Annotated in this window: 35 protein-coding genes and 1 riboswitch; of the genes, 23 read left to right on the plus strand and 12 right to left on the minus strand. The window is 37.7% G+C overall.

Translation table 11 applies throughout. The features are described from left to right. Positions 1-638 precede the first annotated feature (638 nt). Positions 639-716: riboswitch (ZMP/ZTP riboswitch) on the plus strand. Between the two features lie 162 nt (positions 717-878). Then, on the plus strand, positions 879-2,054 hold the full coding sequence (locus tag OWO01_RS14115) for a phosphoglycerate dehydrogenase (protein WP_268781110.1): 1,176 nt from the start codon (positions 879-881) through the stop codon (positions 2,052-2,054). A 111-nt stretch (positions 2,055-2,165) separates the two neighbouring features. Here the strand turns inward: OWO01_RS14115 and OWO01_RS14120 are convergent, their stop codons facing one another. Together OWO01_RS14120 and OWO01_RS14125 are read right to left on the minus strand one after the other, a co-directional pair. Then, positions 2,166-2,570: a bactofilin family protein gene (locus OWO01_RS14120; protein ID WP_268781111.1), complete on the minus strand. Its 405-nt coding sequence runs from the start codon at positions 2,568-2,570 to the stop codon at positions 2,166-2,168. A 29-nt stretch (positions 2,571-2,599) separates the two neighbouring features. After that, positions 2,600-3,520: a M23 family metallopeptidase gene (locus OWO01_RS14125; protein ID WP_268781112.1), complete on the minus strand. Its 921-nt coding sequence runs from the start codon at positions 3,518-3,520 to the stop codon at positions 2,600-2,602. 173 nt (positions 3,521-3,693) lie between these two features. Here OWO01_RS14125 and OWO01_RS14130 point away from each other — a divergent pair, with 173 nt between their 5' ends. The 4 genes from OWO01_RS14130 to OWO01_RS14145 all read left to right on the plus strand — a co-directional run bounded on the left by OWO01_RS14130 (position 3,694) and on the right by OWO01_RS14145 (position 7,926). Next, complete coding sequence (locus OWO01_RS14130; RefSeq protein ID WP_268781113.1) at positions 3,694-4,254, plus strand: GNAT family N-acetyltransferase; 561 nt, start codon at positions 3,694-3,696, stop codon at positions 4,252-4,254. 45 nt (positions 4,255-4,299) lie between these two features. Then, positions 4,300-5,232, plus strand: coding sequence for an alpha/beta hydrolase (locus OWO01_RS14135; protein ID WP_268781114.1), 933 nt, complete (start codon positions 4,300-4,302; stop codon positions 5,230-5,232). A gap of 138 nt (positions 5,233-5,370) precedes the next feature. Continuing rightward, entirely contained in the window at positions 5,371-6,369 is a 999-nt protein-coding gene (locus OWO01_RS14140; RefSeq protein ID WP_268781115.1) for a cache domain-containing protein, read from the plus strand. A 147-nt stretch (positions 6,370-6,516) separates the two neighbouring features. Beyond that, positions 6,517-7,926 carry a sodium/glutamate symporter gene (locus tag OWO01_RS14145; protein ID WP_268781116.1) on the plus strand — a complete coding sequence of 470 codons (1,410 nt, stop codon included), beginning with the start codon at positions 6,517-6,519 and terminating at the stop codon, positions 7,924-7,926. A gap of 142 nt (positions 7,927-8,068) precedes the next feature. Here the strand turns inward: OWO01_RS14145 and OWO01_RS14150 are convergent, their stop codons facing one another. Further along, a complete protein-coding gene (locus OWO01_RS14150; RefSeq protein ID WP_268781117.1) occupies positions 8,069-8,776 on the minus strand; it encodes an HAD family hydrolase in 708 nt (235 codons plus the stop codon). 469 nt (positions 8,777-9,245) lie between these two features. Here OWO01_RS14150 and serC point away from each other — a divergent pair, with 469 nt between their 5' ends. Both serC and OWO01_RS14160 read left to right on the plus strand, forming a co-directional pair. After that, entirely contained in the window at positions 9,246-10,334 is a 1,089-nt protein-coding gene (serC, locus tag OWO01_RS14155; RefSeq protein WP_268781118.1) for a 3-phosphoserine/phosphohydroxythreonine transaminase, read from the plus strand. A gap of 500 nt (positions 10,335-10,834) precedes the next feature. After that, a complete protein-coding gene (locus OWO01_RS14160; protein ID WP_268781119.1) occupies positions 10,835-13,408 on the plus strand; it encodes a LamG-like jellyroll fold domain-containing protein in 2,574 nt (857 codons plus the stop codon). A gap of 304 nt (positions 13,409-13,712) precedes the next feature. Here the strand turns inward: OWO01_RS14160 and OWO01_RS14165 are convergent, their stop codons facing one another. Then, positions 13,713-14,735, minus strand: coding sequence for a LacI family DNA-binding transcriptional regulator (locus OWO01_RS14165; protein ID WP_268781144.1), 1,023 nt, complete (start codon positions 14,733-14,735; stop codon positions 13,713-13,715). A gap of 502 nt (positions 14,736-15,237) precedes the next feature. Here OWO01_RS14165 and OWO01_RS14170 point away from each other — a divergent pair. Both OWO01_RS14170 and OWO01_RS14175 read left to right on the plus strand, forming a co-directional pair. Further along, a complete protein-coding gene (locus OWO01_RS14170; RefSeq protein WP_268781120.1) occupies positions 15,238-17,001 on the plus strand; it encodes an alpha-glycosidase in 1,764 nt (587 codons plus the stop codon). A 582-nt stretch (positions 17,002-17,583) separates the two neighbouring features. Then, positions 17,584-18,132 (plus strand): NAD(P)H-dependent oxidoreductase, encoded by a 549-nt coding sequence (locus tag OWO01_RS14175; protein WP_268781121.1) that lies wholly within the window; start codon positions 17,584-17,586, stop codon positions 18,130-18,132. 217 nt (positions 18,133-18,349) lie between these two features. Here OWO01_RS14175 and gdhA read toward each other — a convergent pair whose 3' ends face one another. Further along, entirely contained in the window at positions 18,350-19,705 is a 1,356-nt protein-coding gene (gene gdhA / locus OWO01_RS14180) for an NADP-specific glutamate dehydrogenase (RefSeq protein WP_268781122.1), read from the minus strand. Between the two features lie 547 nt (positions 19,706-20,252). On the opposite strand from gdhA, the gene OWO01_RS14185 reads away from it, so the two are divergent. The 6 genes from OWO01_RS14185 to OWO01_RS14210 all read left to right on the plus strand — a co-directional run bounded on the left by OWO01_RS14185 (position 20,253) and on the right by OWO01_RS14210 (position 28,170). Next, positions 20,253-22,922, plus strand: a complete 2,670-nt coding sequence (locus tag OWO01_RS14185; RefSeq protein WP_268781123.1) for a cation-transporting P-type ATPase — start codon at positions 20,253-20,255, stop codon at positions 22,920-22,922. A gap of 112 nt (positions 22,923-23,034) precedes the next feature. Then, positions 23,035-24,207, plus strand: a complete 1,173-nt coding sequence (locus tag OWO01_RS14190) for a TraB/GumN family protein (RefSeq protein WP_268781124.1) — start codon at positions 23,035-23,037, stop codon at positions 24,205-24,207. Between the two features lie 266 nt (positions 24,208-24,473). Beyond that, on the plus strand, positions 24,474-25,457 hold the full coding sequence (locus OWO01_RS14195; protein WP_268781125.1) for an arsenic resistance protein: 984 nt from the start codon (positions 24,474-24,476) through the stop codon (positions 25,455-25,457). A gap of 20 nt (positions 25,458-25,477) precedes the next feature. Beyond that, positions 25,478-25,912 carry an OsmC family protein gene (locus tag OWO01_RS14200; RefSeq protein WP_268781126.1) on the plus strand — a complete coding sequence of 145 codons (435 nt, stop codon included), beginning with the start codon at positions 25,478-25,480 and terminating at the stop codon, positions 25,910-25,912. Positions 25,913-26,628: 716 nt separating this feature from the next. After that, positions 26,629-27,351 carry a TspO/MBR family protein gene (locus OWO01_RS14205; RefSeq protein WP_268781127.1) on the plus strand — a complete coding sequence of 241 codons (723 nt, stop codon included), beginning with the start codon at positions 26,629-26,631 and terminating at the stop codon, positions 27,349-27,351. Positions 27,352-27,420: 69 nt separating this feature from the next. Beyond that, positions 27,421-28,170, plus strand: a complete 750-nt coding sequence (locus tag OWO01_RS14210) for a type II CAAX endopeptidase family protein (protein WP_268781128.1) — start codon at positions 27,421-27,423, stop codon at positions 28,168-28,170. Positions 28,171-28,207: 37 nt separating this feature from the next. Here OWO01_RS14210 and OWO01_RS14215 read toward each other — a convergent pair whose 3' ends face one another. Further along, positions 28,208-29,722 carry an aminotransferase class V-fold PLP-dependent enzyme gene (locus tag OWO01_RS14215; RefSeq protein ID WP_268781129.1) on the minus strand — a complete coding sequence of 505 codons (1,515 nt, stop codon included), beginning with the start codon at positions 29,720-29,722 and terminating at the stop codon, positions 28,208-28,210. A 202-nt stretch (positions 29,723-29,924) separates the two neighbouring features. On the opposite strand from OWO01_RS14215, the gene OWO01_RS14220 reads away from it, so the two are divergent. The 3 genes from OWO01_RS14220 to OWO01_RS14230 all read left to right on the plus strand — a co-directional run bounded on the left by OWO01_RS14220 (position 29,925) and on the right by OWO01_RS14230 (position 33,096). After that, positions 29,925-30,536, plus strand: coding sequence for a YpjP family protein (locus tag OWO01_RS14220; protein WP_268781130.1), 612 nt, complete (start codon positions 29,925-29,927; stop codon positions 30,534-30,536). Positions 30,537-30,924: 388 nt separating this feature from the next. Further along, positions 30,925-32,271: an IS4 family transposase gene (locus tag OWO01_RS14225; RefSeq protein ID WP_268781131.1), complete on the plus strand. Its 1,347-nt coding sequence runs from the start codon at positions 30,925-30,927 to the stop codon at positions 32,269-32,271. 486 nt (positions 32,272-32,757) lie between these two features. Then, entirely contained in the window at positions 32,758-33,096 is a 339-nt protein-coding gene (locus tag OWO01_RS14230) for a hypothetical protein (protein ID WP_268781132.1), read from the plus strand. Positions 33,097-33,317: 221 nt separating this feature from the next. Here the strand turns inward: OWO01_RS14230 and OWO01_RS14235 are convergent, their stop codons facing one another. Together OWO01_RS14235 and trhA are read right to left on the minus strand one after the other, a co-directional pair. Continuing rightward, entirely contained in the window at positions 33,318-34,412 is a 1,095-nt protein-coding gene (locus tag OWO01_RS14235; RefSeq protein WP_268781133.1) for a mechanosensitive ion channel family protein, read from the minus strand. A gap of 257 nt (positions 34,413-34,669) precedes the next feature. After that, a complete protein-coding gene (trhA, locus tag OWO01_RS14240; RefSeq protein WP_268781134.1) occupies positions 34,670-35,320 on the minus strand; it encodes a PAQR family membrane homeostasis protein TrhA in 651 nt (216 codons plus the stop codon). Between the two features lie 288 nt (positions 35,321-35,608). On the opposite strand from trhA, the gene OWO01_RS14245 reads away from it, so the two are divergent. Beyond that, on the plus strand, positions 35,609-36,211 hold the full coding sequence (locus tag OWO01_RS14245) for a DUF1836 domain-containing protein (RefSeq protein ID WP_268781135.1): 603 nt from the start codon (positions 35,609-35,611) through the stop codon (positions 36,209-36,211). Positions 36,212-36,252: 41 nt separating this feature from the next. Here the strand turns inward: OWO01_RS14245 and OWO01_RS14250 are convergent, their stop codons facing one another. From OWO01_RS14250 to OWO01_RS14260, 3 genes are all read right to left on the minus strand, one after another. Then, the gene (locus OWO01_RS14250; protein ID WP_268781136.1) at positions 36,253-36,489 is read right to left on the minus strand and encodes a hypothetical protein; all 237 of its coding nucleotides are present in this window, start codon (positions 36,487-36,489) and stop codon (positions 36,253-36,255) included. 154 nt (positions 36,490-36,643) lie between these two features. After that, positions 36,644-37,462, minus strand: a complete 819-nt coding sequence (locus OWO01_RS14255; RefSeq protein WP_268781137.1) for a DUF2268 domain-containing putative Zn-dependent protease — start codon at positions 37,460-37,462, stop codon at positions 36,644-36,646. Beyond that, on the minus strand, positions 37,449-38,177 hold the full coding sequence (locus OWO01_RS14260; RefSeq protein WP_268781138.1) for a class I SAM-dependent methyltransferase: 729 nt from the start codon (positions 38,175-38,177) through the stop codon (positions 37,449-37,451). The genes OWO01_RS14255 and OWO01_RS14260 overlap by 14 nt, the downstream gene beginning before the upstream one ends. Before the next feature lie 174 nt (positions 38,178-38,351). On the opposite strand from OWO01_RS14260, the gene OWO01_RS14265 reads away from it, so the two are divergent. From OWO01_RS14265 to OWO01_RS14280, 4 genes are all read left to right on the plus strand, one after another. Further along, entirely contained in the window at positions 38,352-38,849 is a 498-nt protein-coding gene (locus tag OWO01_RS14265) for an Lrp/AsnC family transcriptional regulator (RefSeq protein WP_268781139.1), read from the plus strand. Continuing rightward, positions 38,846-40,018: an aminotransferase gene (locus OWO01_RS14270; RefSeq protein WP_268781140.1), complete on the plus strand. Its 1,173-nt coding sequence runs from the start codon at positions 38,846-38,848 to the stop codon at positions 40,016-40,018. Before OWO01_RS14265 ends, OWO01_RS14270 begins: the two co-directional genes overlap by 4 nt. Positions 40,019-40,275: 257 nt before the next feature. Continuing rightward, on the plus strand, positions 40,276-41,946 hold the full coding sequence (locus OWO01_RS14275) for a formate--tetrahydrofolate ligase (protein ID WP_268781141.1): 1,671 nt from the start codon (positions 40,276-40,278) through the stop codon (positions 41,944-41,946). A 376-nt stretch (positions 41,947-42,322) separates the two neighbouring features. After that, positions 42,323-43,480 carry a family 43 glycosylhydrolase gene (locus OWO01_RS14280; protein WP_268781142.1) on the plus strand — a complete coding sequence of 386 codons (1,158 nt, stop codon included), beginning with the start codon at positions 42,323-42,325 and terminating at the stop codon, positions 43,478-43,480. A 91-nt stretch (positions 43,481-43,571) separates the two neighbouring features. On the opposite strand, the gene OWO01_RS14285 is transcribed toward OWO01_RS14280, so the two are convergent. Beyond that, positions 43,572-43,859, minus strand: a complete 288-nt coding sequence (locus tag OWO01_RS14285; protein WP_268781143.1) for a HesB/YadR/YfhF family protein — start codon at positions 43,857-43,859, stop codon at positions 43,572-43,574. Between the last annotated feature and the right edge of the window lie 52 nt (positions 43,860-43,911).

A 43,911-nucleotide genomic window follows, 5' to 3' on the forward strand; every position in this document is an offset into this window, starting at 1 on the left:
CGGACAGAATTGAATAAAAGTAAGGCAAAGTTGTCCGAAATAGTGGTTGATAGTTTTAGGTGGATATACCAAGGGTTAAGAGCCTTCTTGGGCCAAGTGTTTGTCACTCCGAGATAAACGCTAAAACTAGCTATGGACGGCTGGGAAAAGCGCGAGCTGAAGATCCACTTCGTAAGTGTTAGTTGCTTTACTGAGTTAACTGAAGCCGTGGAACTGCGATTACTCGTCCCGTTGTAAATATTGGCCCACGGTAAAGAAGACACGACGATAGTAGTTGTGGGTCAATGTCGCACTTATACCCTTGTGGTGAGAGCGTAGTGTATTTCCATAGCGGTTCGTTTTTCTATCATCGTTTTACTTGTTGGAAAGTGTCACGCTATAGCGTGACATGACAAGCGTTCGCTTGTCACCACCACGCCCGCCTAGTTTTTTTGTATCTTATTCTTTGATGGATCAGATGATTTTTCCTGAATTTTTCAATAAAAAAACAAGTAAATTGAACTACAACTAATAATGTATTTAGCTTATGATATAATAGAAAATTGTGAATTGTTTCACTTTTGATATCATTTTCATCTAATAGATTAATATTCGTTATTGATGAGAGAAAGATAATTTGATAGAATGAAGGAAATAAAAAGGCTATATGTGACTGGCGAACGCGGATAACCGCGAGGGAGCATATAGTATCGGAGCCGTTCGCCTGGGCAGAGATAAGGAGATTTATGCACACCAATCTCCTTATCTCTTTCTATTTACAAGGGGGAGATGGGTGCGGAATAAATCAAAAAAATTCTGATTTTTGCAAAAAATAGCCGTTGAATATCCTTGTTAGAAGATTTTCACTAGAAAAATACAAATATAGAGGAGATAACAATATGGGGAAAACAATTAAAACACTAAATAATATTGCTCAAGTTGGATTGGATGTATTCAAGGATGACTATACTATTGATAATGATAGTGCAAATCCGGATGCAATTGTTCTACGTAGCTTTAATATGCATGCAGAGGAGTTCGGATCTGAACTGAAAGCGATTGGGCGCGCAGGAGTTGGGGTTAATAACATTCCTGTTGATAAGTGTTCAGAACAAGGAATTGTTGTATTCAATACTCCGGGAGCGAATGCAAATGCGGTAAAAGAACTTGTGATTACCTCCTTAATCGCTTCCTCTCGTAATTTGTTCGAAGGTGTACAGTGGGCAAATACGTTAAAAGGAAAAGGCGATGAAGTTGGAAAACTTGTTGAGGCTGGAAAGAAACAATTTGTTGGGAAAGAAATTAACAGAAAAACTCTAGGTGTAATTGGTTTAGGTGCGATTGGTGCACTGGTATCTAACGACGCGTTACGATTAGGTATGGATGTTATTGCTTATGATCCATTTGTTTCTGTGAATACGGCTTGGAGCTTATCTCGAAACGTTCAGAGAGCAGTATCAATGGAGCAATTGTTAGCTGAGTCTGATTATATAAGTGTGCATGTACCTTTAACAGAAGAAACAAAAGGATTGTTTAATAAAGATAGCTTCCAAAATATGAAGGAAGATGTTTACATCTTAAACTTTTCTAGAGGAGAATTGGTAAACGAAGATGATTTAGCCGATGCATTGGAAAGTGGGAAAGTAGGTAAGTATATTACCGATTTCCCAAGTGACAAAGTATTAAACATGGACAATGTTATCCCAATTCCGCACTTAGGTGCATCTACTGGCGAATCAGAAGAAAATTGTGCTGTAATGGCTGCTCGTCAACTAAAAGCATTCTTAGAAACGGGAAATATTAAAAATGCGGTGAATTTTCCAAATACATTTTTACCGTACTCAGGTAAGACACGTGTAACTGTGCTACACGAAAGTATTCCAAACATGGTAAGCCAGATCACAACAGCGATTTCTAGTTATGATTTAAACATCGCAGACATGGTGAATAGAAGTCACGAAGGTTTTGCTTATACGATGATTGATATTGAAGATAAAATAAATGGTGATGTTATTCCTAACTTAGAGGAAAAAATTAATTTGATCCAAGGTGTTATTCGAACAAGAATAATCTAATAATATATAATGGAAAAAAGGCATGGAGAATAAGTTCTCCATGCCTTTTTTATAGGAAAGTATATAAAATTTGGCTCTATCATTAACAGCATATCCAGTTGCAGGTTTTCTTTATTGTTCTACCTTTGTTGGTTCTGGCATATTTTGTTTCTTCTTTAAAGTTGATTTTTGTTGTTTTTGTTCAACGACACTAGTTCCGTTAAAAATACCGCCCTCATCAACGATAATACCATTTGACTTAGCACTACCAGATAAAGCCCCACTAGGTTGAATATGGATTTTCTCGGTTGTGTGTACATCACCTTTCACTTCTCCAGCAATGATTACGTTTTTCGCTTTCAAAGCAGGTTCAACAAAACCGCTTTTGCCAATATAAACATCACCCGTACAATCTATTTCTCCGTAAACTTTTCCATCGACGCGTAAGCTAGTAGGTAATTTGATTTTCCCTTCAATAATCGTTTCTTCCCCAATAATTGTGTCGATCGTTTTTTCCATCTTGGTTGATTTTTTCATCATTTTTCCCCTTCTTTGTTCCGTTATTGTTAGTGATCAAAAAGATTTAAGTAGATCTTTGGATCAACAGGTTCACCATTCTTAATAACTTCATAATGGAGATGTGGTCCCGTACTACGTCCCGTACTCCCGATAGCTCCAATTTCCTCTCCTTTGGTTACTTGATCACCATTGGCTACATCTATTCTAGACAGATGTGCGTATAATGTCTGGTACGTATCGTTATGTCGAATAATGATCGTTTCCCCATAATTTCCATAGTAATTTGCTCGAATGACAATCCCGTCTCCTGCTGCATAGACAGGTGTACCTGTTGCGCCTCTAACATCAATGCCTGAATGGAAAGAAGAGTTTGATGAGAATGGATCACTCCGGAGGCCGAAGTCTGAGGTGATTGTATTTGGCACTGTTGGCCATGCAGTTGGAATATGTCGAATGTTTTCATTCACTTGATTAATGTTTGCTAACGTTTTTTGATAACTTTCAAGCCAAACAGTGGAATCAGTTAGAGAAAACGACCCATCCGCATTTTCAATTACTTCCGATTCATCGACTGGAATTTCAACACCACCTAAAGCTTCTTCAGGTAATTCTACAATGTATTCCTGAATTTGTGATTCTAGCTGATTTAATTCCTCAAGCGTTTCTTGAACTTGAACTCTCTCAGACTCTAGTTCTTCAATTTGAATGCGTAGGTTTTCTGTCAGAGAATTTTTATCTTCTAATTTAGTAAGAAGTTGTTGTTTTTCTACTAGTTGCTGTTGGCTTATCGTTTCTTGTTGGCTATTAAGCATGATAAAATAACCAAGAAGAGCAATGGGAATCAATGCAAAAAGGGACCCAAATAAGATAACTAGTTTTGGGATGCGAAGACGAGTTATCATTTTATTTGCATCGTTTGATAGAATGGTAAATGTAAGTATCTTGAATTTTGGTTTTTTTAATTGCAATTGATTTCACTCCTTGTTCAACATAATCTACCAATCTTCATGGAATAGATAGTAAATATATCATATTTTTAACACATATTCTAACGATAATAAATGCTGCTTTATAAATCAATAGTTTTTATGTTACAAATATATTACATATCGTGGTATGAACAAAAAGGAGAAGTTAATAAATGATAAAATTAGACTACTTTAAAGAATCGGATTTTGCTACTTTAGTAGAATGGAATGAAAATACCTCACCAGAGTTTCTTATGCAATGGGCAGGCCCGGAGTTTACCTATCCATTGACCGAAGAACAATTAGTGAACTACATTAAAGGGGTTAACCATCCAGGGGCGAATCGGTATCTTTATCAAGCGGTGGATGAAGATTCAGGTCAAGTCATTGGACACTTGGCAATTGTAAACATTGATTATGAGCAGAACAGTGCTCGCATTGCTAAAGTGATCGTAGGTAATCCAGAGGCGCGAGGAAAAGGTTATGGGAAACAAATGATTTCGCTAGCTTTGAAGATCTGTTTCGAGGAATTACAAATGCATCGTGTGACACTCGGTGTATTTGATTTCAATCAAGGTGCTCTAAACTGTTATCAACAAGTTGGTTTTAAGATCGAAGGCTTACTAAGGGATTGCAGGAAAATGGGAGATAGTTATTGGAGTTTATATGAAATGAGTATGTTAGAAAATGAATGGAAAAGTAACATTCGATTGAATGAACATAAGGAAAGTTAAAGCATAATGTTAATTTGTTAATAGAATGAAAAAGGAGGACAGGGGATGATTGGCTATCTAATTATTGGTCTTTTCCTATTTGTCTTAATTTGTGCTAGTTTCTATTTTTACCATACGGCTGTTGCTCGTGGGAAAAAGCATTTTATTGCAGATGACCCGGATCTACAAATAGATCCTGAGATTGGTATTCGTTCGGATCAAGATAAACAATGGTGGAAGAATCAAAGTTTCTACCATTGGAAAATGAGTTCTAGAGATAAATTACGCCTCTTTGCTTATTTTCTTCCTGCCAAAAAGCCGACAAAGAATACGGTGATTCTTGCTCATGGATATTCCGGAGATGCGTTCATTATGAGTGAATTTGCGAGACTGTATCATGAAAAGTACAACATGAATATTCTTCTTCCAGATGCAAGAGGACATGGGAAAAGTGAAGGGCATTATATTGGGTTTGGCTGGAATGAGCGGTTAGATTATTTGGATTGGATTCAACAAGTGCTAACGCAATTAGGTGCTGATTCTACCATCTTGTTGCATGGTGTGTCAATGGGGGCAGCTACTGTGATGATGACAAGTGGAGAAGAGTTACCTAGTCAAGTAAAAGCAATTGTTGCTGATTGTGGTTATACTTCGGTGAAAGATGAATTGAGCTATCAGTTGAAACGCATGTATCACTTACCGGCATTCCCCATTTTAACGTTGACAAGTGGTTTAACAAAAATCCGAGCCGGCTACACATTTTCTGAAGCTTCGGCGTTGAGGCAAGTGGAAAAAGCCAATGTCCCTATTTTATTTGTTCATGGGGAAGAAGATGCTTTTGTACCGACAAATATGGTATATCAACTGTATGAAGCTTGTCAGAGTGAAAAAGCATTGCTTATCGTACCAAAAGCAGGACATGGTTTAGCACATCGAACAGATCCAGCTGGTTATCAAGAGAAACTAACACAATTTATCGATCGTTATATGAGTAGATAGTGAATGGAATCTATTACCCCTGTTGAACGTTCAGATGATTGAGATAGTTTTCAGATTTGTCAAAATATAATCATAATTAGTAGAGAAAAAAGTGGTATACTGTAGAAAAAAGTAGTCTAGTAGAAGGAGTTGCTATAGGTGGAAAAGCTTGCCGAAAAAGAATTAAATGTTTCCCTGTTAATGAGTGAATTAAAACAAGACAATCATGAAATGCAACAAGTAATGAAGAAAATTCAAGACATCTCGAGAAAATCGAATATTCTGGCCTTGAATTCCGGAATTGAAGCAGCTAGAGCTGGGGAAGCAGGGCGTGGTTTTGCAGTAGTAGCCAACGAGATAAAAAGTTTTTCCTCAGAAAGTTTTAGTGCGAGCAAAGAAAGCGAAGAACTTATCGGAAAAATTCAGACAAAAGCTAATGAGATTATTTCAGTTCGAACTGTCGATATTGCTTTTGATACCATCGATAAAATTGATCGTAATCTTTTCGAAAGGAACTGTGATGTACAAGCTTGGGCAACATTTGATGCGGTAAAACAATCTCTGATTAATCCTAATCCAGAAACGAAACAAGATGCAGAGAAATTATTAAAGAATATTTATGATATTTATGAAGTGTATTATGATTTTCTCATTGTGGATACAAACGGAAAAATTGTTGTTTCTGCTCAAAATGAGGATCAAGTCGGTAAGGATATGGCGAACCGCAAATGGTTCCGAGAAACGATAGAAACAAACAGCGTCTACGTGACGGATATGTATTATTCAGAAGTTGTTGATGGCTATACAATGGGATACTCTAGTCCTATACATAATGATGAAGGTGAATTAATTGGTGTATTTACAACCCGCTTCAATTGGGAGTTTATTTATGACATTATCGAAAGTGTCAAACTTGGAGACCAGAGTATGCTGTACTTAGTTAATCAAGAAGGTTTTGTGATCGCCTCAACGGATCGCAAAGGAACACTTGAAAAAAATCTAAATCATTTAGAAGCAGTTCAAAAAGTATTGGGAAATGAAGAAACAAGAGGCTTTACCGTTGAAGAAGATCACATTTATGCCTACTGTTTAACGAAAGGGTATAATGCGTATAAAGGTAAAGGTTGGTTCGTCGTTGTTGCTGAACCAGTGCAGTAACGGTTTTCTTTTTGATTACATTTCATATGAATAAAGGTAAACAGTGATATAAAAATCCTGTTTACCTTTTTGTTTTGTGAAATGTTTTAGAAACGAAGGAAGTGGTAAATACAAAATGGATATAGCTAGTGGGAAGGAGTGTATATTTTGACAGCAGATGTGGTTGGTTTTGCGTTTATCGTCATTGGATTGTTTTTACTGATTGGAAAATTATTTCGTATTCATATGAAATGGTTACAAGATCTATTTTTACCAAGTTCTATTATTGCAGGTTTTATTGCTTTACTTGTTGGACCAGAAATATTGGGGAGGTTGACCCAGCGTTTTCTAGGTGAGGATGCAATTTTTTATCAAGGACTGATTCCCTCTTACATTTTTGATGTTTGGGATACGCTTCCTGGTCTTTTCATTAACGTGGTGTTTGCCGCTTTGTTTTTAGGCAAAGTTGTTCCGGGTTTAAAGAAAATCTGGTTAATTGCTGGTCCCCAGGTAATTATGGGTCAGACCGTTTCTTGGGGGCAATATGTGTTAGGGATTACCCTCACATTACTTGTCTTGACACCTGTCTTTGATATGAATCCGCTCACGGGTGCCTTAATTGAAATTAGTTTTGTGGGTGGGCATGGTACAGCAGCGGGTTTATCAGGTACTTTCCAAGAATTAAACTTTGCAGAAGGAGCGGACTTAGCGATTGGTTTAGCAACGATCGGTATTGTTTCCGGTGTAATTATTGGGATCATTCTCATTAATTGGGGCGCAAGAACTGGCAAAGCCAAATTTGTCACCTCACAAAATCAATTAACGGAAGAGGAAAAAGAACATCTGGGGGAGCTAGATGATCGGGAGGAACCGTCAAAAGCAAAACATGTTTCTTCAATGGAGCCAATGGCTTTTCATTTAGCTATCGTAGGTGCAGCAATTGGTTTAGGTTATGTATTTCAACAATTACTAATCTATTTAGAAGAAGTTACCTGGGGTGCATGGACGGGAACCTATCTTTTCCCCTACGTTCCATTATTTCCATTAGCAATGTTTGGCGGTATGATCATTCAGATTGCGTTTAGTAAATTGGGCATTAGTGATTATATTGACCGAGAGATGATTAATCGAATTTCAGGTTTTGCATTAGACGTTTTAATTGTTAGTGCACTCGCAACGTTGTCATTGTCAGTGATAGGTGATAACATTGTTCCATTCTTACTATTAGCTATTATTGCGATCATTTGGAATGTATTTGCCTTCCTTGTCTTAGCACCAAAAATGATTCCGAAATTCTGGTTTGAACGAGGAATTGGTGACATGGGTCAGGCAATGGGGATGACAGCAACAGGTCTCTTATTGATGAAGATTGCCGATCCAGACACGGAATCACCAGCACTCGAAGGATTTGGGTATAAACAATTACTTTTTGAACCATTAGTTGGTGGAGGGCTATTCACAGCCGCCTCCTTACCACTGATTTATCAATTTGGACCAGTACCAATCCTAATATTGTCTATTATCGTGACTGCATTCTTTTTACTGTTTGGTATTTTTTATTTTGGAAGAAAAAAATAATCAATCAAAACAGAGGAGCGTAAGATGCTACCTCTGTTTCTTTGTTGCAAGATAAGTAAGTTAAAAAATAGCTTAATGTTTTTAGGTGTTTTTCTTTATTAATTCGCTCGAGTTGTAACGTTATTAACGATGATTTGCACTATTATTTCATGTTATTTTTTAAAAAATTAAGCAGTTCAGATGGAGTGCTTGCTTCGAAGTCGGCTTTTACCTCATCATCTTCAGGTTTTCGTTTTCGATGGTTAAACCAAATTGCCTTCCACCCTACTTGTTTGGCACCAATAATATCGTTGACGAAAGCGTCACCTATATAAATCGTTTTGCTCGGGTCTAGCTGCAACTGTTCTTCAATAAAAAGGAAGGGCTCTTTTTTTGGTTTTGCGTAACCAATTGTTCCAGAGATGAAGAAATGTGATTCGGGAATCCATTTGGATAATCCCAGTTGTTTGATTTTCATCGTTTGATGTTCGGTTCCACCATTAGTTAATACGGCAAGCTGTTTGTTTTGCGCCTTTAAATAATCGAGTAATTGCTCTACCTCTTTAAATAGTGTTATTTCTTTTTGACGTGCTAAATAATTGGTTTGAAAAGCCACTGCTTCGTCATAGGTGATGGAAATGTTATAATCTCGACAAGCTTCTGTAATGCGATATGTTTGCAGTTTTAATGTAGAAATTTCCCCCGCCTGCTCTTGCTCGAATAAATCATCACTATGTTTTCGACTAGCTAAATAGAGTTGATTGACTTCATCTGTTGATAATGTAAGTTGGAATGTCTCTTCCAATGCTTTTTTAAATGGAAACTGTTGATCATACAACGTGTCATCGACATCAAAAATAATAGTTTTCACAAGTTATCCCCCAAATTTTTTTCTCTTTCTATTATCATATCACGCTAGAGTAGCGAATGGCATGAATGATTTTTCTACTAATAAAAATAGTTGCTTAAATTTTGAGAAAATTTAGAGTTGAAAGTAAATAGAAACATTGATAAAATGTTCACAATGATAAGTGATGATAACGTGTTGTTTTCTATTTTCTTCATGAGCAGTTAAGCTGAGGACAATCGTTCATAAAAGTAAGGAAACATTTCCTTATTTCTTTTTATCCCGGAGCAGCCGTCCGTAAGACTCCCACTTCAAAACAACGAGAAAAGCAAGTTGTTACAGTGGGAGTACCGGACGCTAGCACCCCGAATGGTTCAAGGGCCTTTAGGTCATCCTTTAGGACTAACAATCAGTGGGGGAATAACTAAAAACCCCTACTGATTAAAGTTTCACTTTATCGATCAATTAAAATAAATAGAATAGGTGTGATGACATGAGTAGAGTTTATAATTTTTCAGCAGGTCCATCCATGCTCCCTTTAACTGTCTTAGAAAAGGCGCAAAAAGAGTTAACGAGTTATCATGGATCCGGTATGTCTGTTATGGAGTTAAGTCACCGTTCCGGTTTGTTTACGGATATTATTACCGAGGCAGAACAACTGTTAAGAGAATTAATGCAAATACCGGATAACTATAAAGTGTTATTTATTCAAGGTGGTGCTTCACAACAATTTGCGATGGTTCCAATGAATTTGCTTGTACATAGTAAAAAAGCAGATTATATTCATACAGGATCTTGGTCGAAAAAGGCCATTCAAGAGGCGAAAAAATTTGGAGACATTCGTGTAGTTGCTTCTTCAGAGGATAAGAATTTCTCTTACATTCCTAAAGTAGATGCAAGCATGATAGATCCAGAGGCAGATTATGTTCATATTACAACCAACAATACGATTGAAGGAACTGTATATAATGAACTTCCTGACACTGGGAATGTTCCTTTAGTTGCTGACATGTCGTCCAATATATTATCTGAAGTAATTGATGTGTCGAAATTTGGTATTATTTATGCTGGTGCACAGAAAAACTTAGGACCAGCTGGATTAACTGTTGTCATCATACGTGATGATTTAATTGGAAATGCAACGGATACTTGTCCGACGATGCTTGATTATAAAACACACAGCGAAAGTGGCTCATTGTACAATACACCACCGACCTTCGCTGTTTATATGGCAAAACTTGTTTTTGAATGGATTAAGTCTCTAGGTGGCTTGAAAGAAATGGAAGAGATCAATCGAGAGAAAGCAAAAAAATTGTATGATTATATTGAAGCTTCTGATCTGTTTGTATCACCTATCAATCCAGCAGATCGATCGCTGATGAACATTCCGTTTGTAACGAAGGATTCTGACAAGGAAATAGAAGCGGCTTTCGTAAAAGAAGCACAAGCTGCTGGTCTAGAAACGCTAAAAGGTCACCGTTCTGTAGGGGGAATGCGAGCAAGCATCTACAACGCGATGCCAGTAGAAGGTGTCGATGCGTTAGTGGCATTTATGAAAGAATTTGAGGAGAAGCATAAATAGTGATAGATTTACCCGTGGTAGTTGAAGCGTTGGCTTATACTACCACGAAAAAGACAGATGGTCATTTAAGATCATCTGTTTTTTCGTATAAAATAGTATATGCATTTTCGCTCTATGCCGGTATTTTTAGCTGTTATACCTTTAAAATAGATGCAACAGAGTTCCTAGCACACCCAATCCTTTTGAAAAACAACAGGAAGCTATATTTTGAAAGGGACTGATGGTGACAAGAAACCGCATGTTGGAAAGCATCTGTCTGTAACTGGAGTGCTATGCAGACACTATGTGAAAGCCACGAAAGGACTGGGCGCTGTTTGCCCATAGAACGGATGTATTAAGCAACCCTTATATTGCTAAAACAGAAAAACTTATTGACAAGAATGAAGTTGATTTATAAAATGTAAGTACAAGTTGAAGTTGAAGAGCTCCATTTCGTTTAGCTCTTCGCTATTTTTTTTGACAAAAATGTATCCGCTTTCAAAATTAGAAGGGGTGAAAAGATGAAGAGAAAACAGGTAACCGTAATAGGATTATTAGTCATAGTAATTGCTGTTGTAGCTTTTGCTATCCTAGTTAGTAATGATGAACAAGATAGTGTGGATGAACGAGAAAATAATACCTCCGATCTATCACAAAATGAGAGAGAACAAAGGGACACACCGAGCTTTAGTAACGTCTCTGTACATGATCCATCAATTATTAAGGTGGACGATACATTCTACGTCTTTGGTACACATGTAGAGGCTGCAAGATCAACAGACTTAATGAATTGGACAAGATTTACAAATGGGTATACAACACCAAACAATACACTATTCGGTGATTTATCAGCAAACCTAGCTGAATCATTTGAATGGGCTGGGGAAAACGACGCAGATAGTTTTGGTGGCTTTGCTGTTTGGGCACCAGAGATTTTTTGGAATGAACATTATATCAATGAGGATGGATCAACTGGTGCGTATATGATGCATTATAGTGCATCTTCTACTTATATTCGCTCAGCAATTGGTTTTGCAGTATCGCAGGAGATTGAAGGTCCGTATGAATATGTAGATACAATAGTTTATTCAGGTTTCACAGAAAATGAAACTTATGATGAGAACAGTGATGTTAACAAACAATGGGAAAATACCCACTTACCTGAATTGATTGATCAGGGAATCATTAGTGGTGAAAATAACAGATGGTTCGATGCGGATGGTACTTATAACAATCGCGATTACCCGAATGCAATTGATGCAAATATCTTCTTTGATGAAGACGACCGTTTATGGATGACATACGGTTCTTGGTCTGGCGGCATTTTCTTATTAGAACTAGATAAAGAAACAGGAGAGGTATTGTATCCTGGTGAAGATGGGGAAACAGAGGATGGTAGAATGATAGATCGTTATTTTGGAACGAAAATATCTGGAGGGTACTGGAAGTCTGGAGAAGGTCCTTACGTACAATATAACCCGAACAATGGTTATTATTACTTGTATGTGACGTATGGTTGGTTAGAAGCGGATGGTGCTTATCATATGAGACAGTTCCGTTCGGAAAGTCCAGAGGGCCCATATGTTGATGCCGATGGACAACCAGCTGTGTTGCCAGGAGATGTGAGTAACGCACAGTTTGGTAACAAGTTAATGGGGAATTTCGTGTTTGACCGTCAATTAGGTGATCCTGGAATGGGTACGGGTGTTGGTTACATGTCACCGGGTCATAATTCCGTCTACTTCGATCCAGATACAGAGGAAGAATTCTTAGTTTTTCACGCACGGTTTCCGAATAGAGGAGAAGCACACGAGGTTCGTATACATCAGATGTTTATGAACCAAAATGGTTGGCCAGTAGTAGCGCCACATCGTTATTCAGGAGAGTCGTTAGATGATTCCATTCGTGTTGCAGATATCATTGGGGAATACAAATATATCAACCACGGAAAAGACAACAGTACAGAGTTAAAAGCTTCTCGTATTATCGAACTACATGAAGACGGAACACTGACAGGTGATGTTGATGGAACGTGGGAGCATGATGAGTATTTTGTTGAAATAACGATCAATAATATTACTTATTATGGTGTATTGGTTGAGGTTTGGGATCCTACTGTTGGAGATTATGTCCTTTCCTTCACTGCACTATCAGACCGAGGTGTTTCGATCTGGGGTACGCAAACGGGAGTATACGATCGAACAGAACAAGAGATTGTTGAAACCGTAGAAGATCAATTGAGAATCGGGAATACGAGTAATGTGGTTAGTAATTTAACGTTACCAACAACGGCTTCTCAAGGTACGGTTATTACGTGGGAATCTTCGGATGAGCGTATTATATCAGAAGATGGTTCTGTGACACGCCCAGTCGATGAAGAAGGCGAGGTTACAATCACGGCTACGATTACAAATGGAGATGCAACGGTAACGAAAGTATTTATGGTTCAAGTAATGCCTAGACGTGAAGTAGGATTAGTAGCCCATTTTGCTCTTGATGGAGATTTTTCTGATGAAACAGGAGGATTTCATGATGCGACGGTTACTGGAGATCGTATTGATAACCATGGTGGAAACATTACCTTTACAGAAGGTTTGAATGGACAAGCAGCAGTTTTTGATGGTCAGTCGGGAATTCGCTTACCAGAGGGTTTGATTGTTGGAGATTCCTATACTGTATCGTTGTGGGTAGCGCCTGAAGAGTTTACCCAGCACACAACAAGCTTCTTTGGAGCGATGAATCCAGATAGTTGGATTAGTATAGTCCCTTATGCACATAATAATGAAACGATAATTTGGTCAGGAAGTGAGGAGTGGTATGATGCCTCGGCTGGCTCACGAATACAAGCGAATGAATGGTCTCATTTAGCGTTCACTGTAGACGGTGATATCATAAGTGTATTCGTTAATGGAGAAGAGCAATTTGTGGGTGATGATTTCCCAGATCGCTTTACTTCAGGAGATGGCTACTTTGGTTTAGGTGTAAACCATTGGGATACACCATATCAAGGGTTAATAGATGACTTGTATATATACAATGGTGCTCTGTCTACACAAGAAGTAGCAGACAAATACAATCAGTTTGCGAATAATTAAGGTTATTTAAAGTAAGGTTAAATGGATGCAACAATTTTTCTATAACAGTAGGGTCTGATGGTTGCTTTCCCATAAGTAAAACGACAGATGGCCATTCATGGTCATCTGTCGTTTTACTTATGGGAAAGTGTCACACTATAGCGTGACAGGACAAGTGTTCGCTTGTCACCATCAGCTCCTTACAAACTATAGCTTCTTGTTGTTTCATTTATAAAAATATCTAAAGGTAGTAACTTAACTTCTTTTGAAAACACTTTCAAAAGAAGTTAAGTTCGTAAATTCAATCGTAAAAGCAACTTGATTGTTAATTTATATTTTTTGTAGAGTTTCGAAACTTGATTGAATATGGGATAATAATTCGTTTGGCAGGTTCTTCTTTGTGCTTTAATTTTTCAATTAAACACTTGGCAGATTGAACACCTAACATATAAATTTGAATATCAACCGTTGTAAGAGCTGGGCGAATAAGCTCTGATAAGTAAAGATTGTTAAAACTAGTAATCGATACGTCTTCTGGACAGTCGACACCAAATTCTTCAAGCATATTGATAACACCTAAGCTCATCATATCATCAGCGATTACCATAGCCGTTGGTGGCTTTTTTAGCGAGAATAATCGTTCAACGGCTTTTCTACCACTAGATCGTAAAAACTCATCATGAACAATATAGTCATCTTTAAAGTCTAAATTCGCTTTCTTTAGTGCGGAACGATAACCACGCAAACGGTCCATTGTCACGACAAGATCTGTTGTTCCACCGATGAAGGCTATATGTCGATGACCGTAGTCGATTAAATGATTGGTTAATTCTAGGCTTGCATGATAATTATCATTGTCAACATATGTAATTCTGCTTTCTTGTTCATATGGTTTACCAATAACAACAAAAGGAAAATTTGCTTCAACAAGGAAGTCCATAATTGGATCAGCCACACGGGAATATAGTAATATCATCCCATCAACTCGATTTCCGTATACCATTCGTTTAACCTCTTCAAATAATTGCTCGTCATTCCCACCTGTAGAAACGTAAAGGGAATATTCTGTTTCATGAGCCGTACTACCAATCCCTCTTAAAACCTCTGGGAAAAAGGGGTTTTGTAATGCCGTTTCAGCAGAAGAGGGCATAATTACTCCGATTGCTTGTGAGGAACGAACGGCTAAATTACGTGCATTAACATTTGGATAATATCCAAGCTCCTTCATTGCTTTTCTAACCCTTTTTTTCGTATCTAAACTTATTCGAGAACTGTCTGCAATTACCCGAGAAACTGTGGACGGAGCCACATTTGCTCTTTTTGCAACATCTTTAATTGTAACAACCATACACTCTTCATCCTCTATATAATAATCAAAAATCATTCTATACAATAAATCATCTGTCGTAACTGAATTTAAAATGCTTTCCATTGATAAAATCGTATATAAGTCCTATTATATACAAAGTAAATTGCTTTGAAAACAGCTTCAGAGGAAATACTGACAGAATATTATCAACCATATTGTGAAAAAAGAAAAAACAAATCAAAAGATATTGAATATTCTTGCTGGCATCTTCGTGCAAACGAATGCGCTTTTGGTTGAAAAAAGCAGGTGAAATAATAATTACCGGTTATTTCGAAAAAATATGCACGAAAGATATTGACGACTCAAACCGAAATGTATATAATAAACGTTAACAATTGAAGGGCAATGTAGAGAAACAACCCCGGCTTATTTTTTCTATAGTTCTTATCAAAAAGAACCAGTAGAAATAAGTCGGTTTTTTTGATTAGGTAATGAAATCGTTTGCGCGAATGGATGAAAACTATTGATAGGAGAGTGTAAAATGTTTAGAGAAGCGATTTATCATCGTCCACTTAATGAATATGCCTACGCGTATGATGAAGAAACCTTTCATATTATGTTGCGTACAAAAGCTAATGATGTAAATGACGTCACCTTAATTCATGGTGATCCTTATGATTTCGAAAAAGAGACATGGAGATACCAAAAAACAGAAATGACGAAAACAGGTTCAACGCAATATTTTGATTATTGGAAAGTAGCAATACGTCCATCTTTTAAACGATTACGGTACGCATTTCAATGCCAATCCTTAAATGGTGATGCTGTTATTTATACAGAACGTGGTTTTTTCGATCACCCTCCAGCAGACATAGGAAACTACTTTTGCTTGCCGTTTTTGCATGCTATTGATTCCTTTCAAGCACCAGAATGGGTGAAAGACACCGTTTGGTATCAGATTTTCCCTGAACGTTTTGCCAATGGTGATCCAACAAATGATCCAGCGAATACCCTACCTTGGGGGAGTGCTGCTCCAGCAGTAGATTCTTTTTTTGGGGGAGATTTCCAAGGTGTTATTAATCATCTTGATCATCTTGAGAAGCTTGGGATAACAGGGATTTACTTTTGCCCAATATTCAAAGCACCAACGAACCACAAGTACGATACGGTTGATTATATGGAAATCGATCCGCAATTTGGGGATAAAAAAACATTTAAACGTCTTGTAAAAGCATGTCATGAAAGAGGAATTCGTGTCATGTTAGATGCGGTGTTTAATCACAGCGGATATTATTTTGAACCTTTTCAAGATGTTTTGCGACTTGGTGAGCATTCGGAATATAAAGATTGGTTTCATATAAGAAATTTCCCTATTGAAACGGCTCCTATCCCTAACTACGATGCATTTGGCTTTGTAGCGAATATGCCGAAATTGAATACGGCAAACCCAAAAGTGAAGGAATATTTATTACAGGTAGCTCGCTATTGGATTGAAGAGTTTGATATTGATGGCTGGCGTCTAGATGTTGCCAATGAAGTTGATCATGCTTTCTGGCGTGATTTTCGTCAAGTGGTCAAACAAGCAAAGCCTGATGCCTATATTTTAGGGGAGATATGGCACGATTCCATGCCATGGCTTCAAGGGGATCAATTTGATGCAGTAATGAATTATCCTTTTACTCATGGTGTTATCGAATTTTTTGCAAAGCATGCGATGAATTCTTTGGAGTTCAGAGATAGTATTACCAATGTACTTCACATGTACCCGCAAAATGTAAATGAACAAGCTTTTAATTTATTAGATAGCCATGACACCGCGCGTATATTATCATTAGCTAAAGGCGTTAAAGCTCGTGTTCGTTTAATGTATATTTTTCAACTTTCTTTTATTGGCACGCCTTGTTTATATTATGGGGATGAAATTGGAATGACAGGTGAAAATGATCCCGGTTGCCGTGCTTGTATGGAATGGGACCCTTCAAATCAGGATCAAGACTTATTCAAGTTTGTTCAACAGTTAATTTCTATGCGAAAAGCTTATGATGCCTTTGGAAATGGAACAACGTTTAAATTTTTGGATACAGAAGAACAGGAAAATATTGTTGTTTATGTGAAAGAGACAAAAGAAGAACGTTTGATTTTTGTCTTAAACAATTGTGAACAAGCCTATAGTTTAGAAATAAGTGAGTTAGCAGGTTTTAAAGGAAAAGAGCTATTTAGTGAACAGGAAATTCAATTTGATAAACAAGCGAAAATTTCACTTGTTCCGTATGGTTATAGATGCTATCATCAACAAAAAAACTAAGCTTAGAAACGTGAGGCTGAAATCAGTTGTTTTTTCTTTACGTATCACATGGAGATAAAAATTCTGGAGCAACCGTCCGTAAGCCTCCATTTCAAAGCAACGAGAATATCAAGTTGTTAACGTGGAAGTAACCTACGCCAGCATCCCGAATTATTCAAGGGCCTTTAGGTCATCCATTAGGACTAACAATCAGGGGGGGGACACCTAAAAAACTCCCGCTGATTGAAGTTTCACTTTATGGTAAAACAGGTTGTGAGACAAAAATCGAAAAGACCCATAATCAACCTGAACGGTGATCATGGGTCTTTTATAATTCAATATGTGAGCATGTAGCCAGTATTATTCATGTCAAAGTTTATCATCTAAAAAATAATGATGAAGAAAGTTACAACAAAAATAATCGCTAAAAAACTTCTAAAGTCAATCAACGGTATGCCTTTCATGCCCATCAACTCCAATTAAGTGTTAAAGCTATTATAACACATATATCCGATAAGTATAGTAAGGAATAAAAAAATAACATGATTTTCAGGTGTAGAGCATAAACTTCCTTGAGTAACATAGTTACTGGAGGGAGTAGAAATGAAAAATATATTTATCATTAATGGACATCAAGCATACCCAAATAGTCCAGGAGATTTAAACAGAACGATTTTTGACGAAATGGTAAAGAAATTAGCAACAAAGTATCATGTGCAGACAACAATTGTTGATGAAGGCTATTTATTAGACGAAGAACGAGAAAAGTTCCAATGGGCAGACTATATTATTTACCAGACGCCAATTTTTTGGTTTAGTATCCCTGGCAAATTTAAAACGTATTTTGATCAAGTTTATAAGTCAGGTATCTTTTTTAAAGGAGATAAAGGATATGGCCAAGGGGGACTATTCATTGATAAGCGGTACATGTTTTCGACTACTTGGAATGCTCCAGAAGATCAGTTTTCTACACATGCAGGATTTTTCCAAGGGAAGAATGTTGATGAAGCACTTTTCCACTTGCACCGCACGCAAGCATTTTTAGGGATGAAGCCTTTTAAAACTTTCTCTGTTCATAATGTCGTGAAAAAGCCAGAGGTGGATAAATATCTAGTGGACTTGGATAAACATCTGGAAGAGATTTTTTTCTGATGTAGGAAAAAATTCACTTCATTTCTTATGGTGATGCAAAAGATTTTCTAGTATAACAAGTAGGGTCTGATGGTGACAAGCGAACGCTTTTCACCATCAGACCGTTAACAATATAGCTTCTTATTGTTTTTAAAAGGATCGGGTGGTTTTCCCGGTTTATTTTAAAAGTAGTCTTGTTTTACTTAGCTATGCATGCTGTTCTTATAGTGTTTCTTTCTTAGATGACTCCTTGAGCTACCATTGCATCTGCTACTTTAAGGAAACCAGCAATGTTCGCACCTACGACTAAGTTTCCTGGACGACCATAGTTTGCTGCGGCTTCCACACTGTTTTTATAAATGTTTTTCATGATTTCTTGAAGTTTCTCGTCAACTTCTTCAAACTTCCATGCAAGTCTGGCACTGTTTTGTGCCATCTCCAAAGCAGATACAGCTACTCCACCAGCATTTGCTGCTTTAGCAGGGCCAAATAAAACATCGTTGTCTAAAAAGACGTCAATCGCTTCTAGTGTAGAAGGCATATTTGCTCCCTCTGCCACTGCCTTTACTCCGTTTGATACTAATGTTTTAGCAGACTCTTCACTTAATTCGTTTTGTGTTGCACAAGGTAATGCTACATCACAAGGGATGGACCAAATACTTTCGAATCCTTCGGTAAATGTTGCATTAGGACGTTCGTTAACATATTCTTTAATTCTTTTTCTTTCGACTTCTTTTAGTCGTTTTACAGTAGCTAAATCGATTCCGTTTTCATCATGAATAAATCCATTAGAATCACTACAAGCCACTACTTTAGCGCCGAGTTCCATTGCTTTTTCCATCGCATAGATCGATACATTACCAGAACCAGAAACAACAACCGTTTTTCCTTTTAGGCTATCTCCGCGACCTTTTAACATTTCTTGCACAAAATAAACCGTTCCATAACCAGTAGCTTCTGTTCGTGCTAAACTACCACCAAATCCAATGCCTTTCCCAGTTAAAACGCCTGCTTGGTTCCCGCCACGCATTTTCTTATATTGGCCAAATAGATAACCAACTTCACGACCACCTACACCAATATCACCAGCAGGTACATCCGTGTCAGGTCCGATGTGTTTAGACAGTTCACTCATAAAGCTCTGACAGAAACGCATGATCTCGTTATCTGACTTTCCTTTCGGATCAAAATCTGATCCACCTTTACCGCCACCAATAGGTTGTCCAGTTAAAGAGTTTTTAAAGATCTGTTCAAAGCCTAGAAACTTAATGATACTTGCATTAACAGATGGGTGGAAACGCAAACCACCTTTGTATGGACCGATTGCACTATTGAACTGCACACGGAATCCACGGTTTACTTGTACTTTCCCTTCGTCATCTACCCATGGAACACGGAAAGAAATAATTCGCTCAGGCTCAACCATTCTTTCTAATATTCCTTGTTCGATATATCCAGGGTGTTTCTCAAACACCGGAACAAGCGAGTCAAAGATCTCTTTGACAGCTTGGTGGAACTCATTTTCATTTGGATTACGTTTCTTTACTGTTTCGTAAACCTCATTTACATAGTTTTCTGCAGTCTGATTAGACATATTTGCTTTCCCCTTCCTATATATGTAAGTTCTAAATTGTCAAATAATTTCGAACTTAATCATTACTATTTAGTTTATAAGATGTAAGAAAAAATAACAATACAAATGAGCCATAAGAACAATCTCAAAATAAGATGATTTAACGTTATTATTCCCATATTCGACAATTTTATCTTGGATGAAAGAGGAAATGTGAACAAAAAAACGTTTATTATGTTGTTATGAGATTGAATTAATTGATTCTATAGATTTTTTAAAATATCACATTACTATTATTTGCTTCTATAGAACTATAAGTATACTGGAGTATAGGTTTTAAAGGGAAAGAAAAAAGGTAGAGCCATTATGAATAGTTTATCCGAGAGCAGCTGTCCATAAAATTCGTACTTTAATACAAGAAAAAGTTGTTTAGGTATGTGTAGCGGACGATAGCACATCGAAGGCTTCTGGGGTGTTTGGGTCATATGCTAGAACTAACATCATGGGAATACACCGGTTGAAGTTTTACATTAAGCAATGAATTTCTATAATGAGGGAGTAGTCTTGCATGTCAGATACAAAATGGTTTGATAAAGATACGAAAGAGATAGAAGAAGAACTGAAAACAGATCTAGACAATGGCTTAACCGAGCAAGATGCAGAGCATCTACTTGAAGAATGGGGGAACAATGAACTGCCAGAAGGGGAGAAAGATCCAGAATGGCTAAAGTTCATTAAACATTTTAGTGATGTGTTAATTTATATCTTATTAGTAGCGGCAGTGGTAACGTTTGTGTTAGGTCACTATGTTGACACCATTGTTATTTTATTGGTGGCTATTATCAATGCATTAATTGGCTATATCCAAGAACGTAAGGCAGAGAAGGCACTAGAAGGAATCAAAAAGATGCTTTCTCTAGAAGCAACGGTAATTCGAGATGGTGAACAAACAGAAATTGCATCAGCCGATCTTGTTCCGGGTGATGTTGTGATAGTGAATGCTGGGGATAAAATTCCTGCAGATATTCGATTAGCGGTAACAAATAATTTACAGGTGGAAGAATCAGCGTTAACAGGAGAATCAACGTCAGTAGAAAAAAGCACGGAAACCTTACCAGAAGATACGCCACTAGGTGATCGGGTGAATATGGCGTTTTCTGGTACTTCCGTAGCTTCTGGTTCAGGGAAAGGGATCATTGTTGCAACAGGTGAAAATACCGAAATTGGGAAGATAAATACCTCCATATCAGAAGTGGAAGAGATCCAAACACCACTGTTAAGACAGACAGATAAATTTGGCAAGATGATCTCGGTAGTTATCGTAGGATTAGCTATCTTATTATTTATTTTTGGATTGTTAATTCATGATTATGAATGGGGTGAGTTACTGTTATCGGTAATTGGTTTGACGGTTGCCTCCATACCAGAAGGGTTACCAGCGATATTAACCATTATTCTCTCGTTAGGTGTACAAGCAATGGCCAGAAATAATGCAATTATGCGGAATTTACCTTCTGTTGAAACCTTAGGTGCTGTTTCTGTCATTTGTTCTGATAAAACGGGGACATTAACGAAAAATGAAATGACGGTACAAAGTGTTATACTAAAGGATCGTGAGCTCCGTGTGTCTGGAACAGGATATGCTCCTGAAGGTAAGATAACAGAGAATGATCAAGAGGTTGATGTAGCAGAAGATGAAGCACTAAAAGAATTCTTAACCAGTGTCTTAACAATTAATGAAACCACGCTAAGTCAAGATGAAGATGATAAGTGGGTGATTAGTGGGGAACCAACAGAAGGTTGTTTGGTGACATTGGCTGAAAAAGCAAATAAGAAGATAGATCGCCTAGAGATTATATCAAAAATACCTTTCGACTCTTCTTATAAGTACATGGCAGGATTAGTAGAAGTTAATGGTGAGAAATTCATCTACGTAAAAGGTGCACCGGATCGCTTGTTTGAAATGGCAAACGTAAAAGATGGAACAGAAGAGCGTGAAAATTGGGAAGATAAAGTGTTAAGTCGTTCACGTGAAGGGGAACGGGTAATAGGTGCAGCTGTAAAGCAAGTAGATGCATCCATAACAGAGATTGATCATGAAGAAGTAAGTGAGGGTTTAACCATACTTGGACTTGCAGGAATTATGGATCCACCACGTGAAGAAGCAATCGAAGCGGTCAAAGAGTGTAAGCGTGCAGGTATTCAAGTGAAAATGATTACGGGTGATCACAAGGAAACTGCGATTGCAATTGCTCGGAAAATGGGGATTACGGAAAATGAACGGGCAATCGAAGGTAGTGAACTTGATAAACTTTCCGAAGAAGAATTACAAAAAATAGTCGAAGAAACAGATGTTTTTGCAAGAACAAGTCCGGAGAATAAGTTGCAATTAGTTCAAGCTTTACAAGCCAATGGTCATATCAATGCGATGACGGGTGATGGGGTAAATGATGCACCAGCATTAAAACGTTCAGACATTGGTGTTGCTATGGGGATTAAAGGTACGGAAGTTGCAAAAGAGGCCTCAGAAATGGTATTGGTCGATGATAACTTCAAAACCATTGTTAACGCTGTTCGCGAAGGTCGCCGTGTTTATCATAATTTAAAGAAAACGATTCTTTTTATTCTGCCTACGAATGGTGCTGAAGCATTCTTAGTAATGTCAGCATTGCTAATGGGTATTCAAATGCCTCTAACTCCAGTTCAGATTTTATATGTGAATATGGTCACCGCAGTAACAGTAGCATTGGCACTGGCTTTTGAGGAATTGGAAGTAGGGGCAATGGACCGCAAGCCTCGAAGTAAGGATTCAAGGTTACTGAGTTCCTATTACATCTTTCGGATAATTTTTGTTGCGTTATTAATCGGGGTTTCTATCTTATTGATGAACCAAAACATGGCGGGAGCAGGTACTGACGAAATCGAAGTCGTTCGTACGGTAACGTTGCAAGCACTAGTTTTTGGTAAGTTGTTTCACATGTTCAATGTTCGTAATGAAAGACATTTTGCTATTGATAAAAAATTCTTCACCAACAAAGCAGCGTTTATTGTTTCAGGAGTATTAATTGTGATTCAACTAGCTGTAACTTATGTGCCGTTTCTCTATACCGCGTTGGGATTGGCGCCAATTTCTCCAGAATATTGGGTGTTTCCAATTATCATTGGAGTGATGATATTTGTTGTTGTAGAGATTGAAAAAACCATTACAAGAAAAATTGTCGGCTCATATAAGAAATAGATCGTTTGAGCAAAAAAGGTGGTGAACAAATTGTTCACTACTTTTTTGTATTCAAGGATTAGGAAATGCTATATACTAGGCAGTAAAGAACAGGTTAAAGGAAGGTACATATATGTCAGAGGAGAAGCAAAATATCACGAGAATCGTTCAAAATAACAAAGAATATATTTTGATTGGAACAGCACATGTTTCGAAGCATAGTGCTGACCTAGTAAAAGATATTATTGAACAAGAACAACCAGATGCAGTCTGTGTGGAGCTAGATGAACAGCGGTATCGTTCGATACAGGACGGAAGTAAGTGGAAGGACATGGACATTTTTAAAGTGATTAAAGAGAAAAAAGCTACACTGTTATTAATGAACTTAGCCATTTCTTCTTTTCAAAAAAGGATTGCGAAACAATTTAACATCGAAGCTGGTCAAGAGATGATCCAAGGAATTAAGTCTGCAGAAGAAGTAGGGGCATCTTTAGTTTTGGCCGATCGAAACATTCAGATTACATTCTCTAGAGTTTGGGCTGGTGTTGGGTTTAAAGGGAAAATGATGCTGTTGACTCAAGTAATGACAGGGATTTTCTCTAATGAGACGATTACAGAAGAAGAATTAGAAAAGATGAAAAGTCAAGATTCAATTGATAGCATTTTAAGAGAGTTTACCGAGTATTTCCCTAGATTAAAAAAGCCACTAATCGATGAGAGAGATCAGTACTTAGCGGAAAAAATTAAACAAGCTCCTGGGAAGAAGATTATTGCTGTATTAGGAGCTGCGCACGTTCCAGGTATTACAAAGGAACTTGAAAAAGAACATGACCTAGACGACCTAAACCGTGTGCCAGCAAAATCAAAACTTCCTAAAATTATTGGCTGGTCTATTCCCGTTTTGATCGTCTCCATTATTTTAGCGACGTTTTGGTTAAATCCTGAAGCGGGTTGGCAGCAAATGCAAAGGTGGCTAGTCTGGAATGGAACGTTTTCTGCGCTCGGTGTTATCGTGGGACTTGGTCATCCACTAGCTGTTTTAACTGCTTTGCTCGCCGCACCGATCACATCATTGAATCCATTAATGGCAGCAGGTTGGTTTGCAGGATTTGTTCAGGCATATGTGAAACGACCTCAAGTTTCTGATTTTGAGCAGTTAAGTGAGGATGTTTATACGGTAAAAGGTTTTTGGCGAAATAAAGTAACGAGAATATTATTAATTATTGTCTTAGCTAATTTAGGAAGTACATTAGGGACAATTATAGCCGGAACGGATGTTGTTCGATTATTTATGAATAATTTATAGTGTGAAAAAAAGCTATTGGGATTTTTATCATCCTAATAGCTTTTTTTTTGTTGATTAGAAAGGAGAATTCGCTAAATCCGTATTGATTTTGGATAACAGATCAAAGGAAATGGGCTACTTTTGGTTAATACCAACAACTTCAAAGTTGTGTTAACTAGGCAATTCACTCATTTTTTACTTTTAGAAACAAAGACGTTGACAAATAATCATATACCCCTTATAGTATTTATATACCCCTAGGGGTAAAGAAGAAAAGAGGTGACAAATTGAATCGACTGTATATATTTCCACAAAAATATTTATTGATTAGTGTTCCGTTGACCCTGATCTTTGGTTTTGCTTTTGGTCTGATGATGGATACCCGTGTTCTTCAGCCAACAATTTTGATCGCTACGATTATTATGATCTATGCTACAATGATTGGTTTTAACTTGAAAGAATTGACAACGTTGAAAGGATCAAAGGTATTAGGGTTCTCTATGCTTATCAATTTTTTGATCGTTCCCCTTGTTGCTTATCTTTTAGGTAGAACATTATTGCACTCTTATCCAGTTATGTTTGCGGGATTAGCTTTGTCCGCGTTGTTACCTACGAGTGGGATGACCATTTCTTGGACCGCCTTACAAAAAGGTAATGTGCCAGCTGCAGTGAAATTGACCGTATTTGGGTTGGTTTTAGGATCTTTATTGACGCCATGGTATTTATTAATGATGGTAGGTCAGTATGTAGAAGTAGATATTTTAGGGACATTTCGAACGATATTAATGGTGGTATTTGTACCAATGATCTTAGGCCATATCACCTTTAAGCTTATCCTAAAAAAATACTCATTACCTGAGTTTCAAAAGAAAGTGAAACCAGCTTTCGCTCCATTAAGTATTTGGGCGATGTTGTATGTCGTTTTTGTAAGTGTCAGTATGAGGGCTGAAATGATTGTGAATAACCTACATTTATTGCTTATTGCCGCAATCGTATTACTTTTGTTTTATGTGATTAATTTTGTCATTAGTACCCTTGTTGCGGTTCGATTTTTTAATCGCTCCGATGGTATTGCGTTAGTAAATGGAACGGTTTTGAGAAATCTGTCCATTGCGATTGGTTTAGCAGCTACTGCTTTTGGTGCGGAAGCGGCCTTACTTGTTACCATAGCGTTCATTGTCCAACAACAAGGGATTGCCTATTATGGCAAATTAGCGAGTAAGCGGTGGTTTAGAGATTCAGAAACGAGCAGATTAGTAGAAAAAAAATAAATGATAAAGGATGATTACCAATGAAAAAAATGAAATTTAACGTAAATGCACAGTCAGAAGGATTAACACTGAAAGCAAAGGCAGGGAAGCATGAAATTGTTTTGGATGAAGGAGCACAAATGGGTGGAAAAGATCTAGGTCCCAATCCGTTACAAAATGTATTAGCAGCACTTGCATCTTGTGAAAATGTCACAGGTCATATCATCGCTAGAGAAATGAACTTTGATTTACAACAGATAGAATTTTCCATTACAGGTGAATTCGATCCACGTGGTTTTATGGGAGATCCAAATATCCGTCCATACTTTGAAACGATTACAGTTGAAGCAAAAGTAACCACCAATGAGCCAGAGGAACGTCTCAATGAGCTACAAGCAAAAGTCGAAGCTCGTTGCCCTGTATATACGCTTCTAAAAGCAGCTGATGTGAAACTAAATGATTCATGGATAAAGTGAAACTTCAATCAGTGGGGGTTTTTAGGTATTCCCCCACTGATTGTTAGCCCTAAAGGATGACCTAAAGGCCCTTGAACCATTCGGGGTGCTAGCGTCCGTTACTCCCACCTAAACAACTTGATATTCTCGTTATTTTGAAGTGGGAGTCTTACGGACGGTTGCTCCGGGATAAAAGCATAAATACAAGTATCAAGCATACAAGCATTGTCTTGTATGCTTTTTTACCCTATAGGAAAGTAGTCCGAAAAAGAAGTTGATTCGGACAGAATTGAGTAAAAGCAAGAGAAAGTAGTCCGAAAAAGAGTTTGATTCGGACAGAATTGAGTAAAAACAAGAGAAAGTAGTCCGAAAAAGAGTTTGATTCGGACAGGATTGGGCAAAAGCAAGAGAAAGTAGTCCGAAAAAGAGTTTGATTCGGACAGGATTGAGCAAAAACAAGAGAAAGTAGTCCGAAAAAGAAGTTGATTCGGACAGAATTGAGTAAAAGCAAGGGGAAGTAGTCCGAAAAAGTGATTTATCGGAGGGTGGTTAATAGTTTTAGGTAGAATAATTAAAGGGTTTGCTATTCTCGTTAAATGGGAATAAACATTATACAATCTCTGCTGTAATGTTCAGTAGCATAAGTGATAGGGATACTAGGAAAAGATTAAGAATAGTATATTCATAGTAAAATAGAGGAAAGGAATGATCGTATGGTAACTAATGAAGGAGACGGGATGAAGAGGTTTTGGTTAAATGCAAGTTTTCTCGCTGCAGTAATCATTGTAAATGCGTTGGCAAACATATTACCGATTAACGGATATAATACAGGAGAAATTTCTGATCGTATTGAAGTATTGTTTACCCCAGCTGGTTATGTATTTAGTATTTGGGGAATCATTTACTTGTTATTGTTCACATGGGTCATGCGCCAATGGCCGGAACAACGTCGCGATCTACCGCTTTATCGAGATACAGCAGTATTATTTTGGGTTAGCTCCATCTTAAATATTAGTTGGCTTTTATTATGGCATTATCAATTTTTTGGTGCTACTGTTGTCGTAATGATAGGCCTATTATTAACGCTGATCTATTTATATAAGAAGGTACAAACAAGAGCGAAAACTTTTTTTGATTTATTGCCTTTTTCTGTTTATCTTGGTTGGATTAGTGTAGCAACTATTGCCAATATCAGTTATTACTTGGTTGAGTTGGGCTGGGAAGGTTTTGGGCTATCTGATCAAATTTGGACAATCATTATGCTTATTGTTTCAGCGGGGTTAGCTATCTGGTTCCGCTATCAACAAAATGATCTGGCTTTCCCACTTGTATTTGTCTGGGCAATTATAGGTATTGGTGTAGCGAATCAAGTAGATTATCCGATTGTAAGTGCAGCTTCCTATATTGTAGTAGGAATCATTATCATTATGTTGTTTATTGCGAGAAAAAGACCCTTCTAAATTCACACTTTATTTGAAAATTTTGTTATAATCAGTAGTGTGATTGACTTACTTTTAGGAGGAGTTCGTATGGAAGATAAAGAAAGAAATTTGATGGAACAGCAAAATGAGCCTCTCGAACAGCTGGATAAAGCACCTAATTCCATCACATGGGGAGTGGTACTCTCATTTATTTTAGTCTATCTAGGTTTAGCAATTGGAACTGGTGTTTTCCTCATATTTTCACTAGCTATTGTTGGTCTAACACAGTACGCAGATGTATTATTACGCAGTCATTATGCTATTTTATTTGATGCACTAGCATTTTTTCTTGCGCTATTGATTTTCAAAAAAATCCGTTTCTATTTGAGAGGTTCATTTTCCTTTCATCCCATGAAAAAAGTAAAAACATATGGCTATTTAGTAGCTGCTTTTATTTTTGTTTATCTCGCCCAAACTTTAATATTGGATGTGTTGGAATGGGAAGAGGCGGGTAGTCAAGTAGATACCTTTGGTTTTGAGAACATTCCCCTAAATGGGATAAATATTTTCATTATTATCTTATCCTTTACAATTGTCACACCGATCTTAGAAGAAATTCTTTTTCGAGGTATCATTTATCGGTTCTTGCGTGATAAATATGGTAGTTGGATTGGTGTATTCGTATCTTCCCTTGTGTTTGGTGTTTTACATCCGGGACATATTCTTTCGGCAACAATCTCCGGTGTAGTTTTTGTGTTACTATACCGCCAATCCAAATCTTTAGTAGTCCCGATCATTTTTCATGTCGTTTGGAATATGTTTGCAATCTATGGGTTATTGTCACTGGTTGCACAATGATTCAGTTATTAATGAGATATCTTTACTTCGTTCGCATTTAGATGTAAAACAGCTGATTAATTGTGCTTTTTGTATTGTCGAATGAGTGAATAGAAGTAAAGGTATCTTTGTCTGATTCATAATAATAATCGGATCGCCAAGCCTCAATATTTTTCACAATCGATTGGATCGCAAATAAAATTGTTTGTAAATCATTGTTTGTCATTGTCGGATGTAGAGAAATTCGAACCCAACCTGGCTTTAATGACATATCCCCTTGCTCCGCTTTTTTGGTCATTTTATTTGAGGCTTTTTTTGATATATCGAGTAGGTGATGTCCATATGGACCAGCACAAGAACAGCCTCCACGTGCTTGAATCCCAAACCGATCATTTAACAATGTAACGAATAGATGATGATGGATGTCTCGAGCACAAAAAGATATAATGCCTAATTGATTGGACGCTGATCGCTCTCCACCTAAGATCGTGATCCGGTCCATCGCGTCTAACTGTGGGAGGAAGTAGGATAGCATTTCTTCTTCTCGTTGAAGAATAGCATTTGTACCCATTTCTTCTTTAAGTTGTATTGCTAAGGCTGCCTTGATTGTCTGGATAATAGCTGGTGTCCCGCCATCTTCCCTAGATTCAGTACCTTCTAGATAACAATACTCACCCCAATAATTTGTCCAAAGAACCGTTCCTCCACCTGGGTGATCAGGGATTTTATTATCGATTAAGGCTTCATCAACAAGTAAAACTCCACAAGATCCTGGTCCGCCAAGAAATTTATGAGGAGAGAAAAAGAGGCCATCTAATTTATCCATTGGATCATCGGGATGCATATTGATATCTACATACGGAGCAGAAGCAGCGAAATCAATAAAGCAAATACCATTATGCTTGTGCATCATACGAGCCAATTGTTGATACTTGGTTTTCAATCCTGTTACATTGGAACATGCAGTAAAGGCGCCGATTTTTGTTTTTCTGTTTCTGTATTTAATTAATAGTTGTTCCAATTCTTGTAGGTCAATACAACCATCGGAATCTGGCTGAAGCATAACCACATCACCGATCGTTTCTTGCCAAGATAAAGAATTTGAATGATGCTCCATGTGACTAATGAAAATGATTGGTCGATCTTCTTCTTGTAATGTAATCTGATTTTGTAGGTTACTTGGTGCGCGTAAACCAAGTAGGCGTTGCAATTTATTAACTGCCCCTGTTGCTCCAGTACCTGTGGATATTAAGACATCAGTATTGGATGCATGCACATGATCTTTAATGATTTGCTGTGCTTTGCGGTAAGCGATTGTAGTCACTTTACTTGATGTTGTGGACTCGGTGTGAGTGTTTCCGATAAATGGTCCAAGAAGATTAGATAGCTTTGATTCGATTGGTCGATAAAGCCTACCGCTGGCAGTCCAATCAGCATAAAGCATTTTTTTTGTCCCGTAAGCTGTTTGATATAATTTATTATTGCCGATGATATTTGCTCGAAACTTTTGAAAATATATTTCTAGATCACTAGTGTGTTTGGGATTATCAATAGTTCTCGTGTATTTAATCATAAAACCATCACCTGCTTTCCAGAATTCCTTACAGTTAAATTATGCAAAAATCAAAAAAATGTTTGGCTTTATGTTCCATTTTCTAATTTTTTTGTTACTAGTAGGTTAATCTTTTATTACAAAACAAATTAACAATAGACATTTTCGCCCTATGTGGTAAAATTTATAGTAATAACATAATCAAAAAAAGAGGAGGTATATCATGGCTATCTGGTTAAAAAGACTGTTTGTTGTATTCGTCACAATTATGACACTCGGATTTTACGTGCCACCAATTGATTTAGAGCCGAGTAATGATTCAAACGCTAAAGAAGTAGGGTCAGAGAAGAAACAAGAAGTTGATTTAGTTGATATACTTTATGATGAAACCTCCTCTTTCGCTACATATTCAGATACACATACGATTACGAAGGAAGAGCAAATTGCTTTGATCACTGATCAAGCAAAGGTGCAAACCTTAGAGAAGCTTGGACCGAGAATTGCAGAAAAAATTGATCAGGATTTTTTAACCGAGGTATTGCCTAGCATTGAAGAAACAATTGAAAACGTTTTAGCGGATTTAGATCAAGCGGATGTTAAGTATATTGAAATCGTGGAGAATACTAATCCGGGATACGGGGAAAAGATCTTTGACTTATATGATATGAGAGACGGAAAAGCTCTTGCAAAGTTTCACGTCAGAAGAGAAAACCGCCCACTAGATGGCTATTGGTTCAATTTTCATTACCATGAACAATTAGATAATTATGAAACTCACCACACGATCGGTGAAGTTTATTGGAGTAAAAATACTCCGCCAAAATGGATGAGTTAAAAAACGCTACTGAGAAATCAGTAGCGTTTTTTTACATAGCATAGGAAAACGTATGGGTGCTAAGAAAGAACTCGTGGTCCAAAGGCTTCTACAATCAATTAGTGAGAATAGAAAAGAACACGGCGTTCACTTTATACATGATACGCTTACATGCTTATACTTATTGGAGCGAGAAAGCGAAAATGTTGAATGAGAAATTCTCGTATTGGTTTATCCCGGAGCAATCGTCCGTAAGACTCCCACTTCAAAACAACGAGAATATCAAGTTTTTTAAGTGGGGGTAAAGGACGCTAGCACCCATAGCCGTCAAGCTAAGCGGTAAGATTTAAAATAACAGAAAAATACGGTAACCTAACAGATAAGAAATATTTATTTGGAGGGGTTTACGATGCATTTCACGAAGAAAATGGAGCCATTTATTCAAGCTGTTCATCAGGTGTTATCTGTTTCTAAGGTACGTCAATGGGCGCGTGATACAGGTTTTGTTCAACGTGAAAATAAATTAATGCCAGAGGATTTCTTAAGTATCTGTGCCTTTTTAAAACAAACAGTAGGCGCTGAAGGATTGAGCAAGCTGTGCGCAACGATCACGCGGTTATCTGGAACGGATATTTCGAAACAAGCTTTACATCAACGTTTCAATGAGAAAGGTGTTGCCTTTTTGAAGGGTATTTTTCTCGAGTTAGCTGAGCAGCAAAATCTTGTTGCACGTCCGTTATCTATCGATGATTTATTTTCTCGTATACGTATCTTAGACGCTACTTCTTTTGGTGTACCTACAAAGGATCCTTCTCACCCGGATGGCGCTAAAATTCAATTAGAATATGAACTATATCAAGGGAATTTCCTGCATACATTGCTTTATTCCCAAACAGACAGTGACCAATATGCGGCACGGGAATTGGCGGATACGATTGAACCAGGAGATCTTATCTTGCGGGATCTTGGTTACTTTTCTGGAGAACACTTGAAGAAAATAGAAAGTGCAGGCGGTTTTTATATCACGCGCGTTCCTTCCAATATGACGTTCTGGACATGGAATGAAAAAGGACAAAAGATACAAATCAAACCGGAAGAAGATGCAAAACAACTAAAGGCAGGAGAAACGATAGATTATGGGTGCATTCAAATCGGCAAGAAGGGGAAAAACACACTCCAAACACGAGTGGTTGTACAACAATTATCCGAGGAACAAAAAAAGAAAAGAGATGGGTATTTACAAAGAAGAAGGCGAAAAGGGGGCCATACCCAATCCGCCACCAAAAAAAATCAAATCCAAATCCTTACCACCAATATAACACAGGAGGAATTGGATGTTCAAGAGCTATACCCGATCTATTCCTTGCGTTGGCAAGTGGAGATTCTATTTAAAACATGGAAATCATTATTTGCCATCGATAAGGTACGAACAATGAATCCAGAACGGTTTGGATGCCATTTATACGGTACGTTAATTCATATCCTTCTATCGTCTATGGTCGCCTTTCAATGTCGGGATTATCTCTATCAAAAGCATCAGATTGAAGGAAGTGAGTACAAGTGTATCGATCATGCGAAAAGCGCGATTGAAGAGGAGAAGGGGCAAGCGCTGTATCATATCGCTTCCTTTATGGTATTGTTGCAGAATATTTATCAGAATGTGTACAGGCATGGAAGAAAAGACCATCGCTATCAGCATAAGAGTCCTTTTGACATTCTATATCTTACGTATGAACAAACGTTTAAAGCAGTATAGATGAATATTTTGATATTGTTAAAGCTTATTGCTTTTTAACATTTCGTTGATTGGAGAGGAAGGCATTCGACTCCTGCGGGAAAAGCGAAGACGATGAGACCCCACAGTGAGCGTTCTGTGCGAACGAGGAGGCTCAGCGCGAGCCCGCGGAAAGCGAATGCCTGGATCGTAAATCAACAGCCCGTTTAACAGAGCAAATATTTAAAAAAGGAATAAATTTGTTTTCACTATACATGTGATGATTTGGAAAATAATTTAATTATGTGTGAAAATTATCTACTCCATACTTGATCTTTCTATAGTTTATCCTTAGCTTGACGGCTATGCGCTAGCACCCCGAATGGTTCAAGGGCATTTAGGGCTAACAATCAGTGGGGGAATACCTAAAAAACCCCACTGATTGAAGTTTCACTTTATTGTTTGATATCACGAAAATGGGGAACATTTTAAATAAGGAAGAAGAAAATATAATAAAGGAGAGATATTATGTTTAAGCCAATAACAGTTTATGTGAAAAATGAAAATGATGCGGAGGATTTAAAAGCAAAATTAAAGAGGTTTAAAACAAATGACTTGCTAGTTGATCAGATTCAAGATAAGGACGACTTAGATTTAATCGCGCCACCACCGCCACATGAAGGGCATGACGGTGTGTATGCTAACATATCTCCTCAAGTACCCATTTATGGTGATTCAGAAGAAATTTTGGAGAATGAGGAACGAAACTCGATTTTAACTGGAGAAGTTGCAGATGAAGACTTTCAAGAGGCATTAAATGTAATAAGAGAAGAAGGTGGCTATATAGACAGGGGAACGATAGATTAAAAAAGTTTGACTAAAATGACCGTAGAAGATCTTCAATTATTGAATTAAAAAAGGATTCGATAACATTGTTGTGATCAAGTCAAATTTTGATCAGTGTGGGGGTGGGTTTTCCACCACCGCTTGTACACCCAAAAGCCTCTTGAATCCTTCGGGGTGCTAGCGTCCGTTACTCCGGGATAAAAATAGAACAGCCCCTTCCCATTTGGAAAGGGGATACTGTTCTATTTTTTCTTTACCTCAAATTGTGAATAAATAGTAGGGTCAACCGATCGAAGGTGTAGATCGCGTTGTGGAAATGGTATTTCGATTTGGTGCTCTTTCAGTATATGGTAAATTCGGAAATTTAGATTGGTTTTCACTTTTATAAGGTCACGAGCTTCTGAAACCCACAGAAATAACTCGAAATCAAGGGAAGAATCCCCGAAAGCTACAAAATGTACGACAGGTTCCGGATCAAGCAGTACGGTATCTGTTGCTGCTGCTTCGTCGTGAGCTACTTGAAGCAATAAACGGCGTACAAGCTCAGGATCTGACCCATAAGAAACGCCTATTGGTGTAATTAAGCGCATCATCGGATCTTGATAAGAGCGATTTACTACATGCTCTTCTAAAAAGTAAGAATTCGGTACAATAATGTGTTCATTATTTACCGAACGAATAACAGTAGCGCGCATATTAATTTGTTCCACATCTCCAATTATTTGATCAACAATGATCCGATCTCCGACTTTGATTGGACGCTCGAATAACAGAATGATCCCTGCAACAAAGTTAGCAGTAAGCCCTTGTAATCCAAAACCAATACCGACACCGAGTACGCTAGCGAAGACGGTAAACGCACTTAAATCAATTCCTACCGTGGAAATACTCACGATTATAGCAATGACCATAATAATATAGTGAAATACTCTGTTGAATGTGAATTGTACCCCAGTATCTAATTGATAGCGTTCATATATTTTCGGCATAAATAACTGCGTAGTGAACTTAGATAGGTGATGTGCAAAGGATATAATAAAGAATGAAATGATCAGCAAGAGAATAGTAATCTCGATTTCTCCTATCGTTAAGAGAGGCCTCGTCATCCAACCGGTTTCACCATAATATAGAATAATAAAAATAATGATTGTGTAAAAGACAATCCAATCTACGGTATAACGAATCTGTTTTCTTTGACTGACTGTTCCTTTTGCGCGTTTTCGAAAAATATAAATGAGAGCAAAACGAAGGAAAAGAATCGAAAGGAACATAATTCCAATAAAAACTACTTCTTGAAAACCGTCGTATTGACGAGCAGACTCGATAAAAGATTGCAACGAAATCCCTCCCTTTTTCTTTATAGGTTGGTGTGAAAAGTTAAATATATTGTAGCATACTACGCTTCACAGGTACTAGGTTCTATTTGCTTTCTGTAAGACCCCACTGATTGAAGTTTTACTTTATCACAAGAGAATGGCCTTTTTGTGAATGAAAAAACAGACGATCATAGTTGGTCGTCTGTCATTCGATGAATAGGAAGTCGTCCTGAAGTCTTGTTATCAACGGCCTTCACATTTAGGAGGTTTAACTAGGATTAAACCAAAACATAAAAATATACGCTAATGAAGTGGGCTAGAGATCCGAGAAGAATGAAAATATGGAAGATTTCGTGGAACCCAAGATATTTCGATTCTAACCATTTTGGTTTCGTACCGTAGATCACCCCTCCAATCGTATAAATAACCCCGCCGGTGATGAGAAGAACTAAGCCAGTCGTTTCGATGCTAGAATTTAGTGGAGCTGCAACGAAAATAATCATCCAACCCATGATAATATAGAGTGCGGTCGATAACCAACGAGGACAATGAAACCAAATCATTTTAAAAAGCACACCGCAAATCGCGGTAATCCAAATTACTGCAAATAAACTCCAACCAACTGGTCCTCTTAACGTTATTAGGCAATAAGGAGTATATGTACCGGCGATCAAAACAAAAATCATCGAATGATCTAATTTTCGTAACCATGCAATCACTTCCGCTCGCGCAATGACCATATGATAAGTAGCAGAAGATGCATAAAGTAACATCATACTTACCCCAAAAACAATCACAGAAAAGATAGCGAGAGGAGTACCAATGACGATCGATGCTCTAATCACCATTGCTAATAGGCCAATAAAGGCTAAAATGGTGCCAGCTAAATGTGTAAAGCCGTTCATTGGTTCTCGAATATAATTATGCATGATAAATTCCTCCGATCCATATAGTTTTCAATACTACGTATCATGGTACTATTGTTTTTTATCTCCGTCAAGATTTACCTTACTTGAAGTTTCCGCTATACTGAAAGTAATAAAGTGAAACTTCAATCAGTGGGGGGGTTAGATATTCCCCCCACTAATTGTTAGTTGAACCATTCGGGGTGCTAGCGTCCGTTACTCCCACTTAAACCACTTGCTTTTCTCGTTGTTTTGAAGTGGGAGTCTTGCGGACAGTTGCTCCGGGATAATTTTGGGAATTGAGGGTTTGCGATGGATAATTTACAAGAGATCATTGCATCAATGAGTTTAGATAAAAAAATCAATCGATCGGATATTCCAACAATTGATTTATACATGGATCAAGTGACACAGTTATTTGAACGAACGTACCAGGATTGTAAACGCAATGAAACGGATAAAGTGTTAACCAAAACGATGATTAACAATTATGCAAAAGGGAAATTAATGTTTCCGATTCGAAATAAAAAATATACCGAAGAACATATCATGTTGATTCAATTTATTTATCAATTAAAAGGTGCACTTTCCATCAATGATGTTCGAATTCTATTAACGAAATTAAATGCACACATAGAAGCTGAATCTGATGATATCAATTTGCAAGAAATATATGATCAATATGCGAAATTAATGGAGAATCAACCCGTTGACTTTACTAAAGCAGTCCAAACCCTTGCTGATAAAGTAGAACAGGCGACGGAAGTAGTGGATAGTAAAGAAGCGCAGTATATCGAACAACTTTTTATGATCACTTCGTTGGTTAATTACAGCAATATGTATCGGAAACTTGCGGAGAAGCTTGTTGATGGTTTGTATCCAAATCCTAATCAAAATAAGAAAGAAGAGAAATAGGCAGAAATGTAATTCTGCCTATTTTCATAAATGTTTTTCTTCTAGATAAAGAACCATGGAAGGAAAGCTAACGTTCCGATTGCACCGAGGGCGATCCCTAAACCAAATCCAAGACCCCAAAAGCCATAACCATAACCAGCGTGACCGCCAATCGGCTCTAAATAAACGTGTGTCTGTGTTACTCTTCGAATAAATCCGCGATACTCTTTTCCGTCAACGGTTCTAACGCAAACTGGCCGACCTATATTTTCACAACACACCTTGTAGTACCTTGACATAGGATAACTCCTTTCTACTAAATTACGAGTATTAAGCTATAACTCAAAAAGTTAACACCTCTCCAGGTAATTTAGCACTTAATGAGCACTCACTATAGGGTATGTCAACAATGGAAGCCTGTAGAGGGTATTTGCCATGCTTTTCAGAGATCTTTTAAAAATAATGATCGAGAAAAAAACACTCAGTGGGTTGTTTCATTAGCTCTACCAGTTTCGTTTTTTCAGGAGTGTATTGGCTGTCAATGAGAAAGTAGCCAACAATATAACCAGTTAATTTAGGTACCTCATCATTGCCATAGACGAGAGCGTGATGATTCGGATTGTTTTTGGATAAGTGGAGATTTGGTTCCATCCATCTTTTCCAAAGTATTTGAGCGTCCTCGAACGAGCTATTACGTATTTGCTTGGATAGAAATTCAGTTCCTAATCGTTGACGAACAGCCACTTCCGCTACCCCCTCTAGAACAAGTGTATCCATCAATGTATAAGAATCTGGCTGTCTATTTAAGTGATGCAATCGAAAAGCGTGACTATATTCATGTGTTAATAATGCTCTTAATTGATCTTTTGAGGTGTTTTTTCCAATGAAGAGGATTACTTTATCTGGAAAGCTCAATCCAGAGACCCCGTTAAATTCTTCGATTAATTGCATGTTTGTATGATCTGATGGTAATGGGATAATGGGAACATCAGGCCCGTTCCATTCAGATTGTAATTCGGTAAAACATTGTTCTGTCATTTGCCAAAAGTCATGGTCAATAAAAGTGTCGATTGCCTCGTGATTCCAACTATTTGGAATGAATAACCCGTGGCTTAATAGTAGCCATTGGAGATTGACTCGGTCCTCTGAAGAGAAATAGGGAAGAATAGCATCTATGATTGTATCTTCCTGAACGAGCAAATTCTCATCGAATGTTTGTTTTTTATTGGCAAGATATTGCTCCAACCAATCTTTTGTGTCAATTACCGACATGTTGACGAATCCTTTTCGGTGTCTTTTGACAATAGTAAATACGTGAACCTAGAACATCTCGATATTTTTCGGTTAATTGATAATGCCTTGCCATGATATCGAAATATACAGGATCAATCGTTTGGTGGATATCTGAATCTAGCACGCCTTCGGTTTCTGGAGCGAATGACAGTGAATCGAGTAAAGTGAAACCAGCACGCTCAATTGCTTCTCTCCATTCAGGTTCTGTGTAAATGGAGGATAAGCCATAAAATGAGGTTAATTCTTGCTTAGCTTCCGGTGATAAAGGCATAGTAGCGGTCATTTCCAGTAAGCACAATATTCCATTCTCACGAAGTACCCGAGCATATTCTTTTAAAGCTACGGGTATGTGGGCAAAGGATGTTACCGATTCAGAAATAATACAATCAATCGTTTCTTCGTCTATAGGTAATGCTTCTACGTTTCCGGTCTTTAATTCTACATTCGTAGTGTTCGCTAACTTTTGTTTCGCTTTTGTTATCATCTTCGGATCATAATCAATGCCAATGATTTTGCCTGTTGTTTGTTCACTTATATATTGAACCGTTCTTCCTGTTCCGCAGCCGACATCTAATATGGACTGGTGGGGGTGTTTTTCCACCTGTTGAAACATTTCTTTGGTAACGGCTAATCCTCCGGGGTGAGCACTGCCAATATTAAATGCGGCAATCATATCTGTATAGGAAACTGTCATCTGTTTTCCTCCTTCGTTTATATCATTCCTTTCTTAGTCTATGCAGGGTGATGATCGTGTGGGATTGTAAAGAGGATGATATAGCTATTTACCTTGTGCTCACTTTGTAGTACGATAAACTATAATTTCTAAATAATCTTAAAACTTAATTTATTAGAAAAGTAGGTGGGCAATTTGGATGAAAAAGAAATGGAGCTACTAAGAATTTTAGAAAAAAATGGTAGGTTAGATACAGAAACAATTGCTAGTATGATAGAGGTTAAAGAAGAAGAAGTTAAAAAAATGATTGAAAAGCTAGAACAAGAATGTGCAATTCTCGGCTACTCTACGCTAATTAATTGGGCGAAGGTACTAACACATCAGGGTGTAACTGCGATGATTGAAGTGAAAGTAACCCCTACACGAGGAGTTGGTTTTGATCATGTAGCGGAACGAATTTATCGTTTTCCTGAAGTGAAGGCACTCTACTTAATGAGTGGTGCTTATGATTTATCGATTACGGTTGAAGGTCAGACGATGATGGAGATCAGTCGATTTGTTTCAGATAAATTATCAACGTTAGAATCTGTTGTTTCTACAACTACTCATTTTGTGTTGAAAAAATATAAGCACGATGGCGTGATCTTTCAAGATAAAGATGATGATGATAAACGAATGATGGTGACACCATGAGTACGTACGAAAAAAACTATATCGCCGATCATGTTAACGAATTAAAACCTTCGGGGATACGTAAATTTTTTGATTTAGCCTCCAAAATGGAAAATGTTATTTCTCTAGGGGTTGGTGAACCAGACTTTGTCACGCCTTGGAATGTAATCGAAGCGAGCTACCATTCTTTAGAGCGAGGATATACGGCATACACAGCGAATGCTGGCTTATGGGAATTAAGAAAAGAGCTGAGTGTATTCCTTGAAGCTAATTATCAAGTAGCCTATAATCCAGAAGATCAGTTGCTTGTAACGGTTGGGGCAAGTCAAGCCATTGATTTGGCTTGCCGAGCGATTTTAAATCCAGGGGATGAAGTGATTGTTATTGAACCTAGCTTTGTCTCTTATGTCCCAACGATTCGTTTGGCAGGAGGAGTTCCGGTAATTGTAGAAGCAACGGAAGAACATGCCTTTAAAGTACAGGCTGAACAGATTGAAAAAGCTATTACATCCAAAACAAAAGCTTTACTGATTTGTAGCCCTAACAATCCTACTGGAGCTGTGCTGAGCAAGGAAGAAATGGAACAAATAAGTGAAGTTGCTAAAGCACACGATTTGATCGTATTTTCAGACGAAATCTATGCCGATTTAATTTACGATGAAGCATTTACGAGTTTTGCCTCGATCCCTGGCATGATCGAAAGAACAATTTTGATCTCAGGTTTCTCTAAAGCATTTGCGATGACTGGTTGGCGTTTAGGCTATGCTGCTGGACCGAAATCAATTGTGGAAGCAATGACAAAAATACATCAATATACAATAATGTGTGCGTCTACGATGGCTCAACATGGCGCGTTAGAAGCGTTGAGAAATGGTAAAGGCAGTGTGTTAGAAATGAAAACGAGTTATCGTCAACGTCGGAATTATGTGGTGAAGGCATTACAGGAGATGGGCTTGTCTTGCCACCTGCCAGGGGGAGCATTTTATGTTTTTCCATCAATCAAATCGACTGGCCTTGATTCAGAGGCATTTGCAGAAGCTCTACTGGAAGACCAACGCGTAGCTGTTGTCCCTGGTAATGTTTTTGGAGAAAGTGGAGAAGGTTACATTCGTTGTTCTTACGCAACATCGATGAAACAGTTAACAGAAGCAATGAAGAGAATGCGCCGTTTTATGGAAAAGTTAAAATAAGCAACATGAAGAAGGTGTTCCTGACATGGTTAAGGAGCGCCTTTTTTCTATGGTTATTACCTATATGTAGTTTTGGAATTATTATGTTCAGTGTTTTCAATTAAAGAGCAACTTCTGCATAGTTTAATTATTATTAAAAAAAAGAAAATCTACTGAAACAAGAAGCGTTACATAAGAAAACATGTTATAATACGAATGATTTAACTACTAATAGATAAAAACGTACGACAATTATTTAGCGGGGGGCGTTCTAGAAAATGCAGACAGATATTGAGATTGCGAGCCAAGTAAAGATGAAACCAATCGAAGAAATCGCTAAGATATTAGGGTTAAAAGAAGATGAATGGGAACCATACGGAAAGTATAAAGCAAAACTTTCACTTGCCAGTATGGATCGTTTGAAAGAACGTGAAGACGGAAAGTTAATCTTAGTCACATCGATTAATCCAACTCCAGCCGGAGAGGGAAAATCTACAGTGACTGTGGGGTTAGGACAAGCGTTACATAAAATGGGAAAAAAATCTGTGATCGCATTGCGCGAACCTTCTTTAGGTCCAACGATGGGAATAAAAGGTGGTGCCACAGGTGGTGGTTATTCACAGGTAGTTCCAATGGAAGATATTAATTTGCATTTTACTGGTGATATTCATGCAATCACTACTGCGAATAATGCATTATCGGCATTTATTGATAATCATATTTTTCAAGGAAATGAATGTGGAATTGATGCACGCCGAATTGTTTGGAAACGGGTAGTTGATTTGAATGATCGTGCATTACGTCAAGTAATTGTTGGTTTAGGTGGAGTGAAACAAGGAGTTCCGAGAGAAGATGGGTTTAATATAACGGTAGCATCAGAGATCATGGCAATTTTTTGCTTAGCAAAAGATTTACAAGATATGCGTACTCGTTTGAGCAAAATAGTAGTTGGTTATACAGGAGATGGTAGTCCAGTAACCGTAGCTGATCTCGGTGTAGAGGGTGCGCTAACATTACTTTTGAAAGATGCGCTTATGCCGAATTTAGTTCAAACAGTAGAGCATACGCCTGCAATTATCCACGGAGGTCCGTTCGCGAATATCGCACATGGTTGTAACAGTTTAATTGCGACGAAAATGGCTAGTAAACTTGGCGACTATGCAGTTACAGAAGCGGGATTTGGAGCGGATTTAGGAGCGGAAAAGTTTTTAAATATTAAAGCAAGAATGGGTGAACTCGATCCGAAGGTGGTTGTGATTGTCGCGACAATCAGGGCTTTAAAGATGCACGGTGGAGTGCCACAGACTGATTTAAAAGAAGAAAATATTCAAGCATTACACGAAGGAATGGCCAACTTAGAGAAGCATATCGAGACGATTCAGTCTTTTGGATTGCCATTTGTTGTAGCCATCAATCGGTTTGTAACGGATACAGATCAAGAAGTAAACGCATTGAAAACGTGGTGCAGTGAACGAGGGGTTAAAGTTGCTTTGACAGAAGTGTGGGAACATGGTGGTGCAGGAGGAATGGAACTTGCTAATCAAGTAGTGGCGTTAGCTGAACAAGATAGTAGTTCCTTTCAGCCGTTATATCATGTGAAGGATACAATTCAAGACAAGATTGCTTGTATAGCAAAAAAAGTGTACGGAGCGAAAAATGTGAATTATACAGCGCTCGCTAAGCAACAAATCGAAGAGATAGAAGCGAATGGTTGGTCTGATTTACCCGTCTGTATGGCGAAAACACAGTATTCTTTGTCAGACGATCCGAAAAAATTAGGTCGACCAGTTGATTTTACGTTGACGGTTAGCGAATTTCGACCATCTATTGGAGCGGGTTTCTTAGTAGCTTTAACCGGAGACGTGTTAACCATGCCAGGGCTATCTAAACAACCAGCAGCGTTGAAGATGGATGTAGATGATCATGGAAGAGCTATAGGATTATTTTAGTTTTTATCCTGGAGCAACCGTCCGTAAGACGCCCGCTTCAAAACAACGAGAAAAGCAAGTGGTTTAAGTGGGAGTAACGAACGTTAGCACCTCGAATGGTTTAAAGGCCTTTAGGTCATCCTTTAGGGCTAACAATTAGTGGGGGAATAGTTAAAAACCCTCACTGATTGAAGTCTCACTTTATGCGAATATGTTAATTCTATTGGGGTCAGGGTCTTTCAGTAGGACTACTAGTGTCAGTTAATCATTATAATGGAAAAGAAAATCCCTTTTTCGTAATTCATCCGTACAGGTGAATAAAAATTGCGAAAAAGGGATTACTTATATGCACCTTTTTGATATAATAGATCCAGAAAAGTTAGAAAGGATGAAACAAATGAAAATCATTCATATACCAACGTTAAAGTTAGAAGTGAAAGCAGGAGAAAAACCGGATCTTCCCGAAACGGTTGAAGTGCAGTTAGACAATGGTTTAAAAGCTGATTACCCAATAGTATGGGATAATGTAAGCGCTGCTGATTTTGGAGTAGGTGAAGAAATAGAAGTGCAGGGGAAATTGAAAGTGAAAACATATCCTAAACCCTTCATTGAGCAACGTGCAGATCCGTACTTATATAAACATACGGATGGATATTATTATTTTACAGGTTCTTATCCGCTGTATGATCGGATTGTATTGCGGCGTGCAAAAACTCTAGATCAATTACCGGAAGCAGAAGAGGTTGTTGTTTGGGAACGTCATGAAAGTGGCGTCATGTCAGAACATATCTGGGCACCAGAACTACATTTTATCGATGGTAAATGGTATATTCATTTTGCTGCTGGTGAACGAGAAGATGTATGGGCGATTCGGCCATACGTATTAGAATGTGCAGCCGCCAATCCATTAACAGGGGATTGGGTTGAAAAAGGACAAGTGAACACAGAATTCCAAAGTTTCTCTTTAGATGCTACAACTTTTGAAAACAAGGGAAAACGATACTTAGTGTGGGCGCAAAAGGTAGAAAATGATACAATTTCTAACCTGTATATCGGAGAAATGGAAAACCCATGGACGATTAAGAATCAAGTGCTTTTATCAACTCCAGAGTATAACTGGGAAAACAGTGTGTTTTTTGTAAATGAAGGTGCCGCTGCTATAAAAAATAATGGAAAAGTATTTATTGCTTTCTCGGCGAATGCAACGGATCATACGTATGCAGTAGGTTACCTATCTGCAGATGAGGATAGTGACTTATTGGATCCCAAGTCATGGTATAAAACTCCAGAACCAGTTTTTGTTACGAGTGAAGAAACAGAAGAGTACGGACCTGGTCATAATAGCTTTAGTGTAGATGAAGATGGATTCGATTTATTAGTTTATCATGCTCGTCCATACAAAGAGATTAAGGGTAATTCTTTATATGACCATAACCGTCATGCGCGAATTCAACGGTTGTTTTGGAATGAAGATGGCACACCATTTTTCGGGGTTCCTGGTGACCAAGTAGAACCAACAGATGAAAAAGTAATTGCGAAAATTCGTATAAAGTAAAAAGAACAACAAAAAGCACATTTCTAAGGAATGTGCTTTTTCAGTTTACGGTGTTTTAGGCACGGTTAATCTTATGCCCTGTTAGTGACGTTTACTCAACAATGAATTCAATTTCATCTTTTTTTCGTGAATATTTAACTTGTAAGTCACGTTCATCAAAATACCATGCATCTTTCTTCTCCACAAAAAAAGTAATTCCATTCATCTCTGTCTTTGAATAAGGTTCGAAAGGCACATCATTTCTAGACAAACCTAGTGAAAATCCGGATTGCGCTCCTTGACCACCATATCGAACAAAAAAGCGAATAGAATCTCCATTCGTTACATCCATTTCTTCTGTAAGCCATTTAAATGCTGGCTGTGTAATCGATATTTCCATGGGAACAGCCTCCTTTTTTCTAATCTAACTATAACAAAAACAATCATCAAGA

The organism is Natronobacillus azotifigens, from assembly GCF_026805325.1.
GTDB lineage: Bacteria > Bacillota > Bacilli > Bacillales > Amphibacillaceae > Natronobacillus > Natronobacillus azotifigens.

Bases quoted from the DNA above. Each gene is read 5' to 3' on its own strand.
- OWO01_RS14115 (WP_268781110.1), top strand. From the start codon at position 879: ATGGGGAAAACAATTAAAACACTAAATAATATTGCTCAAGTTGGATTG.
- OWO01_RS14120 (WP_268781111.1), bottom strand. From the start codon at position 2,570: ATGAAAAAATCAACCAAGATGGAAAAAACGATCGACACAATTATTGGG.
- OWO01_RS14130 (WP_268781113.1), top strand. From the start codon at position 3,694: ATGATAAAATTAGACTACTTTAAAGAATCGGATTTTGCTACTTTAGTA.
- OWO01_RS14135 (WP_268781114.1), top strand. From the start codon at position 4,300: ATGATTGGCTATCTAATTATTGGTCTTTTCCTATTTGTCTTAATTTGT.
- serC (WP_268781118.1), top strand. From the start codon at position 9,246: ATGAGTAGAGTTTATAATTTTTCAGCAGGTCCATCCATGCTCCCTTTA.
- OWO01_RS14160 (WP_268781119.1), top strand. From the start codon at position 10,835: ATGAAGAGAAAACAGGTAACCGTAATAGGATTATTAGTCATAGTAATT.
- OWO01_RS14165 (WP_268781144.1), bottom strand. From the start codon at position 14,735: ATGGTTGTTACAATTAAAGATGTTGCAAAAAGAGCAAATGTGGCTCCG.
- OWO01_RS14170 (WP_268781120.1), top strand. From the start codon at position 15,238: ATGTTTAGAGAAGCGATTTATCATCGTCCACTTAATGAATATGCCTAC.
- OWO01_RS14175 (WP_268781121.1), top strand. From the start codon at position 17,584: ATGAAAAATATATTTATCATTAATGGACATCAAGCATACCCAAATAGT.
- gdhA (WP_268781122.1), bottom strand. From the start codon at position 19,705: ATGTCTAATCAGACTGCAGAAAACTATGTAAATGAGGTTTACGAAACA.
- OWO01_RS14185 (WP_268781123.1), top strand. From the start codon at position 20,253: ATGTCAGATACAAAATGGTTTGATAAAGATACGAAAGAGATAGAAGAA.
- OWO01_RS14190 (WP_268781124.1), top strand. From the start codon at position 23,035: ATGTCAGAGGAGAAGCAAAATATCACGAGAATCGTTCAAAATAACAAA.
- OWO01_RS14200 (WP_268781126.1), top strand. From the start codon at position 25,478: ATGAAAAAAATGAAATTTAACGTAAATGCACAGTCAGAAGGATTAACA.
- OWO01_RS14205 (WP_268781127.1), top strand. From the start codon at position 26,629: ATGAAGAGGTTTTGGTTAAATGCAAGTTTTCTCGCTGCAGTAATCATT.
- OWO01_RS14210 (WP_268781128.1), top strand. From the start codon at position 27,421: ATGGAAGATAAAGAAAGAAATTTGATGGAACAGCAAAATGAGCCTCTC.
- OWO01_RS14215 (WP_268781129.1), bottom strand. From the start codon at position 29,722: ATGATTAAATACACGAGAACTATTGATAATCCCAAACACACTAGTGAT.
- OWO01_RS14220 (WP_268781130.1), top strand. From the start codon at position 29,925: ATGGCTATCTGGTTAAAAAGACTGTTTGTTGTATTCGTCACAATTATG.
- OWO01_RS14225 (WP_268781131.1), top strand. From the start codon at position 30,925: ATGCATTTCACGAAGAAAATGGAGCCATTTATTCAAGCTGTTCATCAG.
- OWO01_RS14230 (WP_268781132.1), top strand. From the start codon at position 32,758: ATGTTTAAGCCAATAACAGTTTATGTGAAAAATGAAAATGATGCGGAG.
- trhA (WP_268781134.1), bottom strand. From the start codon at position 35,320: ATGCATAATTATATTCGAGAACCAATGAACGGCTTTACACATTTAGCT.
- OWO01_RS14245 (WP_268781135.1), top strand. From the start codon at position 35,609: ATGGATAATTTACAAGAGATCATTGCATCAATGAGTTTAGATAAAAAA.
- OWO01_RS14250 (WP_268781136.1), bottom strand. From the start codon at position 36,489: ATGTCAAGGTACTACAAGGTGTGTTGTGAAAATATAGGTCGGCCAGTT.
- OWO01_RS14255 (WP_268781137.1), bottom strand. From the start codon at position 37,462: ATGTCGGTAATTGACACAAAAGATTGGTTGGAGCAATATCTTGCCAAT.
- OWO01_RS14260 (WP_268781138.1), bottom strand. From the start codon at position 38,177: ATGACAGTTTCCTATACAGATATGATTGCCGCATTTAATATTGGCAGT.
- OWO01_RS14270 (WP_268781140.1), top strand. From the start codon at position 38,846: ATGAGTACGTACGAAAAAAACTATATCGCCGATCATGTTAACGAATTA.
- OWO01_RS14275 (WP_268781141.1), top strand. From the start codon at position 40,276: ATGCAGACAGATATTGAGATTGCGAGCCAAGTAAAGATGAAACCAATC.
- OWO01_RS14280 (WP_268781142.1), top strand. From the start codon at position 42,323: ATGAAAATCATTCATATACCAACGTTAAAGTTAGAAGTGAAAGCAGGA.
- OWO01_RS14285 (WP_268781143.1), bottom strand. From the start codon at position 43,859: ATGGAAATATCGATTACACAGCCAGCATTTAAATGGCTTACAGAAGAA.